Source organism: Rhodococcus sp. 66b, assembly GCF_002076325.1.
GTDB lineage: Bacteria > Actinomycetota > Actinomycetes > Mycobacteriales > Mycobacteriaceae > Rhodococcus_F > Rhodococcus_F erythropolis.
In genome coordinates this window covers 157,395-214,416 of sequence record NZ_MUZB01000003.1, presented here as the reverse complement: position 1 = coordinate 214,416, position 57,022 = coordinate 157,395, and the positions used below count along the sequence as shown (strand labels likewise).

The 57,022-nt window shown below is 62.9% G+C and carries 57 protein-coding genes (2 of these 57 only partly in view); 26 read left to right on the top strand and 31 right to left on the bottom strand.

Annotated features, from left to right (window positions below; all coding sequences use genetic code 11):
* Both B0E55_RS06755 and B0E55_RS06750 read right to left on the bottom strand, forming a co-directional pair.
* A protein-coding gene (locus B0E55_RS06755; protein ID WP_080909333.1) for a class I adenylate-forming enzyme family protein crosses the window boundary here: on the bottom strand, window positions 1-1,526 show its 5' portion. Its footprint begins 124 nt before the window's first position; only the first 1,526 of its 1,650 coding nucleotides appear in the window; the start codon lies at window positions 1,524-1,526; its stop codon lies off the left edge, out of view.
* Complete coding sequence (locus B0E55_RS06750; protein WP_003943547.1) at window positions 1,523-2,476, bottom strand: cyclase family protein; 954 nt, start codon at window positions 2,474-2,476, stop codon at window positions 1,523-1,525. The genes B0E55_RS06755 and B0E55_RS06750 overlap by 4 nt, the downstream gene beginning before the upstream one ends.
* A 115-nt stretch (window positions 2,477-2,591) precedes the next feature.
* Between B0E55_RS06750 and B0E55_RS06745 the strand changes: the two genes are divergently transcribed.
* Complete coding sequence (locus tag B0E55_RS06745; RefSeq protein WP_029254130.1) at window positions 2,592-3,518, top strand: TetR family transcriptional regulator; 927 nt, start codon at window positions 2,592-2,594, stop codon at window positions 3,516-3,518.
* 22 nt (window positions 3,519-3,540) lie between these two features.
* Window positions 3,541-5,292, top strand: coding sequence for an oleate hydratase (locus tag B0E55_RS06740; RefSeq protein ID WP_338013644.1), 1,752 nt, complete (start codon window positions 3,541-3,543; stop codon window positions 5,290-5,292).
* Between the two features lie 7 nt (window positions 5,293-5,299).
* On the opposite strand, the gene B0E55_RS06735 is transcribed toward B0E55_RS06740, so the two are convergent.
* Complete coding sequence (locus B0E55_RS06735) at window positions 5,300-5,677, bottom strand: DUF5313 family protein (protein WP_003943558.1); 378 nt, start codon at window positions 5,675-5,677, stop codon at window positions 5,300-5,302.
* A 30-nt stretch (window positions 5,678-5,707) separates the two neighbouring features.
* The gene (locus B0E55_RS06730) at window positions 5,708-6,679 is read right to left on the bottom strand and encodes a GlxA family transcriptional regulator (protein WP_020968039.1); all 972 of its coding nucleotides are present in this window, start codon (window positions 6,677-6,679) and stop codon (window positions 5,708-5,710) included.
* 71 nt (window positions 6,680-6,750) lie between these two features.
* Between B0E55_RS06730 and B0E55_RS06725 the strand changes: the two genes are divergently transcribed.
* From B0E55_RS06725 to B0E55_RS06715, 3 genes are all read left to right on the top strand, one after another.
* Complete coding sequence (locus tag B0E55_RS06725) at window positions 6,751-8,067, top strand: MFS transporter (protein ID WP_021332663.1); 1,317 nt, start codon at window positions 6,751-6,753, stop codon at window positions 8,065-8,067.
* 78 nt (window positions 8,068-8,145) lie between these two features.
* On the top strand, window positions 8,146-9,699 hold the full coding sequence (locus B0E55_RS06720) for a succinic semialdehyde dehydrogenase (RefSeq protein WP_003943578.1): 1,554 nt from the start codon (window positions 8,146-8,148) through the stop codon (window positions 9,697-9,699).
* A 3-nt stretch (window positions 9,700-9,702) separates the two neighbouring features.
* A complete protein-coding gene (locus B0E55_RS06715; RefSeq protein WP_080909332.1) occupies window positions 9,703-10,146 on the top strand; it encodes an SRPBCC family protein in 444 nt (147 codons plus the stop codon).
* A gap of 60 nt (window positions 10,147-10,206) precedes the next feature.
* Here the strand turns inward: B0E55_RS06715 and B0E55_RS06710 are convergent, their stop codons facing one another.
* On the bottom strand, window positions 10,207-11,163 hold the full coding sequence (locus tag B0E55_RS06710) for a proline dehydrogenase family protein (RefSeq protein WP_080909331.1): 957 nt from the start codon (window positions 11,161-11,163) through the stop codon (window positions 10,207-10,209).
* A gap of 161 nt (window positions 11,164-11,324) precedes the next feature.
* Between B0E55_RS06710 and B0E55_RS06705 the strand changes: the two genes are divergently transcribed.
* Window positions 11,325-11,561, top strand: a complete 237-nt coding sequence (locus tag B0E55_RS06705; RefSeq protein WP_080909330.1) for a hypothetical protein — start codon at window positions 11,325-11,327, stop codon at window positions 11,559-11,561.
* On the top strand, window positions 11,528-11,707 hold the full coding sequence (locus B0E55_RS06700) for a hypothetical protein (RefSeq protein WP_019746296.1): 180 nt from the start codon (window positions 11,528-11,530) through the stop codon (window positions 11,705-11,707). Before B0E55_RS06705 ends, B0E55_RS06700 begins: the two co-directional genes overlap by 34 nt.
* 9 nt (window positions 11,708-11,716) lie before the next feature.
* Here B0E55_RS06700 and B0E55_RS06695 read toward each other — a convergent pair whose 3' ends face one another.
* From B0E55_RS06695 to B0E55_RS06680, 4 genes are all read right to left on the bottom strand, one after another.
* Window positions 11,717-12,532 (bottom strand): siderophore-interacting protein, encoded by an 816-nt coding sequence (locus tag B0E55_RS06695; RefSeq protein WP_070796729.1) that lies wholly within the window; start codon window positions 12,530-12,532, stop codon window positions 11,717-11,719.
* 144 nt (window positions 12,533-12,676) lie between these two features.
* Window positions 12,677-13,915 (bottom strand): HNH endonuclease signature motif containing protein, encoded by a 1,239-nt coding sequence (locus B0E55_RS06690; protein WP_080909329.1) that lies wholly within the window; start codon window positions 13,913-13,915, stop codon window positions 12,677-12,679.
* 92 nt (window positions 13,916-14,007) lie between these two features.
* Entirely contained in the window at window positions 14,008-14,625 is a 618-nt protein-coding gene (locus B0E55_RS06685) for a response regulator (protein ID WP_080909328.1), read from the bottom strand.
* Window positions 14,622-15,824: a sensor histidine kinase gene (locus tag B0E55_RS06680; RefSeq protein ID WP_021332670.1), complete on the bottom strand. Its 1,203-nt coding sequence runs from the start codon at window positions 15,822-15,824 to the stop codon at window positions 14,622-14,624. Before B0E55_RS06680 ends, B0E55_RS06685 begins: the two co-directional genes overlap by 4 nt.
* A 114-nt stretch (window positions 15,825-15,938) precedes the next feature.
* On the opposite strand from B0E55_RS06680, the gene B0E55_RS06675 reads away from it, so the two are divergent.
* From B0E55_RS06675 to B0E55_RS06665, 3 genes are all read left to right on the top strand, one after another.
* Window positions 15,939-16,985: an ABC transporter permease gene (locus B0E55_RS06675; protein WP_179154684.1), complete on the top strand. Its 1,047-nt coding sequence runs from the start codon at window positions 15,939-15,941 to the stop codon at window positions 16,983-16,985.
* Window positions 16,982-17,722: an ABC transporter ATP-binding protein gene (locus B0E55_RS06670; protein ID WP_020968047.1), complete on the top strand. Its 741-nt coding sequence runs from the start codon at window positions 16,982-16,984 to the stop codon at window positions 17,720-17,722. Before B0E55_RS06675 ends, B0E55_RS06670 begins: the two co-directional genes overlap by 4 nt.
* A gap of 111 nt (window positions 17,723-17,833) precedes the next feature.
* The gene (locus B0E55_RS06665) at window positions 17,834-18,274 is read left to right on the top strand and encodes a PAS domain S-box protein (RefSeq protein WP_003943598.1); all 441 of its coding nucleotides are present in this window, start codon (window positions 17,834-17,836) and stop codon (window positions 18,272-18,274) included.
* A 6-nt stretch (window positions 18,275-18,280) separates the two neighbouring features.
* Here the strand turns inward: B0E55_RS06665 and B0E55_RS06660 are convergent, their stop codons facing one another.
* The gene (locus B0E55_RS06660) at window positions 18,281-18,907 is read right to left on the bottom strand and encodes a TetR/AcrR family transcriptional regulator (RefSeq protein ID WP_019746303.1); all 627 of its coding nucleotides are present in this window, start codon (window positions 18,905-18,907) and stop codon (window positions 18,281-18,283) included.
* Window positions 18,908-18,958: 51 nt separating this feature from the next.
* Here B0E55_RS06660 and B0E55_RS06655 point away from each other — a divergent pair, with 51 nt between their 5' ends.
* Entirely contained in the window at window positions 18,959-19,930 is a 972-nt protein-coding gene (locus B0E55_RS06655; protein WP_080909326.1) for a sugar nucleotide-binding protein, read from the top strand.
* Here B0E55_RS06655 and B0E55_RS06650 read toward each other — a convergent pair.
* From B0E55_RS06650 to B0E55_RS06630, 5 genes are all read right to left on the bottom strand, one after another.
* Complete coding sequence (locus tag B0E55_RS06650; RefSeq protein ID WP_080909325.1) at window positions 19,877-21,169, bottom strand: YcaO-like family protein; 1,293 nt, start codon at window positions 21,167-21,169, stop codon at window positions 19,877-19,879. The genes B0E55_RS06655 and B0E55_RS06650 overlap by 54 nt on opposite strands.
* Window positions 21,166-22,506 (bottom strand): YcaO-like family protein, encoded by a 1,341-nt coding sequence (locus B0E55_RS06645; RefSeq protein WP_080909324.1) that lies wholly within the window; start codon window positions 22,504-22,506, stop codon window positions 21,166-21,168. The genes B0E55_RS06650 and B0E55_RS06645 overlap by 4 nt, the downstream gene beginning before the upstream one ends.
* A complete protein-coding gene (locus B0E55_RS06640; RefSeq protein ID WP_274534434.1) occupies window positions 22,499-23,911 on the bottom strand; it encodes a CocE/NonD family hydrolase in 1,413 nt (470 codons plus the stop codon). Before B0E55_RS06640 ends, B0E55_RS06645 begins: the two co-directional genes overlap by 8 nt.
* A gap of 11 nt (window positions 23,912-23,922) precedes the next feature.
* Window positions 23,923-24,735 (bottom strand): hypothetical protein, encoded by an 813-nt coding sequence (locus B0E55_RS06635; RefSeq protein ID WP_080909322.1) that lies wholly within the window; start codon window positions 24,733-24,735, stop codon window positions 23,923-23,925.
* Between the two features lie 94 nt (window positions 24,736-24,829).
* On the bottom strand, window positions 24,830-25,018 hold the full coding sequence (locus B0E55_RS06630; RefSeq protein ID WP_003943543.1) for a streptamidine-related RiPP repeat protein: 189 nt from the start codon (window positions 25,016-25,018) through the stop codon (window positions 24,830-24,832).
* A gap of 92 nt (window positions 25,019-25,110) precedes the next feature.
* Here B0E55_RS06630 and B0E55_RS06625 point away from each other — a divergent pair, with 92 nt between their 5' ends.
* From B0E55_RS06625 to B0E55_RS06605, 5 genes are all read left to right on the top strand, one after another.
* Entirely contained in the window at window positions 25,111-26,370 is a 1,260-nt protein-coding gene (locus B0E55_RS06625; protein WP_080909321.1) for an MFS transporter, read from the top strand.
* 84 nt (window positions 26,371-26,454) lie between these two features.
* Window positions 26,455-27,522 (top strand): FecCD family ABC transporter permease, encoded by a 1,068-nt coding sequence (locus B0E55_RS06620; protein WP_021332677.1) that lies wholly within the window; start codon window positions 26,455-26,457, stop codon window positions 27,520-27,522.
* On the top strand, window positions 27,519-28,313 hold the full coding sequence (locus tag B0E55_RS06615; protein WP_080909320.1) for an ABC transporter ATP-binding protein: 795 nt from the start codon (window positions 27,519-27,521) through the stop codon (window positions 28,311-28,313). The genes B0E55_RS06620 and B0E55_RS06615 overlap by 4 nt, the downstream gene beginning before the upstream one ends.
* Window positions 28,310-29,290, top strand: coding sequence for an ABC transporter substrate-binding protein (locus tag B0E55_RS06610; protein ID WP_080909319.1), 981 nt, complete (start codon window positions 28,310-28,312; stop codon window positions 29,288-29,290). Before B0E55_RS06615 ends, B0E55_RS06610 begins: the two co-directional genes overlap by 4 nt.
* 4 nt (window positions 29,291-29,294) lie before the next feature.
* Window positions 29,295-29,981 carry a SagB family peptide dehydrogenase gene (locus B0E55_RS06605; protein ID WP_069146708.1) on the top strand — a complete coding sequence of 229 codons (687 nt, stop codon included), beginning with the start codon at window positions 29,295-29,297 and terminating at the stop codon, window positions 29,979-29,981.
* 1 nt (window position 29,982) lies between these two features.
* On the opposite strand, the gene B0E55_RS06600 is transcribed toward B0E55_RS06605, so the two are convergent.
* From B0E55_RS06600 to B0E55_RS06585, 4 genes are all read right to left on the bottom strand, one after another.
* On the bottom strand, window positions 29,983-30,276 hold the full coding sequence (locus B0E55_RS06600; RefSeq protein ID WP_069146707.1) for an SHOCT domain-containing protein: 294 nt from the start codon (window positions 30,274-30,276) through the stop codon (window positions 29,983-29,985).
* Window positions 30,273-30,725, bottom strand: coding sequence for a DUF6325 family protein (locus tag B0E55_RS06595; RefSeq protein ID WP_060938717.1), 453 nt, complete (start codon window positions 30,723-30,725; stop codon window positions 30,273-30,275). The genes B0E55_RS06600 and B0E55_RS06595 overlap by 4 nt, the downstream gene beginning before the upstream one ends.
* A 3-nt stretch (window positions 30,726-30,728) precedes the next feature.
* Window positions 30,729-32,378 (bottom strand): MFS transporter, encoded by a 1,650-nt coding sequence (locus B0E55_RS06590; protein ID WP_019746318.1) that lies wholly within the window; start codon window positions 32,376-32,378, stop codon window positions 30,729-30,731.
* A 65-nt stretch (window positions 32,379-32,443) separates the two neighbouring features.
* Window positions 32,444-33,691, bottom strand: coding sequence for a hypothetical protein (locus B0E55_RS06585; RefSeq protein WP_021342377.1), 1,248 nt, complete (start codon window positions 33,689-33,691; stop codon window positions 32,444-32,446).
* 18 nt (window positions 33,692-33,709) lie between these two features.
* Between B0E55_RS06585 and B0E55_RS06580 the strand changes: the two genes are divergently transcribed.
* On the top strand, window positions 33,710-34,297 hold the full coding sequence (locus B0E55_RS06580; protein ID WP_080909318.1) for a DinB family protein: 588 nt from the start codon (window positions 33,710-33,712) through the stop codon (window positions 34,295-34,297).
* Between the two features lies 1 nt (window position 34,298).
* Here the strand turns inward: B0E55_RS06580 and B0E55_RS06575 are convergent, their stop codons facing one another.
* Window positions 34,299-34,478: a hypothetical protein gene (locus tag B0E55_RS06575; RefSeq protein WP_060938715.1), complete on the bottom strand. Its 180-nt coding sequence runs from the start codon at window positions 34,476-34,478 to the stop codon at window positions 34,299-34,301.
* Between the two features lies 1 nt (window position 34,479).
* On the opposite strand from B0E55_RS06575, the gene B0E55_RS06570 reads away from it, so the two are divergent.
* From B0E55_RS06570 to B0E55_RS06555, 4 genes are read left to right on the top strand one after another with little or no spacing between them, the layout of a single operon-like run.
* Entirely contained in the window at window positions 34,480-35,115 is a 636-nt protein-coding gene (locus B0E55_RS06570) for a TetR/AcrR family transcriptional regulator (RefSeq protein ID WP_080909317.1), read from the top strand.
* Window positions 35,116-35,140: 25 nt separating this feature from the next.
* Window positions 35,141-36,838: an AMP-binding protein gene (locus B0E55_RS06565; protein WP_080909316.1), complete on the top strand. Its 1,698-nt coding sequence runs from the start codon at window positions 35,141-35,143 to the stop codon at window positions 36,836-36,838.
* Window positions 36,835-40,032, top strand: coding sequence for a carboxyl transferase domain-containing protein (locus B0E55_RS06560; protein ID WP_080909315.1), 3,198 nt, complete (start codon window positions 36,835-36,837; stop codon window positions 40,030-40,032). The genes B0E55_RS06565 and B0E55_RS06560 overlap by 4 nt, the downstream gene beginning before the upstream one ends.
* Window positions 40,033-40,088: 56 nt before the next feature.
* Window positions 40,089-41,459, top strand: coding sequence for a sulfatase family protein (locus tag B0E55_RS06555; RefSeq protein ID WP_020905704.1), 1,371 nt, complete (start codon window positions 40,089-40,091; stop codon window positions 41,457-41,459).
* Here B0E55_RS06555 and cysC read toward each other — a convergent pair.
* From cysC to B0E55_RS06515, 8 genes are all read right to left on the bottom strand, one after another.
* Window positions 41,456-43,336: an adenylyl-sulfate kinase gene (gene cysC / locus B0E55_RS06550; protein WP_080909314.1), complete on the bottom strand. Its 1,881-nt coding sequence runs from the start codon at window positions 43,334-43,336 to the stop codon at window positions 41,456-41,458. The genes B0E55_RS06555 and cysC overlap by 4 nt on opposite strands.
* Window positions 43,336-44,250 (bottom strand): sulfate adenylyltransferase subunit CysD, encoded by a 915-nt coding sequence (gene cysD / locus B0E55_RS06545; RefSeq protein WP_019746328.1) that lies wholly within the window; start codon window positions 44,248-44,250, stop codon window positions 43,336-43,338. The genes cysC and cysD overlap by 1 nt, the downstream gene beginning before the upstream one ends.
* Complete coding sequence (gene stf0, locus B0E55_RS06540) at window positions 44,247-45,056, bottom strand: trehalose 2-sulfotransferase (protein ID WP_019746329.1); 810 nt, start codon at window positions 45,054-45,056, stop codon at window positions 44,247-44,249. Before stf0 ends, cysD begins: the two co-directional genes overlap by 4 nt.
* 122 nt (window positions 45,057-45,178) lie before the next feature.
* A complete protein-coding gene (locus B0E55_RS06535; protein WP_080909313.1) occupies window positions 45,179-46,120 on the bottom strand; it encodes a copper resistance D family protein in 942 nt (313 codons plus the stop codon).
* A gap of 4 nt (window positions 46,121-46,124) precedes the next feature.
* Window positions 46,125-46,643 carry a copper resistance CopC family protein gene (locus B0E55_RS06530; RefSeq protein ID WP_029254160.1) on the bottom strand — a complete coding sequence of 173 codons (519 nt, stop codon included), beginning with the start codon at window positions 46,641-46,643 and terminating at the stop codon, window positions 46,125-46,127.
* Complete coding sequence (locus tag B0E55_RS06525) at window positions 46,643-47,311, bottom strand: YcnI family copper-binding membrane protein (protein ID WP_020905708.1); 669 nt, start codon at window positions 47,309-47,311, stop codon at window positions 46,643-46,645. The genes B0E55_RS06530 and B0E55_RS06525 overlap by 1 nt, the downstream gene beginning before the upstream one ends.
* Window positions 47,312-47,363: 52 nt before the next feature.
* Window positions 47,364-47,879 carry a hypothetical protein gene (locus B0E55_RS06520; protein WP_019746333.1) on the bottom strand — a complete coding sequence of 172 codons (516 nt, stop codon included), beginning with the start codon at window positions 47,877-47,879 and terminating at the stop codon, window positions 47,364-47,366.
* 14 nt (window positions 47,880-47,893) lie between these two features.
* On the bottom strand, window positions 47,894-48,547 hold the full coding sequence (locus B0E55_RS06515; RefSeq protein WP_003944178.1) for a DUF6474 family protein: 654 nt from the start codon (window positions 48,545-48,547) through the stop codon (window positions 47,894-47,896).
* Between the two features lie 124 nt (window positions 48,548-48,671).
* Here B0E55_RS06515 and B0E55_RS06510 point away from each other — a divergent pair, with 124 nt between their 5' ends.
* Window positions 48,672-50,228 (top strand): TM0106 family RecB-like putative nuclease, encoded by a 1,557-nt coding sequence (locus tag B0E55_RS06510; protein WP_080909424.1) that lies wholly within the window; start codon window positions 48,672-48,674, stop codon window positions 50,226-50,228.
* A gap of 138 nt (window positions 50,229-50,366) precedes the next feature.
* Window positions 50,367-52,694: a putative bifunctional diguanylate cyclase/phosphodiesterase gene (locus B0E55_RS06505; RefSeq protein ID WP_080909312.1), complete on the top strand. Its 2,328-nt coding sequence runs from the start codon at window positions 50,367-50,369 to the stop codon at window positions 52,692-52,694.
* 55 nt (window positions 52,695-52,749) lie between these two features.
* Here the strand turns inward: B0E55_RS06505 and B0E55_RS06500 are convergent, their stop codons facing one another.
* A complete protein-coding gene (locus B0E55_RS06500; protein WP_019746337.1) occupies window positions 52,750-53,517 on the bottom strand; it encodes an SDR family NAD(P)-dependent oxidoreductase in 768 nt (255 codons plus the stop codon).
* A 158-nt stretch (window positions 53,518-53,675) separates the two neighbouring features.
* On the opposite strand from B0E55_RS06500, the gene B0E55_RS06495 reads away from it, so the two are divergent.
* The 3 genes from B0E55_RS06495 to B0E55_RS06485 are packed head-to-tail and all read left to right on the top strand — an operon-like array spanning window position 53,676 to window position 56,402.
* On the top strand, window positions 53,676-54,266 hold the full coding sequence (locus B0E55_RS06495) for a hypothetical protein (protein WP_029254163.1): 591 nt from the start codon (window positions 53,676-53,678) through the stop codon (window positions 54,264-54,266).
* On the top strand, window positions 54,259-54,909 hold the full coding sequence (locus tag B0E55_RS06490) for a DUF6308 family protein (protein WP_069146698.1): 651 nt from the start codon (window positions 54,259-54,261) through the stop codon (window positions 54,907-54,909). The genes B0E55_RS06495 and B0E55_RS06490 overlap by 8 nt, the downstream gene beginning before the upstream one ends.
* 35 nt (window positions 54,910-54,944) lie before the next feature.
* Window positions 54,945-56,402, top strand: coding sequence for an HNH endonuclease signature motif containing protein (locus B0E55_RS06485; protein ID WP_080909311.1), 1,458 nt, complete (start codon window positions 54,945-54,947; stop codon window positions 56,400-56,402).
* On the opposite strand, the gene B0E55_RS06480 is transcribed toward B0E55_RS06485, so the two are convergent.
* On the bottom strand, window positions 56,380-56,931 hold the full coding sequence (locus tag B0E55_RS06480; RefSeq protein ID WP_080909310.1) for a GNAT family N-acetyltransferase: 552 nt from the start codon (window positions 56,929-56,931) through the stop codon (window positions 56,380-56,382). The two genes, B0E55_RS06485 and B0E55_RS06480, sit on opposite strands and share 23 nt — an antisense overlap.
* A protein-coding gene (locus tag B0E55_RS06475) for a TetR/AcrR family transcriptional regulator (RefSeq protein ID WP_080909309.1) crosses the window boundary here: on the bottom strand, window positions 56,928-57,022 show its 3' portion. It continues 589 nt past the right edge of the window; the window shows 95 of its 684 coding nt (coding positions 590-684); its start codon lies beyond the right edge, outside the window — the gene reads right to left on this strand; the stop codon is at window positions 56,928-56,930. Before B0E55_RS06475 ends, B0E55_RS06480 begins: the two co-directional genes overlap by 4 nt.

Below are 57,022 nucleotides of genomic sequence, written 5' to 3'. Positions count from 1 at the left end.
AAGTCTTCCGGCGTCACCGAGGCCCCCGCGACGAGGCTGACAAACGCCTTCACCGTCTCACCGCGGTATTCGTCGGCGATCCCGACGACTGCCGCCTCACGGACTGCGGGGTGCTCGGCAAGAACGTCCTCGACCTCGCGTGGCCACACCTTGTAGCCGGACGCAATGATCATGTCCTTCTTACGGTCGACGACGTAGAACCAGCCGGCTTCGTCCATGAAACCGACGTCGCCGGTGTGGAACCACCCGTCGCGAATGGCCGACGCACTCTCCTCCGGCTTGTTCCAGTAGCCGCGCACCACCTGTGGACCACGGACGACCAATTCGCCGATCTCTCCGATCGGCAGGACCGCACCGCCCTCGTCTTCGATGCGGACCACGGTGTTGGGTACTGGAACGCCAACGGACAGTGCCCCGGACGTGGGGTCGACGGGCGTGTCCGCCCCGACGGGAACGGCGTGAGTGGGCGACGTGGTCTCGGTCAGCCCGTAGATGTTGTGCAGCGCAGCACCGGTCATGGCGCGGACTGCCTCGGCGGCTGTCGGCGAGATGGGTGCGCCGCCGGAATACAGCAACCGCATGGAGGTGAAGTCTTCGGGCGCGCAACCCGGAGTGTTGAGCAGTGCGGTGAACGCAGTGATGGCGCCGACTGTGAATGTCGGGCGGTGCTCACGAATCGCGTCGAGCATCACCTCGGGCTGGAAGCGGTAGGCAAGCACCAGCGGCATTCTCGCCAAGACGGACACCGCGATGTGACCGATCAACCCCGTGATGTGGAAGAGCGGTGCGACGCCGAGAACCGTGTCTTTCGGGGTGAGCCCCAGCCAGTCACGGTAGACCTGGGCGTTGAAGGTCATGTTCGCGTGAGAGGTCATCGCTCCCTTGGGCGGACCTGTGGTCCCCGACGTATAGGTCAGTACCGCAATGTCTTCCGGTGCAGCGTCGGTAGTGATCGGATCGCCGAGACGATGCTGGTCGATCAGCGTCGCGAGATCGTCGGTACCGAGATCCTTCTTCACGATTCCGTCGAAAACCCGTGGATCGTTGCGGCTTTGGTACTCGAGTTCCGAGGTGGTGAAGACTCGCCTGACCGGCGAGTCGGAGACGACGTTGCGGCCGACGGACTCGTAGAGCCCCTCGAGAGCGATCAGAACCGCTGCTCCGGAATCTTCGAGTTGGTATCCCAGTTCTCGTTCACGGCTCATGGGATTGATCGAGACTGCGACGCCGCCGGCTTTCCAGATTCCGGCGAGGGCGAGCACGAATTGCGGAACGTTCTGCAGGAAGAGTGCGACACGGTCTCCCTTCGTCAGACCACCTGCTCGTAGTGCGCGGGCCAGGGCGTCACTCTGCTGATCCAGTTCGGCGAAACTGAGTTGACCGTCGAAGTACTTCACGGCCGTGGCGTCCGGATCAGAGCGGACCGCCGCTGCCAACAATTCGAGCATTGTGGGCTGTTCGACGTCGATGTCGGGGGGAACGTCGTTGCGGTACAACGCCAACCAAGGGCGATCTTCGTATGTCATTTGATGGCAACCGGATTCACGGGAGAGCCGCTGGCCTTGGCAACCTTGAGCGGTGCGGCGACGTACAAGAACGTGTACTGGCCGTCGGACGCGCAGTCCGCGGCCAGCTTCTCCAGATCGCAGATCTCGGTGAACACGACACCGAGATTGCGCATCAATGCGTTGTGGAGAACCAGTGCCACACCGTTTTCGGGGTCGGTGGTGACCTCGTTGGCAATGGTGTCGGTGACGAGGTTCGGAATCTCCATGTCCTGGAACCACTGGACGAGTTCGGGGCTGTAGATCAAGCCGGGCTCGCAGAATCCCTCGTAGAAGGCTTCGCCCTGGTCGAAGAACAGCTTGAGGAAGTTGGTGCGGATGACGAGAATGTCACGCTTCTCGATGGTGACGCCCTGCGCTTCGGCACAGGCCAAAAGATCATGGTGCGTAAAGGTTTCGGCCTTGTCGAGGTTTTCCTTGCCGCGGAACTTCGCCATGTCGAGAAGTACTGCGCGTCCGACGACGCCGCGGTCGGCAATCGGTTCGACGCTGGCCTTCTCCAGGCCGCCGACAGTGGTATCAGCCGAGTATCCGTTCCACAGGGCGCCGTCGTACCAGACATGGCCGAGTGCGTCGTACTGCGTCGAGCCCTGTAGGAACGCGTCGATCTTGTCGTCCGCGTAATGCAGGCCGCCGGGGAAGTTGGGGGCGTCGTCGCCGTCCCAGCTGCTCTCGTCGAAGATCTGTGTGCGCTCGGCGGGGCTCCGTCCCGGCCAGACCGGATCACCCTTGGGATCGCCGATAAGACGTTGGAGTGTGAACACGGAACCCTGCTTGATGGTTCCGACGCCGCGAAGCACCTGTCCGGCGTCGAGGTAGTTCAGTGAACCGACCTCGTCGGACTCTCCCCACTTGCCCCAGTTACTGGGTGCGTCGCGCAGGAGTTCTCCAAGATATGGCGCCTCGGTCATGGTGATTCGATCCTCTCGCTACCGACACCGAACGATCGCTCGGGCGGACCTGGGTCTTTGTGATCCACATCATGTTCAGGCCGATAACTAGTAGTCAACACGTTCATAGATTTCCGTGGTCATCGCATTGTTGGAAATCCTATGTTCGGCAATACTGAACACTGTGACCGAATTTGAGAATGCTGTCCTGATCGGGGCGTCGATCCGGCAAGCGCGGCGTCACAGCGGGCTCTCGCTGCGTGAATTGGCCAGGCGTCTCGATGTCAGCCCGGCTACCCTCAGCGCTGTCGAGACCGGAAAGACCAGAGTCAGCGTCGACCGGTTGGCGGCAATCGGCGGGATTCTCGGAGTGCGTTTCGACGCTCTGCTCCCGGCTGCGATAGTGCGTCCGCCGGAACAGCCGCGATGGGGAGGCGACGACGCCGACCCGGACGCACATTTTCGCCCGAACGAGTGGCGAAGGTTCGGTCCGAGTTCGTTCGATCCGGTGTTGGCTGCCGCGCTCGCGGAGATGGTGAAGACCGGATATCACGGCGCTGCGATGCGTGAGATCGCCAAACGTGCGCAGATGAGTGTTCCGGGTCTGTATCACCACTATTCCAGTAAGCAACAGATGTTGGCCGAAATTCTCGACCTCACCATGGCTGAACTCAACACGAGATCGTTGGCGGCTATCGAAGAGGGCGAAAGTCCCGACGAAAGATTGGCTTTCCTTGTCGAATGTGTGACCTTGTTCCATATCTATCGGCGTGATCAAGGATTTCTCGGCGCCAGTGAAATGCGCAGTCTCACAGCCGAGAACAGGTTGCGCATCACGGAATCACGCAACTACCAGCAATGGTTGATGACGAAGCAAGTGGACGACGGAATCGCCGCCGGTGTGTTCGAGACGGATCGGCCGCGACAGGCCGCGCGTGCGATTGTCGTGATGTGTGTCTCTGTCGCGCAATGGTATCGGCCGAGTGGGCCGCAAACGCCCGAGGAAATTGCACGTGACTACGTGCGTTTTGCGCTCGATCTGGTGCGCCTTCAGCGACCGTGACGGACGTCATCCGGTTCGGGTGATGCGCCTGCGGACAAACGGGTCCATGCTTGGAAGGTATCCGTACCGCGACTCGAGTAAGGAACGAAACCCAATGTCTTCCAATCTGTCTCACAAGGCCTACATGATCGGTGCCGGCATCGGAAACCTCTCGGCTGCCGTCTATCTGATTCGAGACGGTGAGTGGAACGGTGAGGACATCACCATCATGGGCCTGGACATGCACGGAGCGAACGACGGCGAATCCGCCGCTACGTTTCAGCACCAGTACGGCCATCGCGAACTCGGTAACGACGCGGGTTTCATCAACCGCGGCGGCCGCATGCTCAACGAGGAAACCTACGAGAACCTCTGGGACATATTGAGTGCGGTTCCGTCGCTGGACAACCCGGGAAAGTCGGTGACGGATGACATTCTCGACTTCGACCACGCGCACCCCACGCATGACGTCGCACGGTTGATCGACCGAGACGGTATTCGCAACAAGGGCGAGAACGATTACAAGCACATGCAATTCGACAACAAGGACCGGTACTTGTTGACGAAGCTGATGACGATGCCGGAGTCGGACGAGGCAAAACTCGACGACATCAGCATCGAGCAGTGGTTCGAGGACACTCCGCACTTCTTCACCACCAACTTCTGGTACATGTGGGAGACCACTTTCGCTTTCAAGCGGGTGAGTTCGGCGATGGAGCTTCGCCGGTACATGAACCGAATGATTCTCGAGTTCAGCCGCATTCAGACGCTTGCGGGTGTCACCAGGTCCCCGTACAACCAGTACGAGAGCATCATCTTGCCGATGCGGACCTTCCTCGAAGGTAAGGGCGTGAAGTTCGTCAACGAACTGAAGATCACGGAGTTCGTGTTCAAGGACACCCCGCTTCGAGACGAGATCATCGTGACGGGACTCGATTACGAGAACGTCCGCACCGGCGAGAAGGGCCGAATCGACGTGGCGGAAGGCGATTTCGTCTTCGACACCAACGGCAGCATCACCGACAGTTCGTCGATCGGCGATCTCGACACCCCGATCGTCGAAGACATGAGATACGCGCCGAGTGCGCTGCTGTGGAAGCAGGCCACCGAGCATTTCTACGATCTTGGGAATCCCGACAAGTTCTTCGGGGACCGGGCGCAGAGTGAGTGGACCAGCTTCACCGTCACCACTTCGTCACACGAGCTCATCAACGAGATTTCCCGAATCACCAAGCAGCTCCCCGGAAATGCACTCAACACGTTCGTGGACTCGAACGTGCTTCTGTCGATCGTGGTTCACCATCAGCCGCACTACCACGCGCAGAAGGAGAACGAAGGAGTCTTCTGGGGTTACTGTCTGTTCCCGCGCAAGGACGGCGACTACGTGAAGAAGCCGTTCATCGAGATGACCGGCCGGGAAATGCTGGAAGAGACTCTCGGGCATCTCGAGGCACTCGACGAGAGCGGTGCGCTCGCCGCGCGCCGACAAGAGATTATGGACAGCGTCGTGAATTCGATTCCCAGCCACATGCCTTACGCCAGTGCGCTGTTCAATCGGCGAGCCGTCGGCGACCGGCCGCTGGTGGTGCCGAAGCACTCCAAGAACCTGGCCTTCATCAGTCAGTTCGCGGAGTTGCCGTTCGACATGGTGTTCACCGAGCAGTACTCGGTGCGCTGCGCTCAGGTGGCCGTCTACAAGTTCCTGGGGATTCCGGAAGACAAGCTCACCAAGATGCATCACTACGAGAAGGATCCGAAGGTCCTCGCCAAGGCCGCAGTGACGATGTTCCGCTGAGGGGTGCTCAGCGACCGTGCCGCTTCTCGTAGTCCTCGCGAGTGCGATCGGCACGGCGCTGGGCCTTCTCGTCGAGCAATTCGGGATCGAGTCCGTGGCTCAGCAGTCGGTGACGGCGGTAGATGGTCCCGAGCGCCACGACGAAGTACGCGAGCGGGATGAGCAACAAGGCCATCATGGCCAAGGGAATCCAGATCGGTCCCGGAATCAACAGGAACAGCAGAAGAATCAGCGTCGCCGGCACGGTGAAACGAATGATGTAGCGGGCCTGTGCACCCGGTCCGACCAGATCGTTCCGCACCCAGTCCTGGTACCGGTCGGGGAGCGTCTTCCCCAGGAGGTATCCGCAGTACTGGGGGAAGTTCGGGCGAGTCTGTTCGGCCATGGCCTCCAGGATAGTGCCTGGTACTGCCGCTTACGCCGGTGCCTTGAACGTGCGTCGGTAGGCGCTCGGTGAAACGCCGAGCGCCTCGTTCATGTGTTGACGCATCGATGTCGCGGTCCCGAAGCCGGTTCGAGCTGCAATTGCATCGATCGACAGATCGGATTCCTCCAGCAATTCACGTGCCCGATCGACACGTCTGCTGGTCAACCAGCGGTTCGGTGTGGTTCCGACTTCGTCGCGGAATCGACGACTGAAGGTGCGGACGCTCATGTTGGCACGCGTCGCCAGGTCTGCCAGCGTGATCGGATCGCCGAGATGTTCGAGGGCCCAGTGCCGAGCGTCGGCAGTCGATTCCGAAGGCTTGTCGGCCAGTGGGCGGCGGATGTACTGCGCTTGGCCACCGTCGCGCCACGGCGGTACGACGCAACGCCTCGCGACGGTGTTCGCCACTTCCATGCCGTGGTCGCGCCTGACGATGTGCAGACAGAGATCGACGCCTGACGCCACGCCGGCCGAGGTCAGGATGTGGCCTTCGTCGACGAACAGCACGTCGGGATCCACGTTCACCTTGGGATAGACACGCTGGAAATGGTCGGTGTTGCGCCAATGTGTCGTGGCGCGGAGTCCGTCGAGCAAACCGGCCGCGGCGAGGATGTACGAACCGGTGCAGATCGAGACCAGCCGGGTCCCCGGGCGGATGTGTTCGAATGCTGCGGCCAATTCGGGGGAGAGATAACCCTCGTCGAAGGCCGGGCCCAATTCGTACGACGCCGGGATGACGACGGTGTCGGCGGTGGCGAGCAACTCGCTCCCATGGTCGACCGAAATGCTGAAGTCAGCGTCGGTCTGCACGGGATTGCCGTCGACGGTGCACGTCAGGATCTCGTACAGCGGCCGATCCTCGACGTCGATGGCACGCCCGAAGATACGCGCGGGGATCCCGAGTTCGAAGGGAATGACTCCGTTCAGAGCCAGTACGACGACGCGATGCGGACCAGACATGGCTCGATCCTTTCATATATTGGCAATCTGGCCACTGTTCTCGATCGAATCCGAACTGCAGAATTCTCTCTGTGACTTCTGAGACCGCTCTCCCCGAATCGGGCCCGCAGCAGGTGAGCCCGCCGCGCTTTCACCGCGCGTGGTCCGTCGCGATCGTGGCATTTCTGGCGTTGGTCGGAGCGGCGAGCTTCCGCGCCGCGCCGTCCGTCCTGATCGATCCGCTGCACGAGGATTTCGGTTGGTCCCGCGCCAGCATCTCGGCCGCCGTCTCGGTCAACCTGATCCTGTACGGGCTGACCTCGCCGTTCGCCGCTGCCCTGATGGAAAGGTTCGGTATCCGGGCGGTCGTCACTTCGGCGCTGGCGCTCATCTCGCTCGGCAGTGGTCTCACGATCTTCATGACCTCGAGTTGGCAACTCATTCTGCTGTGGGGTGTCTTCGTCGGTCTCGGCACCGGTTCGATGGCGCTGGCGTTTGTCGCCACCGTCGTCGATCGCTGGTTCGTCGAGAAGCGTGGTCTCGTGACCGGCATCCTGACGGCCGGTGGTGCCGCCGGTCAGCTGGTGTTCCTGCCCGTCCTGGCGAAGCTCGCGGAAACGTACGACTGGAAGAGCGTCGCCTTCACAGTTTCGTTTGCCGCACTGGCCGTCGTGCCGTTCGTTCTGCTGTTCCTGCGTAACTATCCGTCAGACGTGGGAACGACGCCGTACGGCGCGCCCGCCGATTACGCCCCACCCGCCAAGCCTGTCTACCAGCGCGGCGGCGCCGGAGGCCGGGCGATCTCGGTGCTGGTGATGGCGTCGAAGACCAAGGTGTTCTGGCTTCTCGCCGGTACCTTCGCGATCTGCGGCGCGAGCACCAACGGACTGATCGGAACGCACTTCGTCCCGGCGTCGCACGATCACGGAATGCCGATCACGACGGCCGCGTCCCTGTTGGCGTTGATCGGAATCCTCGACATGGTCGGCACCATTGCTTCGGGTTGGTTCACCGACCGGATGGACTCGCGAAAACTTCTCGGCATCTACTACCTCTTCCGCGGAATCTCGCTGCTCTTCCTGCCGCTGCTGCTCGCCAACACCGTGAATCCGCCGATGATCGCGTTTGTCATCTTCTACGGGCTCGATTGGGTGGCGACGGTTCCGCCGACGGTCGCGCTGTGCCGTCAACACTTCGGCGCCGACGCCCCCATCGTGTTCGGTTGGGTGCTGGCATCGCACCAGATCGGTGCAGGTCTGGTGGCCTTCTTGGCCGGCCTCGTTCGTGATCAGATCGGCTCGTACGACGCTGCCTTCTTGGTGGCCGGCGCGCTCTGCGCGATCGCTGCAGTCATGTCGTTGTTGATCGCAAAACGTCCGAAAGAGGCAGTATTGGTTGACTCTGTCTGATTCGGCACTGTGATCGGTACCACCGACGGGGTAAGTTGTGTGTAACTCCAAGAACTACTCACCAGTAGGGGTACTGAAATGCCTGCTCCGTCCGCTGCGACCTTCTCGCGGCTCGCCGATCTGATCGCCATCGACAATGTTGCCGATCGCCCGACGAAGTCCATCACCGAGGTGTTCACCGGCAAGGAGCTGGCGACCATCCCCGTCGGCACCGCCGACGACGCACTTGCGGCCATCGCCCGTGCGCGCGTCGCCCAGAAGGAATGGGCCAAGCGCTCCGTCCTCGACCGCGCTGCCGTCTTCCACCGCTACCGCGATCTCATCCTGGAGAACCGCGACGCCCTCATGGACATGGCTCAGGCCGAGACCGGAAAGTCGCGTACCGCAGCTCAGGAAGAAGTCCTCGACATCTCGATGACGTCGCGTCACTACGCACGTGTGGCGCCGAAGCTGCTGCGCCCGCGTCGCGTCTCCGGCATGCTTCCGGGTCTGACGAAGACCGTCGTCCGCTACCAGCCCAAGGGTGTCGTCGGCGTCATCTCGCCGTGGAACTACCCGATGACGCTGGCCGTGTCCGACGCCATCGCCGCGCTGCTCGCCGGTAACGCCGTTGTCCTCAAGCCGGACAGTCAGACGCCGTACTGCGCGCTCGCCTGCGTCGAACTGCTCTACAAGGCGGGACTGCCCCGCGACCTCTTCGCCGTGGTTCCCGGACCGGGCTCCGTCGTGGGCACCGCGCTGGTCGAGAACACCGACTACCTCATGTTCACCGGTTCCACCGCGACCGGTCAGCTCCTCGCCGAGCAGGCCGGCCGTCGACTGATCGGCTTCTCCGCCGAACTCGGTGGCAAGAACCCGATGATCGTCGCGGCCGGCGCAGACCTGCGCGAGGTCACCGACGCCGCTGTGCGTGCGTGCTTCTCCAACTCCGGTCAGCTGTGCATCTCCATCGAGCGCATCTACGTCGAAGAGTCCATCGCACCCGAGTTCATCCGTATGTTCGGTGACCGCGTCAAGAAGATGAACCTCGCCGCCGGTTACGAATTCGGAATCGAGATGGGCAGCCTCGTCTCCGAGGCCCAGGTCAAGGCAATCTCCGCGCATGTCGACGACGCAGTGGTCAAGGGCGCCACCGTCATTGCCGGCGGCAAGGCCCGCCCGGACATCGGACCGCTGTTCTACGAGCCCACCCTGCTCACCGGGGTTCCCGAAGACGCAGAGTGCTACCGCGACGAGACCTTCGGGCCGCTCGTCTCGATCTACCCCGTCAAGGACGTCGAAGAGGCCATCGCTGCGGCCAACGACACCGAGTACGGCCTCAACGCCAGTGTGTGGGCGGGAAGCAAGGCTGCCGGCGAAGCCATCGCAGCGCGCATCCACGCCGGCACCGTCAACGTCGACGAGGGTTACGCACCCACCTGGGGCAGCACCGCAGCACCGATGGGCGGCATGGGTGTCTCGGGCGTCGGTCGTCGTCACGGCGCCGAGGGGCTGATCAAGTACACCGAGCCGCAGACCGTTGCCACCACCCGCGTCATGAATCTCGGTGGACCGCGCGGACTTCCGGCCAAGGTGTGGGCAAAGCTCATGCCTCACGCCATCAAGATCATGTCCTGGGTTCCGGGCCGGTAACGGGTGGAAACCGCCAGCGCGTACATCGAGGCAACTCCGGTATCGGTGTGGAAGGTTGTCAGCGACATCGAAGGTATGGGTCGCTTCAGCCCTGAAAACACCGGTGGAACATGGACTTCCGGAACCCCGGGCACCGTGGGCGCAAAGTTCAAGGGCACCAACAAGCACGGCCTGATTCGGTGGAGCACGCACTGCACGGTGGTCGACGTGGTCGACTGCCGGAAGTTCTCCTTCGAATCGGACGAGCCGAAGGCTCGGTGGGCATACGTGCTCGAACCTTCGGGAACGGGCACCGTGCTTACCGAGACTCGTGAGATCTATGCGACGCCTGCGCTTTACGTCCGCATGATGTCGGGTAGCGGCCTACTCGGTCGGGGTCGAGATCAGCTGATGCAGACCGGAATGGAAACCACTCTGGCGCGCATCAAGGCGTTTCTGGAGAGCTAGAAACATACACAAGTGGGGCTGCACTCGATTCGAGTGCAGCCCCACTTGTGTTGCTGCGGATCAGTTTGCAGTGGTGACAAGCGCGGCGTCGACGAGCGCGGTGTAGACACGCTCCGGCTCTTCGGCGATGCGATTGAGTACGTACAGCCACCACTGTGTTCCGAAGATGACGTATTCGCGTGTGGTGTAGCCCGCGGCTCGGAGTGCGTCCAGTTGCTCGGTACCGAGACCGAGCAGCATCTCGAACTCCACGTGGTCGGCTCTGAGCTTCGAATCATGCTCGGCGCGTAATGCTTCGAGGATGTCGCGGTCATGCGTCGCGATGGAAACCTGGTGACCCGATTCGACGATTCGGGCTGCGTAGTCGAGATACGCGCTTCGCAGTTCGGCACTACCGCGTGGGTAGGCGACGGATTCGGCTTCGAGGAAGGCGCCCTTCACGAGACGGATGCGGCCGGGTCGGTCCAGCAGAGCGGCGAGATCCTTTGCGGTCCGGTGCAGTCGGGCCTGAACGGTGATCCCCACGTGAGTGAAGCGCTCGGCCAGCCGCGCGTGCATGTCGAGGACCAGGTCGGTGCGATCGGACGCTTCGGCGGAGATGATCAGCTCGGCACCTGCGCGTTCCGTGGTCTCGGCCAGGCGCACGACATTGCGAAAGCACTGCTCCGGATCGATCACCAAGCCGATGTGCGAGAGGTCGAACGACACGGTGCTCTCGACACCCGACGTGCCGATTCGTTCCGCGAGTTCCACGAAAACATCGGTTTCGGCGTTCGCGAGCTCGGGATCCCGGACGCTTTCCCCGGTGTATTCGATGCTCGCCTTGTGTCCTCGCGCGAAGATCGAGGGGAGGCGGTCGAAAGCGTCGTCGATGGTTTCGCCGCCGATGTAGCGAGCGGCGACTTTCCGTGCGAGTGCTGCAGTCGCAGCGTCCGCCATGGTGCGTTCTTTCAGGGATTCGTCGAGTGCGAGGCGGCGTAGGACGTCTGCGGCCTGGGCTTGTAGATCCGTGTTCACGGCTTCAGCGTATCCGGACGAGGGTGCGGGAATTATTCTCCGGACCCTTGCGTTCGATCTATTGTCGATATATCGTCGATACGTCAAACAAACACAGACAGTCCAGGAGGACAACATGTACGCCCCACACAACAACCCAGAAATGCAAGAACGTCGCGAGCATGGCCGCCGAGGCCCGCATCGCGGACACGGTTTCCGTCGAGGATTCGATGCAGAGCGCCCCGAGGGTCGCTTCGAAGACCGAGCAGAAGGACGCCCCGAAGGCCGACGCGGTCGGCCCGACCAGAGCGGATTTGGTCGTCCCGACCAGCGCGGACACGGCCGCCCTCACTTCGGTGAAGCCGGCGCAGCGCTCCGTCCCGCGATGGGTCTACTCCGAGGTGCCGCTGTCGCGGTAGCCGCAGGTGGGACCGCTGAGCAGGTCGCCAAGGCAGAGGCAATTCTTGCCGAGGCACGCCGTGCACTGTTCGAGATGCTGGCGGAAAAGCCGGCTGACGTGCAGCAGGCTCACGCAGAATCTACCGACACACTGCCGGCAGAGTGATTACGGCGCTCAGGCGCCGACGGTGACTTCCTCGCTGTTCATGCCGGAAACGTGGCCGTCGGCGCCCTCTCGCCAGTACCCGACAACATTGTGCTTGTCGCGAGCAATTCCTCGAACTTCCCTCAGATGCTTACGAATACGACGGCTGGTTGCGCTTTCGCACGCCACCCACGCGTAGACGTCGGCCGATTCGGATTCGGGAAACTCGATCTTCTCCACAGCCTCGAACAGCGCGCTCGGCGCCTTTCCGAGACCACTCCCCACGAGCCACGTGTACGTGACGTCGCCGCGAGTGACAAATTCCTGTCGATCCTCTTCGGTTTCGACCTCGATGATCGCCTGTGCGACATCGCCCTCCCGAAGTTCTTCGACAATCCTGCCCAGTCCGGGGAGACCCGTGGCGTCTGCGACCAGCAGCTGCCAGCGAGGACCCGCCGGTGCTTGGTAGTGGGACCGCGAACTGTCCGACCAGAAGACGCCTAGTAGGTGACCTGGTTCGGCCCGCAGGGCCCAATCCGCTGCAATGCCGCCAGGGTGCACGACGAAGTCGATGTCCAGACGTCGGCCGCCGTCGTGCACCTTGCGCACGGTGTAGTGCCGCCACGGTGGCTCGGTTCCGAGATCGGCCTTGCCGTAGTCGGGATTGTTGAAGTAGTCGTAATCTGCTTCTGTTTCACCGGGTTTCGGGAACGCGATATCGATGCGCTCGTCGCCTTGTCCGCCGGTCGGCCAGTGCCAGTCGCCTTCTGCCTCGATGCTGATTCGCCGCATGTGCGGGGTCAGGGACGTGACGGTGACAACGCGGGCGGGTTCGCAGAAAGACATGCCTCGACCCTATTGGTCCTGCGTGTCGAAGTGGAGACAGATGCTGTCGCAAGACGGACATCGAGCGCAACCGAAAATGCCAGCGTATGCCCCGGGGCATGGTTATTCCCCGGGGCATACGCTGGCATTTTCAGTTATGCCCGTTCAGGCGGCTGTCGGTGGGCTGTTCCCGCCGATCGGGTGCTGATACGGGTCAACGGACATCGGCGGATAGAACACCGTCTTCCGATCCGGGCCGATCTCCACCCGCCACTCCGTATGGTGCAGCGTCCGATGATGATGACCACATAACAAGATCAGATTGTCGAGATCTGTTGGGCCACCATCACCCCAGTGAACAATATGATGGGCATCGCACCACCCCGACGCCGTCCCACACCCCGGAAACGCACACCCACCATCACGAACCGCCAACGCCCGCCTCTGCGGCACCGTTGCTGTTCTCGCTTCCTTACCGCAGTCGAGCGGAACACCATTCTCATCCAACAAGATTCGGGTGACGGTGCAGTCGCACGCCAACATCCGGGCAGTGTCGATACTGATCGGGCCCACCCAATCCGTCCACGCGAACCCCAACTCCTCAGTGGACGGCAGGAGGTCTTTCAAAGCTTTCAGGTCCGTCATGTCCTTGGCCGACGCGGTCACCGTGATGTGCGGTTTCACGCCGCCCTCGATCGGACCCAACCCCGCCCGCTCATACCGGCGCAACAGTTCGCAGAACCCGTCCGCACGCCGTAGTGTCGGAGTACGGGTGTCCTTCACGCCGTCCTTCTCCGGCGTCGGAGCGGACAGGCTCGACAACAACGTGATCAGACGGGCCCCGTTCACAGCATCCAAGTCACCCTTCACAGACACACGCCCGTACAAGCCTTTCGAGGCGTAAAACTCGTTGCGCTCCGAATCCTCCCCGACCGGAACACCGTCCTCACGCTTGCCGTACTGCTTCTCGATCCGCCGAATCGCCGCCCGCACCGCATCACAATCGGCAATGTTCTGCGACGCCAACCGAAGCAGAATCCCGCGGGCCTTGTCCACATCCGCCGGCGTCATGTTCTTCGGTGGATGCTGACAAAACGACGCCACCTGACGGGCCTTCAACGCATCAACGTCGCCACGATGAAACGCATCGCCGACCACAGGTTCGAGCATCAACAACCGCGCCAACCCGACCAGCAGACTGCACTCACCGATCTCCAGATTCGTCGAACCATGCAACCACTGCGCGATCGCCCGAAAACCCTTCCCGCCGAGAACCTCACGGGAAAACATCTCCACGATCAACAACACCATCCGCGACTGCAACTCGTGTCGGGCGCGCACCAGATCCAGAACCTCACACTTGAGGCCCTCGCCATCCAGCTGCCACGCTTCCCGACTGTCCATACCGAAAGTGTAATCGAACAAAGTTTCGAATACAAGAGACTTGCAAGCGAAAATTACTGCTGTCCAGCTACTTTCGACAATTCGGACAAACGTCAGATCGAACCCAGCTCCCGCGCACGAGCTACCGCCGACGTCCGCGACTTCACGCCCAACTTGCCGAAGATGTGGACCAGATGCGATTTGACCGTGGTCTCGCTCAGGAACAGTTCTTTACCGATCTCGCGGTTGGATCGACCCGCCGCCACCAGCTTCAGCACCTCGATTTCCCTTGGGCTGAGGCTGGTTTCGGGCTTACGGACGCGAGTCATGAGCTTCGACGCGATGGCAGGTGAGAGAACGCTGTCCCCGCTTGCTGCGGCGCGGACGGCCGACAGCAACTCGACCGGGGGTGTGTCCTTGAGCAGATAGCCGCTGGCTCCGGCTTCGACGGCGCTCAAGATATCCGCGTCCGTGTCGTAGTTGGTCACAACGAGTACGTGCGGCGGATTCGGCAGCGTGCATACCGCGCGGGTGGCGTCGACCCCCGTCTTGCCTGGCCCGAACCGCAGGTCCATGAGCACGAGGTCGACCGGCGTGGTGGCGCAGAAGGCTATGGCTTCCTCGGCGGTCCCTGCTTCGCCGACCACCTCGATGTCGGATTCGCTTTCGAGCAGCGCTCGCAGCCCGGCGCGCACGATCGCGTGATCGTCGGCGAGCAGCAGGCGGATCACTGTTCACCGACATCGAGGGGAAACGTCACCGCGACGGCCGTGTGTCCCGGCTCCGACTCGATGGAGAACGTTCCGCCCTGCAGTTCGACGCGTCGTCGAATTGCGTTGAGGCCAAAAGATTCCGCCGGTCCACGTTCGAGAACTTCCACGTCGAAGCCGCGGCCGTTGTCGACCACGTCGAGGCTGACGGTGTTGTCGGAATACGTCAGTGTCACAGCCATTCTGGTTGCATCCGCGTGGCGGAGAACATTGGACACCGCACCCTGGGCGATGCGCACCAGTGTTGCTTCGAGGGGCATCGGCAGCCGGATTGCCTCACCCTCGACCACGGATCGTGCTTCCAGTTCGGGACTGCTCGCGCGTTCACAGATTCGACGAAGCGCATCGGCGAGCGACTGACCGTCCAGGGCCGCCGGTGTCAATTCGGCTATGAGTTGGCGGGTTTCGGCAAGACTGTCCGCTGCAGTTTCCCGTGCGAGGCTGATCTGCCGGATGGCCGGGCTTTCCGGATCGGCGCGTTCGGCAGCGTGGAGGAGCATCTGGATGCTCGAAAGTCCTTGGGCCACGGTGTCGTGGATCTCGGCCGCGAGCCTTTCACGTTCGGCGAATTTTCCGGCATCGCGAGACGTCGACGCCAATTCTTCACGGGTGTTCATCAATTCGTCGATGAGACGTCCGCGCTCGGCTGCCTCGCGGTACAGCGCTTGGTATCCGAGACCGATAGCAACGGCTACGGCGGCGCCGATGATCGGTCCGACGGCGCCGGCCACTGTCCACCCGCGATGCAATCCGGTGCCGATCACGGCGACAGCCGTTGCCGCGGTGACGGCCAGCAGGCTCCAGGGGCGCCGCAGAATATGGAGATAGAGGAAGAAGAGTCCGAATGCGAGGTAGGCGGCGTCGGCGGATACCGCCATCGTCGCGATCCAGACGAGGGTCAGCACGGCCAGCCACCAGCGGGCAGCGTTGCCGCGCAGCCTTTTGGCAACGCCGAAAAGATAGACGGCAACAAAGATCACGGCCAACGCGATGATTGTTGCGGTGAGGTCGGATTCGTCGATCAGCGCTCGAAGAAACACCACACCGGCCAGCGCCATGACAAGGACATGCAGGCCCAGTTGTAGGCCGGCGAAGACAGGCGTGAGCGGAGATCGGTGCATCTCGCCCAGCTTAGCGAGGTTCGGGCCTGGTTCATCCATCAAAAGTTGTAAACCGGGATGGTTCTTTCGAGCGCTGGAATGTCGATCCGAGGTGCGATGGAAAGAGTCTGCATCCGCGAGAGCGTAGAGGCAAGCACAGGAAAGGAATTCACAGTGTTTGTCGCAATGAGGGACTTACGGGCAGCGCGAGGTCGTTTCGCGCTGATCTCCGTCGTGGTTCTGTTGGTTGCACTTCTGGTCAGTTTTCTCAGCGGGTTGACTGCAGGACTTCGCCATCAGAACGTGTCGGCCATCGAGGCCATGAATGCCGACACGGTGGTGTTTGCAGACACCGGAGCTGGGGCGTCGTTCGACGAATCGGCGCTCACGCAGGACCAGGTCAACGCCTGGGCCGGGGCCGCGAAGGATGTCGATCCCATCGGAATCGGCCGCGGGAAGGCAGGATTGGCCGACGGAAATCAGAAGTCGGTGGCCCTGTTCGGTGCTGACGGCGGTTTCGGTGACGTGACGCCGTCGACGTCAGGCACGGTGGTGTTGAGCGAAGGTGCCGCCCGCGATCTGGGGGCGGGCGCCGGCGATCAGGTGAGCGTCGGTACGCAGCAGTTCACCGTCAGCGACGTTCGCGGTGACGACTGGTACAGCCATTCGCCCGTCGTCTGGATGACGCTCGGTGACTGGCAGGCGGCCAATCCACGCGGCGGAGTTGCGACAGTACTGGCTGTCACCGGAGCCTCTGACGCTTCCGCAACGGACAAGTCAGCCGTGACGACGTCGACGACGGTCAGCGGTTCGCTCGACGCGATCGGTTCGTACAAGTCGGAAAACGGGTCGTTGACGCTGATGACGCTCATGTTGTTCGCGATCTCGGCCCTGGTGATCGGTGCGTTCTTCACGGTGTGGACGATCCAGCGAACCCCGGACATCGCGACGTTGAAAGCGCTCGGCGCAACCACCGGTTCTCTGGTGCGCGACGCACTGGGCCAGGCGCTCATCGTTCTGATCGCCGGCGTCACCGTCGGAATCGGGCTGACGGCCGTGGCCGGCTCGCTGATCGGAGACGCCATGCCGTTTGTCCTGGACGCATCCACGACCGTCGTACCTGCCGTGGCATTGATCGGACTCGGCCTGCTCGGCGCGGCCTTTGCACTTCGATTCCTCTCGACCACCGATCCACTCACAGCATTGGGGAGCGCACGATGACCATGACAACCGGCACCACAGTTCTCGACATCCAGAACGTCGATCTGACGTTTCCAGACGGGCAATCGCGGGTGACGGCGCTGGACGACGTGTCTCTGCGACTGCACCGCGGCGAGATCGCCGCGATCACCGGACCTTCGGGTTCAGGCAAGTCCAGCCTGTTGGCGGTGGCGTCGACCCTGATCCGTCCGGATTCCGGGCACGTCTATCTCCGGACGCCGGAAGGCAGCACCGACATTGCGGCGCTGAGTCGGCGGGCGGCGTCGGAATTGCGACGCTCGTCGATCGGAATCGTCTTCCAGCAGTCCAACCTCGTGTCGTCGCTGACGGCTCTGGAACAGCTCGAGGTGATGGCGCATCTGGGGCAGTCCGTTTTCACGTCACGGACCCGTCGCAAAGCCGTGAAATCAAAAGCGATGGATTTGCTGGACGCTGTCGGGCTCGCGGATCAGAGCGGAAAACGGCCGTCTCAGCTGTCGGGTGGGCAGCGACAGCGCGTCAATCTCGCGCGAGCATTGATGAACGATCCGCAGCTTCTGGTGGTCGACGAGCCCACCAGCGCGCTCGATCAGGAGCGCGGTGCCGCTGTCATGGATCTGATCATCGGGGTGGTGCGGGAACACGAGGCGGCAACCCTTCTCGTGACACACGACCGAAGTCACCTGTCTCGGATGGATACTGTCTATCGTGTTGTTGACGGTTCCTTGGCGGAGGACCAGGAGGCGCTCGCGGCGTAACTCAGGCGGGCACGATTCGGGCATTCGTCACTGCATCCGGGCGGGAAGTCAACCCGCGATTTGCTGGGCAGTTAGACTGTTGTCGACTCGGGCAACTTGAGAGGACGTGTTATGGAACGCCGCCGCAATGTTGCGCAGCCGCCACAATCGCCGATTGCGGATCTGGAGCAGATGCCTGCTCTGATTCTCCTCGACAGGCTTCCGGTGCCGGTTATGGCCGTTCACCGCGACGGCAGCATCGTTTTTGCCAACCCGTCCTTCGCTGACATGCTGGGATATCCCAAGAAGGCCGTCTCGGCGTTGCGTTTGCAGGACATTCTCTACGACAAGGATGCCGACGACGTCAGTGCCGAGCAGGCTCATCGTGAACTGAGCTCCGAGCCGGGCTCGGTCAAGGAGTTCGTGCACTCGGACAGCACATTGGTGCGCGCGACGGTCAGTCAGTCTCTGCTCCGACGGGACGACGACACGATCACCCTCGCCGTCCTTCACGATCTGACGGAACGCCTGTGGAACAACCCACGGCACATCGACGACAAGCCCACCAAGTAGTCCCAGCTACTTCCGGGATTTGACGGTTCGGTCCAGGCCCAGGGTGGCGGCAAGGGTGTTGACCACCCATTCTTCGTACTTTTGGCCGGTCCAACCCGCTCCGACCACGAGGTCTGTGTACGTCTCGGGACTGAGCAGCGTGAGTGCGACGTTCACGGCTGTTTCGAGGTCGACGGTTGGCGCTTTTTCGACGATGCCGACCATCAGATGTTCCTGCACCGTGCGTCGCTGAGTGCGGTTGATTTGCCAAAGGCGGGCGGCGTCCTCGTCCGCGGAAGCAGCGGCCCGCAGGGCCAACAGGATGTCCGCGGTGCGCTCCAGAATGAGCCGTCCGTGGTGAACCTGAATCCGGAGTTGCCCGAGTGGATGTGGGGCGCCGAGTGCTGCCGCCACCCACGGACGGTCGAGAGTTGCCGTCTTTTCCTCGTCGCCCGCAACGGCCACGTCGAGCAGTGCTGACAGCACGCTCGGCTTGTTGCCGAACACAAAATAGACACTCTGTACCGACACGCCCGCCGCCGCGGCAAGCTGTTTGATCGTGGCGGCCGCGTAGCCGGGATCGACAAAAACTTCGCGCGCTGCCTCGATGATCTTGCGCCGCGCCGACGTGTCTTCCCGAAGTACCTCAGTCATGATTAGAGTCTAACTCTAGAGTCGAACTCTAGCGACTCGGGAGGCGAAATAATGACGAAGGTTCTTGTACTCGGCGGCTACGGTGCCGTCGGGATTCCCCTGATGAAACAACTCGCGAAGGTCCCCGAAATCTCCGCGTACTCCGCCGGGCGCGATCGTGCTCGCGCTGACGTCGTCGTTGATCTTAAAGAACCAGGCGCGTACTCGGCGGTGGTTCGAGACTTCGATGTCGTGGTGAATGCGTCGGGTTTCGAGGACGTTCGCCTGGCAGAAGAAGCGGTACGCGGTGGGGCGGCATTCGTCGACATCACGGCGACCTCGAGCTACTGCGAAGAATTGGAAGCGGTCGACGGACCCGTTCTGATGGGCGTCGGATTGGCACCGGGATTGACCAGTGTCCTTGCCGCCGAGGCGCATCGACTCGGCGGGGGACTCGTGGACATCGTGATCGGCCTCGGCGGCGGAGAACTACACGGACCGGCCGCGACGGCGTGGACGTACGGGATGTTGGGGACGAGTTTTCCCGATCCCGACGGGCGATCGATCCGGAACTACACCGGAATGAAGAGGTTTCGAATGCCGGACGATGCGACCGGCTACCGCACCGGCCCTGCTGTGCGGGCCGATTTTTCGGACCAACATGCCCTGACGCGCGACCTTGGTGTCCCGGTCAGGACGTACTTGCGATTGGACACGTCCACCGCGACGCTTGGGCTTGCGGCCATGACGTGGGCGCCCGCCCTCCAGAAGGTAGTGCCGAAGAAGCTGTGGGGCTCGGATCGTTGGGTTGCGATGGCACGAACGGATACCGGTCCGGCGCTGTGGGTTTCGGGGCGTAGCCAGTCGGCCGCGACGGCAACCATCGCCGCGCGTGCCGTGCAGGTGATTCGAGACCGTGCAATCTCGAAGCCGACGTGGTTTCACGCGGTGGAGACCGCAGAGTCGTTACAACTAGCAGTTCCGGAACTGTCAGTGCGGCAATGGGATGGTGCGAATTGGATGTCCGGCAAGACTGTCGACTAGTCGTGGTGATCCGAGAAACGGCAATCCAGCGGCCGCATTGGTGAGACAACCGGGTACGACGGCGCGGACGACATGCAAGCCAGCGCGGAGAACATCAGCAGTGGTGAGGTCGACCCATGCCGGCCTGAAACCCGAGCCTGTCAGTGCGCTTTCGGTGTCGATGGGTGACGTCAGAGAGTCGAGGTCCACCTCGCCGACGACGGCACCTGCCAGCTCACTCTCGAATCGTGCTTGGATCTCCGGGTCCAGGTGGAGCTGCAAGTGGCACCCGTAATCCATCACGTCGGCAAAGTCCGATCGGTAGGCGCCTGCATAGCTTCGGTCAGCTCGCCAAGGCGCAAGCGGGCTGGTCGGGGAGGCCGCGGCTCGACCGATGCCGCTCTCCGGGTTGTCGTAGTCGGCGGAAAGCAGTTGCAGCTGAAGCGCTTCGCCGAGCGACTTGAAAGCAGCCGTCTGCGCTTCTTCGTGGCAGGCGGTACCCATGGTCGAGTATCCGGTGAGTCGGTCGTGGACGAGGGCGCCGAGCACCGGGATGCCGAAATCGCTGTCGAATGACAACCACCTGGTCGAGAGGCTGCCGTGATTGCCCAGGCGGCGAAGCACCTCGGGGATGCCGGTGACTATCCGAACGCCGCGTCTTCCGGTCCAGGAAAGCGTCATCGCGTCGCGCTCGACTATCTCGCGCAATGCATTCCGTATCGCGAATTCCGTCGTGGGACCGGCGGCGAGACCCGCCTGCGCTACTGGAGAGATCGCCGGACCCGTCCGGGCGACGAAATGAGGATACGAACCCCAGACGAGTTCGGCCGGTACCCAGATATCCGAACCCGTGATCAGGTCGACTCCGCGAGTCCAGTCCAACTCGAGATCGTCGGTTGGTTCGACGAACGGGAACTGTGGCCGCGCGTACTGGGCGGCGTCGAAACGCGCGAGTTGTGACAGGTCGATGCTTGCTCCGATCAACGCATCAGCCGACCCGCGGACGATCGGTTTGGCGACGATGTTCCCGCAATATCGTTCCACCGCTTCGCCTATCGCAGCTGCGGTAGGCCGCGCACGGTCACCCAGATCGAAGCAATATCCGGCGCCCGCCGAGTCGCTGGACCAGGGCGAAAAGCGTGCCGAATCGCAGACATACGAATGAATGAGCTTGAACTCCGGCGGAAAGTGCTGGGGAACAACGGCGTCGACCAACTCTCGAATGATCCCAGTTCGGCGGTCGACGAGCAAAGACCTCATGCGAGAGGGACCGGCAGATGGAGATGGGTGGTCGATGCGCTGGTCAATCTGCTACCTCCAAGAAGGGGAAAAGCTGCCGGCGCATTGTTGTAGAGGCCGGGAGACAGGACGCGGACGACGTGCAACCCGGCAATCGAGATGTCGCGGGTGGTGAGATCGACGGAAATCGGTTGGTGCCCTCGAGACGTCAGAAGGGCTACCAGAGAAGCAAGATTCACAGGATCCTCGTCGGGAATCTCTGATACCGAGCGTGTTTCGGTGTAATCGAAGAGGTGCTCTTCCGCAAGGTGCGCCATCACGGGATCGAGATAAAGTTGGGCGACGGTCGGCAGATCGACGACGTCTTTCCATTGCGGATCGAACTCGTCCCGGTAACGACGGTCGGCCCGAAAGGGTTTGTACAGGTGCGCCGGCAGCGTTCCGTCCACAACGCTGCGCCAGGTCGGCCCGTCGGGGTCGGCGAGGTCGATCGTGATGGCAAGTACGGCGTACGCCTCGACAAGGGCCTTGGAGACTGCCGCCTCCACCGTTGGTCGACAAGCTGTGCCCAGCGCGACCAATCCACGTCGGTCATCCCGGATCCACACTGCGGCGACGGGAATGCCGAAGGGGGAGGGAAGCAGAAGCACTCGAACGCTCCGAGTGTCGCTCTCCAGATCCCCGAGTTGGCGGTGCACAGGTAACCGCTCCCAGTCGGCGAGTTCGATTGCCGGCTGTGACCGGTCCCCGCACCACCACAGTGCGGTGGCATCGCGTTCGAGAAGTTCCAGCAGAGCAGACATCTCGGCCTCGGCGCGTGAGCATCCCGCGGCGATTCCGGCGTACTGCAACGACGCGATCGGTGGTTCGCCGCGACGGGTGCCGGTGTAGTACCCGAGATAGGTCAGGGCGGCCGGCACATAGGTGGGCACTTTTTCGTCCATGGTGTGACCCAGCGCCCAGCGGATTTCCAGAGCCGATGTGAAGGGAACAAAGGGGAATCCGGGAAGGCGGTACTGGTCCTCGCTGTACAACGCAAATTTCGCGGGATCGACGACCCGTGAGCCTGCCAGTTCCAGCGCTGACGCACTGCTGCGGATCAGATCTTCGGGGACCACGTTGCCGCAATATCTTTCGACAGCCTCACCGGTTGCAGCACCGCGAGCTGCTGCGTCGTCGCGTATCGAAGCCCCGAATCCGTAAGGGTCCGCGCGAAACAGTGAACCGCTGCCGCCGAAGTTTCTGGTGTCGGCCACCCTCGCGGCCCAACCGACCCAGCCCGTCGGCATGTCCGAGCGAATGTGTGGTTCCAGTGAGGTCAGCACGCCGCTTCGGGCGTCGACCAGCAAGTCATCCACCGGCAGTTCCTCCGAGTATCGGCAGGGTCAACGACCCGGAAAATGATTGGTGCAGTGCGGTACTGCGTGTTCCTCGATAGCGATCACCGTCTCCGAGATTGCGTGCGAGCCGTGGGAAGTCCGAGCCGGCGATCCGCAGCGTCAAGACATCACCCGCGCGCACAGTGTGCAACACGTGATCGAGATCTATGGTCAACGTGCCGGAGCAAAGGCTGACGCCGGCCCCACGAGCGATCGACCTGGTGACTCCGGCGCTATCGACGATGCTCAGCTCGACGATCCAGTCAGCTTCGCCCTCGGGCGAATGCACTGTCAACTCCACCGAAGGCATTCCCGACAGCACACACTCGACCTCCATGTCGAAAGTCCAGACAACACAGTCGTTTCGGCCCTCGTCTGCGTGGTGCGTGAAGTTGAAAGGCGCCGTCCTCGGGTCTGGTTCGAGACGAACGCGATTCGCACCCGTGACATACGGTTCGGTCGACCAATCGCCTGCACCCCGGTCGAACACCCGATTGATGGTCACGGGCCGCGCCGAGAATATCGATTCCATCCACTCGACCTGAAGGCGGCCGAAACTTGTCTCGCCGACCATTCCAGGGCGGAGGTCGTGCGCCCAGGGACCCACGATCAAACTCTGCGGCGCACGCCACACGGATGCGAAGTGCCGCAGTGTCTCCCGAATCATCGCATCGTCCCAACCGCCGATGTGCAGCCCGGCGACGTCGAGTTCGGAGAGTTCGTCCGCGGACACCAGATCATCGCCACCGAAGTCTTCGCGCTCACGAGCGCGACGGATCGGCGTCAACCAGCCCGGTGAATCGGAGGTCAGGCCAACCTCCTCGATCATCGACTGCACCGGGAGATGTTCCAGCAAAGACGAATCCGAGCGCATCAGGGCAGGGATGAAACCCTCACGAGAGGAAGACGAATCTCCGTGCTCGCCCCACCACGCCAGATGCTCGGCGAGGAGAAGTATCCCCGAGGGATCACGTTTGACGCGGTCGCTTCCGATGGTCGGCACTTTGGAGACGACGCCGCGAGCACGAAATGCCCGATCGGCGCCGTTGGTCTCGGCAGTAAAGGCCCACGCAGTTCCGGCCGCATACGAAGCCCCGCTTGCGATGACGCACTCGGGTGTCCACGGCTGATCCTGCAGCCACTCGGCAAGGGCGGCGGCGTCCTCGCGCTCGTGAACGTAGGGTTCCCAAGATCCGGTGGAATCGTGCCGTCCACGTACGTCCTGACAGATGAAGGCAATTCCTCGTGATCGCCATTCGAGCCCCTCGGCCAGATGCCACCCGCGTCCGTACGGGGTTCGGATCACGATCAATCCTCGAGGTGAAGAATCTGGGAGAAGCACATCCGTAGCCAGCGAAGAACCGTCTGCCGCCGGGATCTTCACTCCGAGTGAGATCACCGGAGCGTCGGCGAAGGCTCGAGAACGCCGCCCGGAAGAGGTAGCACGGGATGGCGAGTCATCATGAGGGTTCGTGGATTCATCCGGATCTGGTGGTGAAGGTGTGATGGCGGTGCGCCGTAAGAACTAGCCACGACGTCCGAACATGCAAGTGCACTGACCATTGCGGCTGCGGTGGGTGAAAGTCCAAGCGGACGACGTTCACTGTCGGCGAGGTGGTTCCACAGAGCCAGCAGGTGATCCGGTACACGTGACGCGGCAAGGCGTCGACCACAGACGTCCCGGTAGCTCGCGCTGTCGATGCCGTCGAAGAAGGGACCGATGCAGATCTCACCCAGCTCGGCGTGGACGCGTTGCCACGGAGTTCGGCTGTGGCGGCACCAGGTATCGAGTTCCGACCACGCGTCGTGAGGAGGAGCGTCGGCAACCGACAGTACGAGGTCCGACGACGCAACGTCGTCTTCGATTGGCGCAGTGGTGGATACGACTTCGAGATCCGGAAGAGCCTTGGAGAGCAGAGCGATGCAGGCATCGGCAACGGGCCCGACCCCGTCCATCAGCACACGCTGTGGGCGCGGAATCTCTGGCACTTGACTTGGAACAACCAGTACGCCGCGAGTGACGAGAGCGTCGGCGATCTCGATCGCTCCCGCGCCGAGCACCGAACCAGGCCGCCTGAGAAAGTTGTCGAGTTCTGCGAGATCTTCGGCCGGCGCACCGATCGTGACTGCGTTCTCGTCCGGTGTCAGGTAATGCCAAACACCGTCCGGTGTCGGATACAGGTGGTGTCCGTCGGCGAGGGCGTACACGGATCTCCTTGTCGGTGCCCGCACCCGACGAGTCGGATGCGGGCGGGGTCATCGGCAGATCAGACCGTCGAAACGGTCTGGATCAGGGAAGGTTTCAGCTCTGGAAGCTGAACGGGTTGTCGACGAGGGCGTTGGTGCCCACACCCTGCAGAGCGTGTGCGGACGTCGCCTCGGCAACCGGCTCGAAGGTGAACGGGTTGTCGACGAGGGCGTTGGTGCCGACGCCCTGGAGTGCATTGGCCGGAGCCGAGTTGGAGACGCTGTCGAACGAAATGTTGCTCATTGTCATCCCTTCCGTAATGGAAACCATTTCCATTACGATGCCACCGTACGAAAGATCGCCACGGAGAGCAACAGGTACAAGAGAGTGCATACATGAGCGAGACCTCGACGACGGGATCCGCCGAAGCGCAACCACATGTGTTTCGGGACAGATCGTTTCGATTGTTCTTCACGGCTCGCACGATTGCCGTGGCCGGTGCGGCCGTCACCGGAGTGGCAATGCCGATTCTGGTGTTCGACATCAGTCGGTCTCCGTTTCTCACCTCGCTCGCGGCTGCGGGGACGGTTCTGCCGTACCTCGTGTTCGGCTTGTTCGCGGGCGCCGTGGCAGACCGAGTCAACCGGCGGACAGTCATCCTGTGTGCGCAGGCCGTCGCTGCTCTTGCCTTGGCGAGCATTCCGGCGGCTCAGGCGCTCGGTGTGTTGACGGCATGGCACGCGGTCGGCGTATCGATGTGCATCGGAACGTGTTTCGTGTGGTTCGATGCTGCAGCTTTCGGAGCCTTGCCTGCGCTGGTCGGTCGGCAGAGAATACCGGCCGCCAACAGTGCGCTGTGGACTTCCAGCACGCTCGTCGATGTTGCCTTTCCGGCTATTGCCGGAGTGCTCGTGGCATCGATCGGCCCGGCCTACGCATTGGGTGCTGATGCACTGGCCTACGTATTGGCCGGGCTGGCCATGGCGTCGATCGGAGCCTCGTTCTCGAGTACTCCTGCGGCGCCGAAGAAGTCGGAACCCGGAATTGCGCGTGACATACGCGAAGGCCTCAGCTTCCTCTGGCAGTCTCCGCTCCTGCGAGCCTTAACCGGCGTCGGCTTCGTCAATTCGCTGACGCAGGGTGCTGTCACGGCGCTCCTGGTGGTGTACGCGACCGAGAGGCTGGGGATTTCGACGTCGAGTCCGATGATCGGGGCCGTGTGGACAGCAGTCTCCGTGGGTGGCGTGGTCGGCGCAGTCTTGCTCCCACGCCTACCGGCGCAATGGCCGGTCGGCGCGATCACTGTCGGTGCGTTGACCATCGCCCCGGTGGTGCTGTTCGTCGTTGCGACAACCAGCAACACCGCCGCAGCGATCACCGCTCTGACCGTCTACTCCGGCTGTGCGACTGTCACCATCCTCAACGGCATCGGTGCACGTCAGCGTCTGACTCCGGATCGTCTACAGGGGCGCGTGAACACCACGGCGAGGATGGTCGCCTGGGGTGGTTCGCCGGTGGGTGCCTTGATTGCCGGGGCAATTGCAGGACGATGGGATATCGGCACCGCCTACCTCGTTGCGTGCAGCTTTGCGCTGGTCGGGGCACTCTTCGCGTGGGTGAGCGCCCTGCGTACCGATCCTTGTCCGCACAGATGAGCATGTCACTATTAATGAAAACGACTGTCGTTATGGTTAGATCCACCTGTTCATGCCTGTGAACCCCACCTCTTCAGGAGTGCGATGACGCTGACCAGCGAAGCAGTACCTGATGCCCCGTCGCGTGCGCATCCCGTCGGCGACCGCGGATACGTCCCGTTTCTGTTGGCCACGGCCGTGGTCCTTGCCACCGTCTCTACCGTCGCGGTGTGGTCGGGCGCTGCGTCTCTGTCCTTCGCCGACGTATTCGCGGTGTTGTACGCGCACGTCGGTGGACCGCCGGTCGACCCGCTGCTCGATCGGATCGTGTGGGGACTGCGGGTCCCGCGCATTCTGATCGCGGCACTGGCAGGTGCCGGGTTATCACTGGCCGGCGCCGTACTACAAGCGTTGGTGCGCAATCCGATTGCCGATCCGTACATCTTGGGTGTCGGTTCGGGAGCGTCCTTCGGCGCAGTGCTGATCATGACGACGGGCATCGGAACCGGCCTGTCGATCGGTGTTCCGGTGGCAGCCTTCCTGGGGGCCATGGTTTCCCTGATCGCGGTTCTCGTACTGGGTCGGCGCGAGGGAATGCTTGTCCCGCTGCGCATGGTCCTGGCCGGAGTTGCCATCGGCTATCTGCTCTCGGCTGCAACAAGTTTTGTGCAGTTGCGCGCCGATCCGAGTCAGCTTTCGGGAGTGCTCTTCTGGTTACTCGGTTCGGTGAGCGGGGCAGGTTGGTCGGATCTCGGTGTGCCCGCCGCGGTGATCACCGTCTGTGCGGCAGTGCTGTTGACGCAGTCTCGCCAACTCAACGCGCTGGCGATGGGAGACGAGAGCGCGCAATCGGTGGGCGTCGACGTGCGCCGTACCAGGTTGCTACTACTGGTGATCGCGTCGTTGCTGACCGCAGTTGTTGTATCCGTTGCCGGCGGAATCGGTTTCGTGGGGCTGCTCGTGCCGCACGCCGTAAGACTCCTCGTCGGATCCGACCACCGCAAGCTGCTGCCGGCAACCGCGCTGGTCGGTGCAACCTTCCTGGTGATCGTCGATCTTGCGGCCCGGATGTTGGATGCGCCCAACGAATTGCCGCTCGGAATCATCACCGCCGGATTGGGTGCTCCGTTCTTCCTCTGGTTACTTCGACGCGAGGGAGGTGCGCAGTCATGAGATTGTCGGCCAGCGGGATTCACGTCGTTCGAGGTGGGCGTCTGGTGGTTTCCGGCGTAGATCTCGAAGCGCCCGAGGGGAGCGTGGTCGGACTCGTCGGGCCGAACGGCAGTGGAAAGTCCTCCCTCCTGCGCGCGTTGTACCGCTCGATGAAGCCGAGAAGCGGAATCGTGAAGGTCGACGAAGTGAACGTGTGGGACGATCTCTCGCCACGATCCGCAGCACGCATCATCGGTGTTGTGGGGCAGGAGCATTCATCCGACTTCTCGTTCAGCGTCCGCGAGGTGGTGGCGACGGGCCGGACGCCGCATCACAGCGCATTCTCTCGACTCGGTGAAATCGACCGGGACATCGTCAGTGCCGCACTGGAACGAACCGGTATGCACGGCTTCGGATCACGACTCTTCGCCGAACTGTCCGGCGGAGAAAAGCAGCGTGTGATGTTGGCCCGGGCGATCGCTCAACAACCGTCGGTGCTGGTCTTGGACGAGCCCACCAACCACCTCGACATCCGAGCTCAACTCGAACTGATGGAATTGGTCGCCGAACTCGGTACCACGACGATTGTCGCGATCCATGAACTCGCCTTGGCCGCAGCGTATTGCGACTACGTCTGTCTGCTCTCCGGCGGGGTAGTTGTCGCGACAGGACCAACGGCCGAGGTCCTCACCGAGGACCTGCTGTCCGAAGTATTCGGGGTTCAGGTGCATCTCGGCACTCATCCGTTGACCGGGCGCCCCCTGCTCTCGTTCGCCCCTCCGCTCCTACACACGAAAGAAGCAGTGTCTTGAAATCCTCGATACGTACTGCCGCGCTATTGTGCTCGGCCGTTACCGCCACTGCAGTACTGACCGCATGCGGAAACTCCACGGCGGATTCGGCGGCGTCGTCGTCCGAGAAGATTTCCGTCACCAATTGTGATCGCGAGGTCACGTTGCCCAAGACGGCGGAGCGGATTGTCTCGCTGTATCCGTCGATGACGGAGCTTCTGATTCAACTCGGTGCCGCCGACCGCATTGTCGGACAATCGAATACCGACCTCTCTCCTCCCAGTCCCGAACTCGCGGATCAGTTCGCGGCCGTGCCGGTACTGAGCACCGGAGTTCCCGCGAAAGAAGCATTGCTCGACGCCCGTCCGGATCTGATCGTCTCCGACGGGGAATACTGGTTCGACGGTGACCGACTGCAGAGCATGGACGAATTGCGTGACCTCGGCATCCCGATCTTCGTGAACAGCGGCTATTGCCACAAGGCGGTCACCGAGGGGCGGATCGACGACGTCTGGTCCGACGTCGACGGTCTCGGTGCCCTGACCGGAACAAGTGACGAAGCAGCAATTCTCCTGGCAGATGGCAAGAAGTCGCTCGCAGAAACCGAGGCATCCGTGGCCGGGAAGGAGCCGGTTCCCACTGTGATGGTTCAGGTTTCGGAGGGGCAGTCCTACGCTCTGGCGAGGGGCCTCTACAGCAGCGTGCTCGAGGCGGCCGGGGGAAAGAACCTCTACGAGAGCGACCTTCCGGATGGGAAGTACTTCGGCCAGGTAGCCACCGAATCGATACTCGCGAAGTCGCCGCAGGCAATTCTTGTCGTTTACTCCACCGAGTCGGCTCGGGAATCCACACTCGAGGCTGCTCGCACCGCATTTGCCGGGACGCCTGCCGGGACGTCGAATGCGATCTTTGCCGTCCCGGAGGCGTGGTTCGCCGGTGAGTTGGTGTCGATCGACGGAGCTGCCGAGGTATCTCGCCTGCTGCACCCGGGTTCGTGAGGTCTTGACCGCCCTCGAGCGGGTCGAGGCCGTCGTATCGCTGCATGCTGCGCTTGACCGGACGGTGGCTCCGTCGGAGCTACCGTTCGACGAGGGCGCACTGCCCCCGGTGACGTCTGAGTTCGTTGAATTACCGGCGCCGACGCCACTGCCGGCCCAGGACTTTCCGGATATCTTGCAGGCACGACGGAGCCACTACAACCCAGCGCAAGATGCTTTGGGAATCGATGAACTTTCAAATGTGCTGCACCACAGTCTGGTCAGCAGCCCGACGGCAGGTGGGATGCGCGAACTGAGGCTGTCGTTTGTTGTCAGCCAACCCGGACACTCGCTTGGAGCCGGGGTGTACCGGTACATCCAGGAAGGCCGTGCTGAGGCCGTCCGGCCGGGTGACGTACAAGGAAACCTTCGAGCGAGCCTTCTCCAGCCCGAGTTCGTCGACGTGTTCCCGGTTCTTTTGTTTGTGGTCGCCGACGTGGAAGCGCCGCTCGAGAAGTACGCGATGCGGCACTACCGCACGATGCACGTGGATGCCGGTGTGCTGGTTCAGAATCTGTACCTTGTGACCGAGGCGATGGGACTTGTGGGCTGCGCCATCGCAGGATTCACGGATGCGCGAGTGGCATCTCTGTTGAATCTCGCGACGACGCAGCTTCCCGTAATGGCTTTTGCACTCGGGCGGCCCAGCTAGTTCAGGCGAGGATGCGCGCCTTCTGGGTCTCGAACTCGGCCTCCGTCAATACGCCGGCATTCTTGAGTTCGCCCAGCTTGGTGAGCTGTTCGAGCTTCGCGTCCATCGACATTTCCGATTCTGCCGGAGCTGCCTGCGGCGGGAGGGGCGGTAGATCGGGAATCGGCGGCACCGGCTGGACCTGCGCTGCGCGGGCCTGATCTTCGGCGGCCCAACGGGTCCGCTGACGGCGCTGAACATTGCCGTGAATGGAGCTTGCGACGGCTACCCGGCCGGCTCGCCTCAAGAAACTCATGCGTCCTTCTCCGTGGTATCCGGTGCGGTGTTGTCCAGTGCAGCAGCCAGTTCGTCCACGCTCAGGTGACCTTCGGTGACAACCTTTGCGCCGCTGCGGGTCCAGGCCTCGATGACCGGCAGTATTGCCAGTTCCTCGTAGACGAGTACGGCGGCAACACTTCCGGCGGCCAACTCGTCACCAACGGCAGCGATGTCGCCGGCGTCGAGCAGTCCGGAGGCAGCGCCGTCGAACTGCGCCAGATCGAAATCTGCGAGTTCGAAGGTGGACGCGGGTACGACGGATACCGATCCGTCGGCGGCTTTGGTGACGAACTCGAGGTCGAGGATGCGGATCACTCCGGAGTCGACGAGAGTGAGCAGCTGCTCGAATCCCGCGGAGGTCGGTGCACCGCTGGGAAACTCGACGGCAACGTATTCGATCGGACCGAATTGGTCTTGGTTGGACATCGGTTACTTCTTGCCCTTCGTGGGTTGCGGTTCGTCCAGAGCAGGTACTTCGTTGGGCATGCGCCCGGCCGGAATGATGGCGAGCAGAGAGAGCCCGGCGAGTACGAGCAGCGAGGTTCGCAGTGCGCGCAGGCGCGCTTCGGTGTTGATCCGGATGGCTTCGTCGATCTGTGCCTGTGTCGCGGAGGTGTTTTCGAGCGTCACGACGAGTTGATCGTTGGGGACGAAGTTGACCTGGTCGAGATTGATCCCTGACTCGACCTTGAGCGATGCCGGGATGGTGGGGTTGTCGATCAGCTGCGAGCTGACGAGGGTACCCAGGATTCCGACGGCGAACACGCTGGCCACCGCGATGCCGACGCTGCCGGACATGTTGTGTACCAGTCCTCGCCAGGCGCCGACGTCACCGGCCAGTTCCTTGGGAGCTGCGGTGAGGAGGGTGTTGAACACCAGCGCAACGATGGCGCCCTGCCCGAGGCCGAGGGTGATAAGGCCGATGACAACAAAGATCTGATGCCAGTCACCACGAATGGTGAAGGCCAACAGTATGAGTCCAGCGGCAACAACGACGAACCCGGCTCGTGCGATCAGACGCGGGGAGTACGTCTTGTACAGGCGCGCGACGACGGTGCTCGCGATGAAGATCGAGAGTGTGTACGGGATGATCGAGAACGACGTCTGCAAGCTGCTGCGGCCCTGGATGATCTGCATGTACAGCGGAATGAGGAAGTTGGCCGCGGTTCCCACGAACATCATCGTCGCCATGCAAATCGTGGTGGCGCGCTCGGCGCCGGTCTTGAGGACGTCGAGATTGAAGAGCTGAGGCTTGTTCTGCGCCTTGCGGCTTCGCGTCCACTGGAAGAATCCCTGCGCGCAGATGGTGCCGAGGACTATCAGGATGGCCGCGGGTGAAACACCGATGACCGAGAACGGCGCAGCGTCGGTGGCCAGAATGACGCCCCACGAGTTCAGGCCGCTGAAACCGAAGCTGAGCAGGATGACGGCAACGGCAGCCAGTGCGGCGCCGGCCCAATCGATGGTGATGTCCTTCTGCGGGGGAACAGGTTTGACACGGAAACTCAGGACCAGGTTGACCACGGCGAGCGCCACGACGAGGGCGAAGGAGTAACGCCACCCGATGGTCGTCGCGAAGGAACCGGCGATGAGTAGTGCCAGCACACCGGCTGCGGGGATTGCTGCTGCCAGGTAACCGATGGCCTTTGCCTGCTGATCGCCATTGAAGTTGGTGGCGATGAAAACCGTCAACGCGGGGGCGATGAGAGCGATCACGGCGCCGGACGCGGCTTGCGCCACGAACAGCATTGCCGGGCTCTGGCTCAGAGCGACCGCAGCCATCGCGAGACCGTGAATCGCGACGGCAATCTGGAAGACCAAACGCGTCCCGTAGCGGGCGCCGATCTTGGCGCCCAGCAGAATGAAGGCAGCCATGGCAAAGGTGCCTGCGGTGATCGCGGTGCCGACACTTGTTGCAGGAGTGTCGAGATCGGTGGTGATGCCGGCCATCGAGACGGTCAGCGCATTGACGGCGAACGACGCCTGAATCTGCGTGAGGACCACCACGATCAGTGGTAGCCAGGAGGCGGTGGTTACGGCGGCCGACGTATCGGCTGCGCCAGGCTTTACGGACATCATGGGTCACGCCTTCCTCGACACTGCGTGTACTCGCGGCGTGCCCGGATCAGCCACGCACGGTTACATTAGCCGGAATTGTGCTGAATGGTCGCCTGCAAGTGGTTGGTTTCTTCGCGGTAGACCACCATCTCCCGTTGCAAGGCGCGCCGGAAGCGTGGTTGCTCGGCCAGGAGTACGGCAAGGACGGTCAGCAACAGCCACGTCGCGGCCGCGCTCGCGAGGAGCAACAGGACCGGAATCCACGGACCGCCCATCTGCTCGAGCAGCGTCGTCTTCGCCCAGACTCGCCAGTAGAGCATCAGATTGACGATCAGTCCGACACCGTACGAGATGACGAAAGACAGCAGGAACTGCTTCCACGTGCCGTCGTGGCGCCTCGCCGTCATCGGTTCGGCCCGCAGCGGCAAGGCCACGGACATCACGTTGGCGACGCCGAGCCACAGCAGGATCATGGTCAGTACCTGACCGCACGCCTTCACCAGATCAGCACTGCTTCCGGAGCGCCACGCGAGGATGGCACTGAGCAAGAACCCGGCGCTGCCGACGAGAAGCAGCATCATCGCATTCTTCGCGACGAGGACGTGCCAGAGCCTGGTTCCGCCGGACAAAGCAGCACGGACGCGGCCGGCGTCGAAGCTGAGCGCATTGGTGCACACGACGCTTCCGACCACACCCGAGAGTGCGTACAGCGCAAGGTAAGGCAGTCGATCTTCCTTGGCGTCCCACTGGAAGAGGCGAATGAATGCCAGGTACGCCAAGCCCATTCCGAGGCTCAGCCCCAGTCGAAAAGCGATCGACCGAGGCTTGCCACTCACGACGTGCCGTGCTTCCTCACGGATCCGGGAGCCGAGATCCTGCACGTGCCGGACGACGGGGTTGCCCGAGTTCAGCGGGACGTAACCGCGGATCGCGGCGGCGACGGTATCGGTATCTCCGGCATCGAGCGCGGCGACGCGTGCTTCGAGAACCGCAAGGTGGGCGGCGCGCAAGGCTATCCGCGCGGTGGTCACCGCGGCGACGGCGTCGGCCTCGGCCTGCGCGGCGGTGCTGATGCCGGCGTCGGCGGGCAGCGGCGGCTGCAACGTCGTGATCAGTTCGAGTTGGCGAGCCATGTGCGGCGACGGCGACAACCCGCTGTACGACGGTCGGCTCAGCGCTGATCGTTCGTCGTCGAGCGAATCACGCACGGACGCGGCGGCCTTGCGGACGGCTGCCGGGTTGTGCCAGCGCACCGACCGGGCGTCACGCTCGGCGGCGACGGCCCGGGAGGCAACCTCGGTCAGATCCTCCACCGCTGTCAATGTCTGCTCCACTCGGTTTAGGTTGGTTTCATGACCACCAACTCGGAAAAGGAAGATCTTCAGCGGTACCTGCAGGCAGCACGTGACGCGCTCGTCTGGAAGCTCGACGGGCTGTCGGAGTATGACATTCGGCGTCCGATGACCCGGACAGGGACCAACTTGTTGGGACTGGTCAAACACATGATCGGCGTCGAGCTCGGGTATTTCGGTCCGACGTTCGGCCGTCGGGTTCCCGATCTACCGGCGTGGTTGCGTTCGGAGGAACTCAACGTCGACATGTGGGCCCGCGCCGATGAGTCCAGTGCCGACATCGTCGAAACCTATCGCCGCACCTGGGCTTTCGCCGACGCCACGATCGAGCAGCACGATCTGGACGCCCCCGGCTTCGTGAAGCACTGGCCGGAGGATCGTCGCGACGTCACATTGCACCGGATACTCGTTCACGTTGTCACCGAGATCCATCGGCACGCCGGCCACGCGGACATCGTGCGGGAGCTGATCGACGGAGCTGCTGGGATGAAGGCGGGCGACAACAATCTGGCTCCCGGTGATGAGGGGTGGTGGGCCGAGTACAACGACCGTCTGGAGACGGCGGCACGCGAGGCCCCCCACGCCTGAACTACTCGAATACCGCTGCCGCACCGATCACCACGACAACGATCGCGGGGCCGACCATGTCGCCGGCCCCACGGGTGATCCGGGAGACGATTTTCTTCTCGCCCATCTTCGCGACTGAGCCGACGAGAACGGCGGCGAGGATGCCGCAATTCTTGACATTGACGTCAACGTCAACACACACTGTGACGGTGACCACCAGCGAAACGCAGGAGCGAGCGCGGACAGCCCGCAAGCTCGGGGACGGTCCACGTCGGGCCGGCCTGCTCGACACCGCTGCTCTCTGTTTCGGCGAACTCGGATACGACGCCGTGACCGTCGAGACAATCACCACCAGGGCTGATGTGTCCCGAGCGACCTTCTACGCGTACTTCTCGTCGAAGGACGAGGCCTTCCGTGCCGTCGCCGAAATGATGTGCCGACGGTTTCTCGACGCCCAGCACATGGAGGGGCCAGCGGCCGAGGATCTACGCGAAGTTCTCAGAACGACCACGTCGGCGTTCATCACGGCCGTGTACACCTACGGGGACCTGCTCGCGGTGATCGAGCACCGGGCGCGGGTGGATTCCGAGGTCGAGCGCAGTTGGTCAGCAGTTCGCGAAAAGCTCGTGAGCCGCTACGTACGCTTCGTCGAACGTATTCGACAGGTTCACGATGTAGATCCCTGCGTTTCGCCCCCGGTGCTCGTTCAGATGATCTCGGACGCACAGATGGCCGGTGGAGCACGACTGAGTAAGGCGAGTGTCGAAGAGCAGAACCAGTTCATTGCAGATATGACGACGATGTCCGAACGGTTGATCGGGTTCGAAGAGTCGAAATAGATTTCTTTTACGAATGGAGTGATCGGTGGCAGAACAAGACGTGCTCGAAGCGGCTCTGGCGGAAATCACTGCGCTGCAGCAGGCGCATTGGCCCGCCGGGATTCCCCGCGCCGTCGAGTATCCGCTCGAAGGCGGGGGACTTGTCGACTACTTGCGGCATTGGGCGCTCGAGCGGCCGGATACTCCCGCAATCGTCTTTTACGGCCGCGTCATCACGTACGCCGAGTACGACGAGCTTTCGGATCGTTTTGCCGGATGGCTGCTTTCACTCGGAGTCGAACGAGGCGATCGTGTCGGCGTTCACCTGGTCAACTGCCCGCAGTTCCACATCGCGATGCTCGGCATTCTCAAGGCCGGTGCGGTTCACGTGCCCATCAATCCGCTCTTCCGTGAACACGAATTGATTCACGAACTCAACGATGCCGGCGTCAAGGTACTACTGACGCAGAACACTTTCTCGAAGCTGGTGAAGAAGGTTCGTTCACAGACTCCACTCGAACACGTCGCGAAGACGGCAGTATCGGACATGCTGACTGCGATCCCCACCGTCGAACTGCCCTTCGAGGTCGACGATCCGCGCCTGAGCGACTGGCAGTCGATCATCACCAGTGAGCGGGCGACTCCCGTTGCCACCGAACTCGATTCCCTCGCCGCCCTGAACTACACGGGCGGAACGACGGGAATGCCCAAGGGCTGTGAGCACACTCAGCGCCACATGGTTTACACCGCGGCCACCGCGACGCTTGCCGGTGGTGACCAGGTGGGCGCCAATCCGCCGGTATCCCTGGTGTTTCTGCCGATCTTCTGGATCGCGGGTGAGGACTTCGGCATTCTGGTTCCGCTCGTCAACGGCGGAACCGTTGTCCTGCTGAATCGTTGGGATGCGGAGACCACGCTCGACGCGGTCGAGACCTACGGTGTGACTTCGCTGGTCGGAACCGTCGACAATTACGTCGAACTGATGGACACATCAGGGTTTTCGGAGCGAAATCTCTCGACACTCCAGAACGCCATGGCAGTCTCGTTTGTTCTCAAACTCGATCCGGCCACGCGCCAGCGGTGGCGCGAGGCTACCGGCGGCGTTCTGCGCGAAGCGAGCTACGGAATGACCGAAACCCACACCGCGGACACGATCACCCTCGGCTTCCAGGACGGCGACTACGACCTGAAAAGCGAGCCGGTGTTCTGCGGAATTCCGGTGCCCGGCACCGACGTTCTGATCGTCGATCACGACGGCAGGCCGGTTCCCGTCGGTGAGCACGGACAGATCATCGTGCGCAGCCCGTCCATCCTTTCCGCGTACTACCGCAACGAGGCTGCCACCGCCGACGCCATCCGTGACGGCTGGTTGCAGACCGGCGATGTCGGAAAGTTCAGTGAGCGTGGTGGTTTGCACTACCTGGCGCGAAACAAGGAAATGATCAAGACCAACGGCATGAGTGTTTTCCCCTCCGAGGTGGAAGCGCTGCTCATGCTGCACCCGGCGATCGAAAAGGCTGCGGTGGTACCGAAACCGGACCAGGACAAGGGGCAGGTGGCTTTTGCGTTTGTCCAGCTGGTCGAGGGTTCCGACACCGCGGCCGACGAGATCGTCTCGTGGGCCAAGGAGAACATGGCTACGTACAAGGTGCCCGAAGTGGAAGTGCTCGAGGCGCTTCCGATGACTGCAACAGGAAAGGTGCGCAAGGGCGATCTGTTCGAGCGCACTCAGGGGGAAAAGTGAGACTGCTGATTGCGAACCGCGGCGAAATTGCGCTGCGGATCATTCGAACTGCCCGTGAACTCGGGATCGAAACGGTGTCGGTTTACGCCGAGGACGACGCGTCCAGTCCGCACGTCGCGGCGGCCACGGAGTCGGTGCCGCTCGGAGCTTCGGGCGCATCCGCGTATCTCGATCAGAGCGCACTGCTGAAGATCGCGGCCGAAACGGGCGCCACGCACGTGCACCCGGGCTACGGATTCCTCAGTGAGAATGCCGAATTCGCGCAGGCGTGTACCGAGGCGGGCATCGTCTTCGTCGGCCCGGACGCCCAGGTTCTCCGGACTTTCGGCGACAAGGCCAGCGCCCGCACTGCGGCGGTCGACTCCGGCGTACCGGTCCTGCCGTCGACATCGGCGAACGCCGACCTCGACGAGGTGCGTGAATTCTTCGGGCGCAACTCCCGCGGCATCATGATCAAGGCGCTCAGCGGCGGCGGTGGCCGCGGCATGCGCGCGGTGCGCGACCCGAAAGCGCTCGACGACGCGTACCGTGTGTGTGCGGCCGAAGCCCAGTCGGGATTCGGCAGTTCGGCACTGTTCGCCGAGGTACTCAGTGAGCACGCTCGGCACATCGAAGTGCAGATCGTGGCGGCGCCGGGGCAAGGCGGAACCCACGCGATCGCTCTGGGTGACCGTGATTGCAGCGTCCAACGTCGGCATCAGAAGTTGATCGAGGTTGCGCCCGCGCAGGGGCTGTCGGGGGCCCTGCGCGAGCGTCTTCACGCTGCGGCCGCAAGGCTGTGCGCCGAGGTCGGCTACCGAGGCATCGCGACGGTCGAGTTCCTGGTCGAGGAACGCGGATTCGTCTTCCTCGAAGTCAATCCCCGAATTCAGGTGGAGCACACGGTGACCGAAGAGGTCACCGGAATCGACCTCGTCGCCGTGCAACTCGCTATCGCGGACGGAGTTCCGTTCGAGGACCTGGACCTGCCAACCGGAATCACTGCTGTCGAGAAGGTATCGGAGACAGTCGGATCCGTGGCGTCGGCGTCGGGGATCGCGATACAGGCCCGCGTCAACATGGAAACCATGACGCCGGACGGCAATGCGCTACCGTCCTCTGGCACGCTCGACAACTTCACTCCTCCTGGCGGACCCGGCGTGCGAGTGGACACCTTCGGTACGGTCGGACTCTCGCCGAGTGCGCGTTACGATTCGCTGCTGGCGAAGGTCGTCACCCACACGCGTCGATCGGATTTTCCTGCCGCTGTGCGCAAGTCGACTGCTGCTCTGAGTGAGTTCACCATCGACGGCGTGGCGACCAACCTCGAATTCCTGCAGGCAATACTGTCGGACAAGGACTTCCGCAACGGCCTGGTCGACGTCGACTGGTTGGGTTCTCGATTGGCGGACCTCGTTCCCGAAGCGGGCCCACAAACACCCTCCGCGAGTGTGGACATCGCGCCGGACGAGGACGTGGTCCGTGCACAGATGGCGGGAATCGTCGTCGAACTTGCCGCAGTCGGTGACGGCGTCCATGCGGGTGGCCAGGTCGCCGTCCTCGAAGCGATGAAAATGCAGCATGTTCTCTCGGCGCCCGGTGACCTCGAAGTGGTCCGGATCCTGTCGTCACCGGGGAGATCGGTGAGTGCGGGCGAACCGTTGCTCGTCGTCCGTAGCGCAAGCGCGGGATCGAAGCTCGCCGAGGTCGACGAGGTGGACCTCGACGACGTACGTCCCGATCTGGCGGAGATCATCGCTCGCCACGAGGTGACCCTGGACGCGGCGCGGCCCGCGGCAGTGGCCAAGCGCCACAAGCTGGGGCGGCGGACTGCTCGCGAGAACGTCTACGACCTGGTCGACGACGACAGCCTGGTCGAGTACGGCGCTCTCGCACTGGCTGCGCAGCGCAGTCGGCGAAGCGAGGAAGACTTGATCGCCAACACTCCTGCTGACGGTCTGATCGGCGGAGTGGCGACCATCAGCGGCGGCGAGAGCGTCGTGATCTCGTACGACTACTCGGTGCTCGCCGGTACCCAGGGCATGCGCAATCACGCCAAGACCGACCGCCTGCTCGAGATCGCCGATCGCAAGCGAGTTCCGGTAGTGCTGTTCGCGGAAGGCGGCGGTGGTCGCCCCGGTGACACCGATGCAGGGGCGGGAGCGGGCCTGGAACTGGGAACCTTCCGTGCCATGGCGGCGCTGAGCGGCCGCGTACCCATGGTCGCTGTCGTGTCCGGCCGCTGCTTCGCGGGCAACGCGGCCCTGGCCGGCGCCTGCGACGTACTGATCGCGACGCCCGACGCCAACATCGGCATGGGCGGCCCTGCCATGGTCGAGGGCGGCGGGCTCGGAAACTTCCGCCCCGAGGACATCGGCCCCATCGACGTGCAGCGCCGTAACGGCGTCGTACACCTGGTGGCTGACGACGACGCTCATGCGGTGGCGCTGGCCAAGCAGTACCTCGGTTATTTCCAGGGTGCGAGCGGAGAGTGGACGGCTCCGGATCCGCTGCTCTCCCGGCACGTGGTCCCGGAGAATCGCCTGCGCTCGTACGACGTTCGTGGAGCGATCGAGGCGATCGCGGACGTCGACAGCGTCCTGGAACTGCGTCGAGATTACGGTCGCGGTGTAGTGACGGCACTCGTTCGTGTCGAAGGAGTTCCGTACGGAGTGCTGGCGAACAGCAGCGAGCATCTCGGCGGAGCGATCGACGCGGAAGCCTCGGACAAGGCTTCGGATTTCCTGGAACTGCTCGAAGCGCACCGCATCCCTCTGGTGACCCTCTGCGACACACCGGGATTCATGGTGGGTCCGGACTCGGAGGAGGAGGCGACGGTCCGAAGGTTCGGCAGATTCTTCGTTGCCGGTGCTCGCCTGACGGTGCCGTTCGGAACGATCATCCTGCGCAAGGGTTACGGGTTGGGCGCCATGGCGATGGCCGGTGGTTCCTTCCACGCACCCGAGTTCACGGTGGCGTGGCCGACCGGCGAGATCGGGCCGATGGGTCTGGAAGGTGCCGTGCGCCTCGGTTTCCGTAAGGAACTCGAATCCGTCGAAGACCCGGAGGCTCGGGAAACTCTGTTCGGTCAGTTCGTGGAACTGGCCTACGCACAGGGCAAGGCGCTGATGGCGGCCACCACGTTCGAACTGGACGATGTCATCGATCCCGCCGACACCCGCGCCTGGATCAGGCAGCTCGGCAGAAACAGTTGAGATCCTGCTGATTCGAGCTGTTGCTGCACGTGGGCAGGGCAACTAGCCTTGCCCACGTGTCGGCTGCGCGAGATAACGTCCTGATCATTCATTGGCACGACCTGGGCCGACACCTCGCGAGTTACGGTGTCGCCGGGGTCAACAGCCCCAACCTGGACCGGCTGGCGGCAGAGGGCATCCGGTTCACCGACGCACACGCGACGGCGCCGCTGTGCTCACCTTCGCGCGGTTCTCTCTTCTCGGGCAGGTATCCGCACAACAACGGTCTGATCGGGTTGGCGCACCACGGCTGGGAGTACCACGCTGAGGTGCAGACGCTTCCGCAGATCCTCTCCGACAACGGTTGGTACACCTCGCTCTTCGGCATGCAGCACGAGACTGCGTACCCGAAGCGACTTGGCTATCACGAGTACGACGTCACGAACTCGTTCTGCGACTACGTGGTTCCGCGTGCCCAGAACTGGCTACGACGCTTCCCGCCCGAGCCTTTCCTTCTCACCACGGGGTTCTTCGAAACGCATCGGCCGTACCCGGCCGATCGCTATACCCCGGCGGACACCGCAGCGCTGGAGGTTCCCGGATACCTTCCCGACGTGCCGCAGGTACGCGAGGACTTGGCCGAATTCCACGGCAGCGTAGAGGTAGCGGACGCCGCGGTGGGTGATCTGCTCGGGACTCTCGAGGAAGAGGGGCTCGACGAGAACACGTGGGTCTTCTTCCTCACCGATCACGGCGCCGCGTTCCCACGTGCCAAGTCGACGCTCTACGCCCCCGGCACCGGCATTGCGTTGATCGCTCGCCCTCCGGCTCGGTATCGCAGTGGCGGAAAGGAATACGAGACACTGTTCAGCGGTGTGGATCTTGTTCCGACCATTCTCGATCTCCTCGGTATCGACGTCCCCACCGAGGTGGAAGGGCGCTCGCACGCCGATGCCCTCGTCGATCGTGGAACCGAGCCGTCCGAACCCGTCCGGACCTCCTTGTTCACGGAGAAGACCTTTCACGACAGTTTCGATCCCATTCGCGCGGTGCGCACCAAGGACTACAGCTACATCGAGAACTACGCCGTCCGCCCCGCTCTGGATCTACCGCTCGACATCGAGGACAGTCTTTCCGGAAAGGCGCTCGGCACCGAGCATCTGGCGGTACGCGCACCCCGGGAGCTGTACGACCTCCGTGCCGACCCCGACGAGAAGATCAATCTGATCGATCGACCGGAAGTCTCGGCAATACAGGCGGAATTGTCCTCGCAGCTTCACACGTGGCGCGCCGAAACGGATGATCGTCTCCCGGACGAGGCATTGGGAAGCGCGATGGCGGTGCATCGCATGGCGGCGTACCTCGAGAAGATCGGTGTCCGACCCAACGTGCGGTCCGCCTACAGTGCGGACCGCGGTTACCTCGAGTCGGACACCGAAAACCCCTAGGGCCTAGCGGTTTCGCGCTCCTCCAACAATGCGATGACCCGCCCGACCAGTTCGTTGATGTCAGCGCCTGTCGTGTCGAAAGCCAGGTCCGGGTCCTCCGGAGTCTCGTACGGTGCGTCGATTCCGGTGAGCCCCTTCAGTTCACCGGCCCGCGCACGCGCGTACAGGCCCTTGGGATCTCGGCGTTCGCATTCTTCGACGGGAGTGGTGACGGCAACTTCGAGGAAGGTGAGCCCGGCAGCTTCGTTGAGAGCACGCGCAATTGCTCGATCCGAACGCAGCGGTGAGACCATCGACGCGATGGCCACGACGCCGGCATCGGCGAACAGCCGAGTGAGATGCCCGACGCGCCGGATGTTCTCGGCCCGGTCTCCCGGCGAGAACCCGAGATCGTCGGAGATACCGTGGCGGACGTTGTCACCGTCCAGGAGATACGCGGTTCGTCCCGCGTCGACCAGCGCACGTTCGACAGCCGCAGCGACGGTGGATTTTCCGGAGGCAGGTAGGCCGGTCAACCAGATCGTCGCGCCCTTCTGGGTCGTCGACGCCCACCGCCGCTGACGTTCGAGTGAAGACGGATGCCACTTGATGTCGTTGCGGGTCTGCTCACCGGGAACGACGACGCGTGGCTCGAGAATGGTGCCGGCGCCGACGGTGTCGTTGCTCTGCTCGTCGATCAGGATGAAGGCGCCAGAGTCCCGATTGTGGTCGTAGGTGTCGGCGACGACCACGGAACTAGTTCGGAGCGTGACCGTTCCGATGTCGTTGAGCCCCAGTTCGACTGGGCTGTCCTGCTCGTCGAGCGTCTCGGGGTCGAGTCGGGTGTGCAGTTCTTGAACGGTCGCTCGCACGGTCCGGGAAGTATGTTTGAGCGCTATCCGATCGCCCGCGCGCAATGGAGTGTTCGACAACCAGCAGATCGTGGCTTCGAGTTCTCGGGCCAGAACCGGCAAATGGGCCTGCGCACCGCCGCTGACCAGAACGTCGCCACGTCCGACGTCGATGTCGTCGGCCAGTTCCACCGAAACCGACAGTGGTGCAACAGCAGTACTGCGGTTGTCGTCGAGGGTGTCCAGGCTGATCACGGTGCTCTTCGATCCGGACGGCAGTACCACTACCTCGTCCCCGACGCTCAGTGTGCCCGCCGAAATTCGGCCGGTGTACCGGCGCCGATTCTGCGGATCGGGGCGCGAAACCCACTGCACGGGAAGCCGAAGTTCCTCGATGTGTGTCGCGGGCGCATGGAGTTCGACGCCTTCGAGATATTCGAGAAGTGTCGGCCCGTTGTACCACGCGGTGTTCTCCGAGCGGGTCACGACATTGTCGCCGGCTTTCGCGGAGACGGGGATGGCAAGTACGTCGCCTCGCCCGAGCTGGCGTGCCAATACCCGCAATTCTTCCTGTACCTGCGCGAATCTCGCTTCGTCGAAGCCCACCAGATCGATCTTGTTCACCACGGCCACAAGGTTCGGAACACCAAGTAGCGCTGCGATTCTGGCGTGTCGACGCGTCTGACGCAGCACGCCGGTTCTCGCGTCGACCAGCAGGACCGCTACGTGAGCGTTGGACGCGCCGGTGAACATGTTGCGCGTGTAGCGCTCGTGTCCCGGGGTGTCGGCAAGTACGTAACTTCTGGTCGGAGTGGAGAAGAATCGGTACGCGACGTCGATCGTGATGCCCTGTTCGCGCTCGGCGCGCAATCCGTCGGAGAGTGCAGCCAGGTCGGCGACACCGTGCTCGTCGGTCACGGAATCGAGGTGATCGGTTGGCAGGCTGTCGGTGTCGTGCAACAGTCGGCCGATCAGCGTGCTCTTGCCGTCGTCGACGCTACCCGCCGTGGCCAGCCGCAGGAGTTGGCGAGTGATGGTGGTGGTCATCAGAAGTAGCCCTCACGCTTTCGGTCTTCCATCGCGGCGACCGAGGTTCGGTCGTCTGCGCGAGTCTCGCCTCGTTCGGAAACCGTCGCGGCCGAGATCTCGGTGACGACGTCGTCGATGGTGGTGGCGTGCGATCGAACGGCGCCGGTGATGGTCAGATCGCCGACGGTTCGATATCGCACCCACTCGGTCGTTGCCGCGGCGTTCTCGGCGTCGGTGCTGAATTCCGAAGCAGCGAGGAGCATTCCGTCGCGCTCGAATACCCGCCGTTCGTGCGCGAAATAGATGGGCGGCAGTTCCAGTTCCTCCTGGGCTATGTAGCGCCAGATGTCGAGTTCTGTCCAGTTGCTCAGCGGGAAGACACGAACGGACTCTCCGCGTCTGATCCGACCGTTGTAGAGCGACCACGGTTCGGCCCGTTGCGCCCGAGGGTCCCACTGGCCGAACTCGTCACGGAAGCTCAGGACTCGCTCCTTGGCTCGCGCACGTTCCTCGTCCCGGCGGGCGCCGCCGAATGCGGCGTCGAATCGCCCGCCTTCGAGAGCGTCGAGCAGAGTTCTGGTCTGCAGGCGGTTTCGCGATCCGCTTGTCTCGGTCGACTCCTGCACTCGACCCTGGTCGATCGAATCCTGAACGGAAGCAACCAGAAGTGTGTGCCCGCCCTCCTTGATTCGGCGGTCGCGAAATTCGATGACTTCCTCGAAATTGTGACCGGTGTCGACGTGAAGGACCGGGAAAGGGAGTGGGGAGGGTCGAAACGCCTTCTCGGCGAGTCGAAGCAGGACTATCGAGTCCTTGCCGGCTGAGAAGAGCAGTACCGGTCTTTCGAGTTCTGCCACCACCTCTCGAATGATGTGAACCGCTTCGGATTCGAGAACTCGGAGTTCGTCGACAACATCGGTGACGGTGCTCATGTGACGGGGTATCCGTTCTGTTCGGCGTCGATGCGATAACGCTGCACCCATTCGCGGGAGCGTCCGTCGCTCTGACGACGCAGCGGCGGTGGTGGGGCCAGTTGTCCGTCGAGACCGAGGGAAATGAGGGTTTTTGCGACCACGGACTGCGGGTCTTCGGTGAGATCGCGGAACCCGATCTCGATGGGGGAGATGTCCTCTTCCTCGAACCAGCGCTTCCACTGTCGTTCCTGCTCACCGAGAATCGTCACCAGGTGTGCGATTCCGAGCGCGTTGTACTGCGCACCGTCCGAGAGATTCGGTGGGGTCGCGTCGTCGCGCCAGACCTGCGTCTGCACGGCTCGCCACATCGATACAGCCTGAGCGACAACATCTTCTCGATAGACGTGGATGAACTGCAGGTCGTGATCGAGAGTGTCGTGGAGTGCGGAACGTAGATCTGTCCCACTGCGCCACGGCAATCCGGCTGCGCGATCGAGCAGGAGCGGTGTCTGATTCCACATCAGCTTGCCGCCCCAGACTCCGTTGGGTGTTCGGCCGAGTTCGAGAAGTTGTGTGCGCCACTGCTCGGAGGTGCGGGTGTCCGGCGTACCCGGGTGGAACGGGGCGAGCAGCCCCAGGACGGACTCGTCCGTGACGTCTTCGAACCACTGCCTCGGTTGCGGCGAACGCGAGGTCTCGGGGAGGTACTGGAAGAACTCTTCCGGCTCACCCGCGACCCCTGTTGCTCGCAGGGATTCGACCAGCAAAGTACTGCCACTGCGCTGCGAAGCGCAGACGAGAAACGAGCGTTGGGCCTCCGTCATGCGAGCAACGCTAAGGGTGGCCGGAAACCGCCGCAAGCTGGGAAAATAAACTCACGTAGAGGTTAAATCTCGACGTGAAACGTTAAATGTGCGGGTCACGAAATCTTGTGCTGAGGCACGTCTTACGCAGTTGTCGCAAGGGCCGCGGCGAGCCCGAATGCGATGGCCATGAAGACAACTTCACCGATGGCGCGGCGCAGGGATCCGTCCGAACTCATGCGGTGTGCAGCACTTGCGACCACCCATGTCCGGCGCCACCACCATCCCAGTGCGACGAGCATTGCGATCGCCACGATCTTGGCGAGGATCACCCGGCCGTAAGCGGTGTCGTAGAAGGCGGAGAGCGAGTCGAGTCGCACGACGGCGTTGACGATACCGGTGACGACCAACGCGAGGACGCATCGCCAGGCGAGGGCGGAGTACCTGGGCAACCAGATCGCCCAGGCACCGCGCGACGGTACGGCAAGCGCGAGTGCGGCGAGCACTCCGAACCACAAGGCCGCAGCGAGGACGTGAACGGCGTCGAGGATCGATCCGAAGCTCTGCTGCGCCATGTGCCCGGTGATCGGGCGGGCAGCGAGCGCCAACGCGGAGACGACCAATGCCGGTGCGACGGGCACCGTCTCGGGATTGGTGAACCCGTAGATGCCGTAACAGACCACGGCAAACGCGCACGCGATGATCGCGACACCGACGCGGCCGACGTTGACCTCGGAGACGAATGCGCCGAAGTGCCCGATGGTCAGTGAGGTGACCGGGGCGCCGTCTGCGGCTGCGGCATTGAGCACGAGGAGCGTGATCTCGGCGACGAGCCAAACCGCTGCCGCCGCGGTGAGCTGAGTCCACATGATCGCGGGGGTTGTTGCCGGGCGGCGTTCATTGCGGCCCATCCAGGCAAGCGTCGCGATGCCGAGCGTCAACGAGCCGCATCCAATCGCGAGAACGCGGACAGTGCTCGACGATTCGGGTCCCGACGGACTCGCGAGGCCCCAGGCGATGAGGACTCCCAGCAGAGCTGTGGGTACGGCAAACAGCAACCACCACCTGTTTGCCGTACCCGTCACGCGATCAGCTCGACTTCGGCTTACGCAGCACGAAGAACAGCGCACCGCCGAACACGACGACGCCGGCGACGATGAAGATCCACACCGGCATGCTGCCGGACTCCGACTCACCCGTACTCGATGCGGCGGCAGCGCCGGGAGTGCCCGACCCCGCCTCGGTGAGGGTGAAGGTCAGAGTTCCGTTGACGGGGTGACCGTCGGCGGAAGTGACTCGGTACGCGATGGTGTAGACGCCGGTCGGCCCGAGATCGCCGAGGTCTGCACTGACAGTGGGTCCTTCGACGGACGGATCGCTCTTGGTCCAGAGGTTGCCGTCCGGGCCGGTGACCGTCAGTGCCGCGAACTGCGCCTGCAGAGCCTCGTTGAACGTGACCGAAACCTTGTCAGGCGCAACCTGAATGGAAGCGCCGTTTTCCGGGTTGGAGCCGACAACCGCGGAGTGCGCACTGGCCGTGCCCATTCCGAGCATCGTGGCCAGCATCGCGAGCATGCCGACGGTGATGACCTTGATCCGGGTACTCATCAGCGCTTGCTCCTGACCAGTGCGCCGAGGCCGAGTGCAGCGCCCAAGGCGCCGAGCACCAGGCCGACGCCGCCGAGCCAGCGCGCGGTGTTGTCTGACGAAGAAGATTCGGAAGCAGCGGACGTCTCGGCAGTGTTATCGGCAGCAGGCGCTCCGTGAGCATCGCCGGTGGATGCGGCGAGAGTCAGCGTCGGCGCGGGCTTGTCCGGCTCGCTGCCGTCGGCAAGTTCTTCCTGATCCCAGTTGACGACGTTGCCGTCGCTGTACGTCTGCACGGCCTTGAACTCGACCTCTTCCTGCTCCGGCAGCGGGCCGGCGGAAAGGACGAACTGCTGGAACTGGCCGGGGGCGATTCCGACGCCGGGGTCGGCCGTCCAGGTCACGGACTTCGCGACCAGCGAGGTGGGGTCCTTCTCGACGACGGCGGTCCAACCGGGCATCGGTTCGGTGCGTGCCGACTTGAGGTCGGGGAGGGCCACCGTCAGCTTGGTGGTCGAAGCGGTGTCGGATTCGGTGGGCACGCGGAACGTGAGAACGGAGTATCCGCCCTGGGTGGCTCCTGGTGCGACGACGCTGACGTGTGCTGAAGCAATTCCGGCGGCCAGCAGCACAGCGCTGCCGGTAGCGACGGTCGTGACAACCGCACGCGAAATCAGGGTGTTCTTCATGTCGGGAAGTGTCCTCTTGGTCTGGTGACGGGGTGGGGAGTTCTACGAATCTTCAGACCAGGGCAGGAGGACCGCGCCGCGAGATGCTGGCGCGAAGAAGGGCGTCGACGGGTCCGTGATGGATTCCGGTCGAGACGGTGTGGCCGCGGGAAGTGACGGCGGCGGGAGCCAGGGACGCCAGGACGACGTGGAGAGCGTGGGTGACAACGCGGTAGAGGCGCTCGGCGGCCAGGACCGCCACCGCACAGGCGACGGTGGCACCGGCGTGAGCACCGAGCATCACCAATCCCGGAGCGGGCGAATGAGCGTGCTCGGAGAGCGTCATGGTGGTGTGGGCGGCAAGCTGACCCAGGCCAAGAGCCACGATCAGGGCAGCGGGCCCCCGGGAGAGGGCGGGAAGGGTGGCCGTCACGGCGCCGACGGTTGCGCAGACGGCGAGTAGCAGGGTCAGCGACGACGACTGTGGCAGCTCGCCTCCGCCGATTCCATGCGCGGCGACAGCGAGAGCAGCCGAAGCGGAACCGACAGAGATCCCCCGGAGGGTCGCGGTCTGCTCGGCTGCTCTCACTGGCGTTCTCAGGTCTAGCGCACGCCGAGACGTGCGAGCAGATCTGCTTCGACGCCGTCGAGTTCGGAAGAAATTGCCTGGTGAGCTGCCTTACGGCGAGCCTGCGGCATCTGCTCGGCAGCGCGAACTGCCGTGCTGAGATCGCCGAGGCGCTCACGGATGGCGGCGGCAAAACGCTGCGTCTCCGCGTCGTCGGGCTTGCGGCTGAGGATCTCGGTGACCGAGCTCTCGGCACCGGCGATACGAGCGCTCAACTTCGCGCCGTGACCGGTGTAGTCACCGAGCTGGTCGACGGCGATGCCCATCTTCTGCGCGCGCGTGGTGTCGAGCTGGGCGCGCACTGCCGTGGCAGCGCGGTAGGCGATCGGCAGGAGAACGGGGGCAAGCAGACGTGCCACACCAAGGTACTTACGCACCTTGGCGACAGTCAGGCCCTGATTCGCAGCGGCTTTCTCCTGCGCCTTCAGGGTCGCGATCTGCGCCTTTTCGATCTTGTGCTGTGACTCGATCTCGGCTTTCTCCAGCTTCTTGAGCGACTTGGTCTCGACCTTGTCGCGCTTACGCTGGCTCTTGGCGTTGAGCTTCGCCTCGACCTCAGCCTTGTGCTTGAGAGCCTTTGCCTCCGCCTTGCGGGTGGCACGAGACTTTCGCTTCTTGAACAACCCCATCGAAAAGGACCCCGTTTCCAGGTGTTTGTGTGTTGCCAGGTACCTGCGCTTCGGCTTCAGCCTAGGGGAGCACATAATCTTCGTCATCGTGTGTTCCGTTAACAACCCCGCGCCCCAGCTCCCGATCATCGATTCGGGGGCGTTGACCCGATGCCGTCATCGGGTGCGTCTGGACGGGTTGTTTCCCGGGAAATCGGCTTCGGAACCCGTCGACACCGGCGTCAAGCAGCGCCAGGAAGCCGCGATCGCGAAGCGCGCGGAGATCGCCGAACTCGTGATCGGCGCTGCTCCCGAGCGTTGGGTGAAGATCAACCCTGATCAATCGGCGTCGGCTCAGGCTCGCGACACACTTGCTGCCTGTGAGGCCGGCGCGGACCGGATCTGGGGCGCGGTCTTGCCCGTCGAGCGCGACACCGGACGCAAGGGCCGCTGCGAAATGCTCATCCGTGACGACGAGGGCGGCGGGTACATCCCCGTCATTGTCGTCAATCACAAGGTGACCGATCCCGGCCAGGGCGCGATCACCTCGGGGCTCTTCGAATGGGAGCCCGCGGTCGATCCCAAGCGCAAGGTCCGCAGTCAGGTCCGCGATCAGATGCGCGTCGCGCAGGTCTATCGGATGCTCGAGCGTCGTGGGCTGGCGAGCCCGTCGCTCACGGCAGGCGCGATCGGATACAACGGAGACTGCGTCCTCGTCCACGACCTCAGTGCGATTCTCGACGATTACGACGAGCGTTTCGCCGACCGTATCGCTGTTGCCCGCGGTGAGGTGCTGACGTCCCCTTCACAGGTGAGCGAGTGCAAGTCGTGCCCGTGGTGGACCGAATGCAAGCAGGAGTTGGTTCGCAACCGCGATGTCAGCCTGGTGGCTGTCGGATCGCGCGCGGAGCTTCTGCGCGACGTCGGCTGCAACACGATAGATCAGCTGGCCGCCTGGGACGGTGAGCCGCTCGAGGATTGGCCGCACGGAAATTTCGACGACGCAGTCGTGATCGCCAAGGCGTGGTTGGCAGATGCTCCGTTGGTGCGGCGGTTCGAGAAGATCTCGGTGACTCGGGCGGACATCGAGATCGACGTCGACATGGAGAGCTATCAGGAGCACGGCGCCTACCTGTGGGGAACGCTGCTCAATGTCGGTGGCTTCTCGATGTATCGAGGATTTGCGACGTGGGATCCGCTGCCGACGCGTGACGAGGCGCGGTCGTTCGCGGAGTTCTGGGGCTGGCTGATGGCGGAGCGTGCCGCAGCCGCTGCTTCGGGTAAAACCTTTGCCGCGTACTGCTATTCGCGTTCGGCCGAGGACAAGTGGTTGTTGGACTCGGCGCGCAGGTTTGCCGGTGAGCCCGGGATTCCGAGCAAGGACGAGATCCGCGAGTTCATCGACAGTCCGCAGTGGGTCGACATCTATCAAGCGGTGAGTGATCAGTTCATCTGCCCGAACGGCAAGGGACTCAAGAAGATTGCCCCCGTCGCCGGGTTCAACTGGCGTGACGCCGAAGCCGGTGGTGAAGCGTCGATGGCGTGGTACCGCGAGGCGATCGGCTACGACGGTGAGCCGGACGAGACGCAGCGGACACGCATCCTGCAATACAACGAGGACGACGTCATTGCCACCAAGGTTCTACGTGAGTGGATGACGGACCGCGCGGAGAAGGAAATTCCGCTGGCTTCCGAGTTGTAGCGCCGATCCGTTCTGTCGCTATTGTCTGAAACATCCTATTTAACAGTGTGTTTCAATTCGTAGTTTCTCGTCATCGTGTGTCCCGAGCCCGCATCCGCGCTACCTTCATCTGGTCGGCTCCACGATGGAGGGTGTTGCATGCTGAGCAGGCTGACTTCGAGTGCGAGCGACGCCGAACTGTCTGACGTCGAGCGGCGCGACCTCTTCGCACGCCAGATACTGCAGGTGACGACGGTCGCGCCACTGGCCAACATGGTCAAGGTACTCAGCGTATGCGCTTTGCTTGCGTACGTCATACCCCCCGGTCACAACGAGTTTCGGGTGATCTGGGGTTCTGCGGCCTTCTTGGTTGTCCTCAATTCGGTGCGCGTCTGGATACCGCGAGTCGTCCTGAAGGGCCGGTACACGCCCAAACATACGACGAGGTATGACTACTGGGCGCTCATGCTCGAGGTGATCCTGCTTGGGCTTCTGCTTGTCGTTCTCGCCGCCGCGATGCTTCCCGTGACGGACAACTCGCGAAAGCTTGTGCTTATAGCGACATTCGCCGGAGTCATGGGCGCCGGCGCCGTGGCATTGTCGACTGTTCGGTCGATAGCGGTAGCGTGGATTCTGGTGCACAGCATCGGATTGCTCGTCGTTATCCTGCCTAAGAGAACCACGGAATACACTGTCCTCTCGTTCCAGTTGGTCGTTTACTCGGTGACACTGATTATCGGCGTCGTGTACCTCTGGGCGTCGTTCCGAAGTCGTTGTCTTGCCGAGTTCGAGGCTGCTGCCGAGCGCCAGACGGTCAGTTTGCTTCTCGACGATTTCGAGGGCGGGTCACGCGACTGGCTGTGGGAAGTCGACACCACCGGGACGTTGTCGCACACCTCCGCTCGGCTGTCGCAGATCTCGGGAGTCTCTGTCTCCGACCTGCGAACCCTGTCGCTGCGCGGATTGTTGGATCGGCTCGACGTCGGTTCGACGAAGAGTGGACGAGCCGCGGTCCACGTCATCGGAGATCACCTCTACCGCCTCATGCCGTTTCGAGAGGTCGTCATTCCCGTTCGTGTCGGCGGCGTCGACCGATGGTGGTCTCTGTCGGGTCATCCCAGGCTTTCCGAGGCCATGGAGTTCGTGGGTTGGCGAGGCGTGGGCTCGGACATCACCGAGAAGTACAACTACGAGCGGCGAATTCTGTGGCTCGCTGCAACCGACGGACTGACCGGGCTCCCGAATCGCCGGACGTTCGGCACGGAGCTGTCCGACGCGCTCGGCGCTGTCCGGACCGGCGAGCAGGTTCTTGTCGGCATCCTCGACCTGGACAATTTCAAGTCGGTGAACGACACGTTAGGACACCCCGTCGGCGACAAATTGCTGATTTCCGTTGCTGCACGGCTCAATCGGGTGGTCGACGGTGCCATGTGTGCCCGAATCGGTGGCGACGAATTCGGCGTCGTCTTGCGGGGAACAGGGGACGGCGGCGAGGTGTTTGCTCGCTATCTGGGCGCACTACGTGAGCCGTTTTTCGTGCGGGGGAATCGCATCGAGGTTCGTGCATCGATCGGTTATGCCAGCTCGCCGGCAGATTCCGAAGACGCGGACACGCTTGTCATGTCCGCGGACCTGGCGCTGTATGCCGCAAAATCCGCCGGCAAGAACCGGGTCGGAAAATACTCACCGGCGCTGCGGGCGCGGGCCAGGGAACGAGCATCGGCCCTGCAAGAGCTTGGGCTTGCGATCGAGTCTCGGCAGTTCGAGCTGTACTACCAACCGCAGGTTCGTGCGGACACCGGCCGCGTCGAGGGATTCGAGGCACTGCTTCGCTGGAACCATCCGGTGCGGGGAGTGCTTGCGCCGCGCATTTTCATCGATGTCGCGGAGGAGACAGGCTTGATAGTCCCGCTGGGGCTTCAGGTTTTACACATGGCCTGCGCCGAAGCGACGACCTGGCCCGATGATACCTACGTGACGGTGAACGTCTCTCCGGTGCAACTGATGTCGTCCGGCTTCGGATCAGCAGTCAACGATGCGCTGGAGGCATCCGGTCTGTCCAGCAAACGGCTTCAGCTGGAAATCACAGAGACGGGAGCGGTAGAGGAGCTTGCCGTCGCCGAGCTGGATCGTCTGCGTGCCACCGGAATTGCGATTGCCCTGGACGACTTCGGAACTGGCTATTCGTCTTTCGAGAGTTTGAAGAAACTGCCGTTGGACATTCTCAAGATCGACCGGTCGTTCATCACCGAACTGAGCGAGGGTGATTCGGCAGTTGTCACTTCGGTGGTCGAGGTGGCGAAGGCGCTCGGTATGCAGTCATTGGCGGAAGGCGTGGAGACGGCCGACCAATTGAGTCTCTTGCGTACCGCCGGTTGCGAATTGGTTCAGGGTTACTACGTCAGCCGACCGATGCCGGCGACGGAAGTGGCCGAGTACCTCAGCGCAACTGCCCAATCCAGCGGTGGGTATTTTCATTCGTTCTGACAACTGTGCGCCTTTATTAACCGCGGGCGGTTAATAAAGGCGCACAGCAGGGAGGTTAGCGCGGCGCCATGCGCAGAGCGCCGTCCATGCGGATGGTCTCGCCGTTGAGGTAGTCGTGCTCGACGATCATCTGCGCGAGTTGCGCGTACTCGGACGGCTGGCCCAGGCGGGACGGGAACGGAACGCCGGCCTCGAGGCCCTTGCGGTACTCGTCGGTGACGCCTGCGAGCATCGGGGTGTCGATGATGCCGGGGGCGATCGTGTTGACGCGGATGCCGAACTGCGCGAGGTCACGGGCAGCCGGAACAGTCATGCCGTGCACTCCGCCCTTGGAAGCGGAGTACGCGATCTGGCCGATCTGTCCTTCGAAGGCAGCAACGGAAGCGGTGTTGATGACGACGCCACGCTGGCCGGACTCGTCGACGGCCTCGGTCTTGGAGATGGCGTCGGCCGCGAGGCGCATGACGTTGAAGGTGCCGAGCAGGTTGACGGTGATGACCGTGCGGAACAGCTCGAGGTCGTGCGGACCCTTCTTGGACAGGATGCGTCCGGCCCAGCCGACACCGGCACAGTTGACGACGATACGCAGCGGGGAGCCCGACTCGACGATCTGGTTGATCGCTGCCTCGACCTCTTCGCCGCTGGTCACGTCGGTGGGGATGAGAGTGACGCCGGCGGGGACGTTGTCGCCTGCGCGCTCGATCGACGCGGGCAGATCCAGGCCGAAGACGGTAGCACCGGCGTCGGCGAGGCGCTTGGCTGTTGCGGCGCCGAGGCCTGATGCCGCTCCGGTGACCAGTGCTGCGGTTCCCTTGATTTCCACTTCGTGTGCTCCTCGAGTTAGCGATCGGTAAGGCGGTGGTGCGTGTCGAGAACCATAACGCGAGGGTGTATGTGAGGGCGAACGCGCGAGACCCGCGTAGGGCTGGGTACCTTGGACGCGAGGTCTGAGAGCAAAGCACCGGACGAGAGGGGACCTGCGTGAGCAAGGCGCCTGTGCGTCCCGCCGCTTCTGTCGAGAATTTCGAGCGGTTGCAGCGCGACCCGCTCTTCGAAGATCTTGCCGAGCTGATTGCCGAGGTTCTCTCCTACGCGTTCGATGCGCCCGCCGCCGTCGAGATCGAACAGTGGACGATCAGTTGCCTGCCGTCGACAAATCGATCGGCGGAGCGCCATCGCTTGTTCACACTCAACATCGGTCCGATGGAGATTCTGAGCGTCGAGTGCCACCTCGTCGGCGGTAAGCCGATCGAGCACGTCATGTCCGTGTACGTATCCAGTTCGGCACTGGAATCGCGAACCGGCTGCAGCATCGAAGAACTCGATGCCAAGCACGATCTGGTCGCCATCAGACGCACCGAGTTGGCGTCCGCCGACGGCGACGGGACCGTGATCGACTGCAGTCTCGAGGACTCGGATGCGTTGGAACAGTTTGCTCAACTGCCCGTCGACATGACGACGGTTCGTCCGCTCGCGGAGCATCTTGTTGCCAAGGGCAAGGGCCCATTTCGGCAGTATCACAACTCCGGATTCGCCAAATATGTACTGGAAAGGTCGCTCGACCATGGTTGATCAGTTGCCCATCCGCCTCCCGCGTGTGCTGCGAGACGGGGACGATGCCGGCGCGGTCGACGTGCTGCAGGAATACTTCACGAGGCCGCTCCGAAAGACGGGCTATCTCCGTACCGGTGCGCTGTGGGATTCCTGGGATCCCAGTGGCAACCGCGATCGTGATGCGAACATCTTTACCGCGGAAGATCTTGTTGCGGTGACGCTTCTGTCGGTTCAGGTTCCGGCGCAAGGGGCCTTCTTCCTACTCGGGGAGAACAATGCCGAACTGAACCGACTCCTGGCTGACGTGGGCCCCGATCGCGATCTGTCGAACGAACCCGATCCCTTCACTCCGGAATCTCCGGTGTGGCGGTTGGAGACGGCGCTTCGAGAGATTCACGGCGTCGGGCGAACCATGGCGTCCAAACTGATCGCACGCAAGCGTCCGCGGCTCTACCCGATTTACGACGACGTCATCGGGCGGGAGTTGGGAACGAAGGCTGCCCATCTGGAACCGGTACGAGAGGCCTTGCACGACGGAGAATTACACGTGAGATTGCTCGACTTGCGAGTTCGGGCCGGACTGGACGATGCCGTTCCGGCGATCCGGGTGCTGGATGTGCTCGCCTGGATGCAGGGTAAGGGATACAAACCGGCACTCTAGCTTTCTTGTCGGTGGGCAGGTCTAGTCTCGAATGTATGTTCGATAATGGATCGACGGGCGGTGTGGGGGCAGTTGTAGATGACGGCCGTCCTGTCGTCGATCCACTCGTGCTGCCGGACATGCTCTTTGCAACGGCGCAGAGCGAGAACATGCTAGCCGCACAGAAGGTGCTCGGTGCATCCATGTTGTCGGAGTCGAGATTCAATGCGGAGCTCGACGTGTCCGGTGATGTCGACAAGGCGTGGCGGATCGCGTGCAACGAGATCGCGGTCATGCTCACGTGTTCGCGGCGCACAGCCGAAGTTCACATCGAGATCGGTGACGCCTTGCGCGAGTTCCTTCCGCTCACCAAGGCTTCATTTGCTGCCGGCGAGCTGGACTATGCGCGTGTGCGCAAGATTGTCGACGGACTCACCGGGGCCGCCCCCGAGGCGATCGCAGCACTCGAGCGCCGAGTACTTGCCTCCGCGCACCGTCTTCCGCCCGGGCAACTCGAGCGCGACATCGAACGTCAGCTCTTTGCCTACGATCCGGATGCTGCCGCCGAACGTCGCCGGAAAATGCTGGAACACCGCGATGTTCGCACGCGTGCAGACCGTCACGGACTCGCCCAGTTGCAGGCAACACTCAGCGCGAACGAGGCTGTCGAAGCGCTTGGCCTGATCAACGAGGCCGCCGGAAGCGTCTGCAACCACGATCCTCGGAATGCCTCGACGCGCCGGGCCGACGCGTTGGTCGCTCTCCTGCACGGCGAACAGGGGCTGACTTGCCAGTGTGGCAGCGAAACGTGCGAGGCAGTATCCCCAGCAGCTCGATCAACTGCGCCCTCACGTCGGAAGCCGTTGCTGCACATCGTGTGCGATCTGGCGACGCTCCTCGGATTGACGTCAGATCCCGCGAGTATCGACGGGTACGGGCCAATCGATCCCGACTTTGCTCGCGAGCTTGCCACCGATTCCACTTGGCAGGCACTGTTTGTCGACTTTCGCTCTCAGGCCGCCGGGAATCGACCGCGTCGGCGACATGCTCCGACTGTCCTGCCGCTTGTCACCCGACGTGATCGCCTGAGTCGCGAACCGAAAGGCTGCGGAGATCGGATTCGGGCGATGCAACGGTTGGTCGCGCGAGCCCCGGACATAGTTCGAAGATCGGATGGGCATGGCGCCCAGCCCGATCCACCTCCCGGCGCGCTGACCTATGCTCCGGGAGCGGCTCTGGCCGCATTGGTGCGGGCCGTCGACGGTCACTGCCGGTTCCCTGGTTGTTCGGTGCCCGCGAACAGGTGCCAACTCGACCACATCACCGAGTTCGATCCTTCCGACCCGAGACGCGGTGGGTGGACCATTGCGAGCAACCTCCAATGCCTGTGTCGCCATCACCATCAGGTGAAGACATACAGGTTATGGACGCCGGTGATGCTCGTGGATCGTGCCATTCACTGGACCGACAGCACCAGCGGGTTGACGGCTGTCACGGTTCCGGAGAGGCGCTGACTTCGAAGATGGTCTCCAGACCGTCTTCTTCGTCCCACTGCTCACCGACTTCGTTGAAACCGTACTGGCTGATCAGATTTCGCGATGCGATGTTTTCCGGGCTGATGGTCGCTCGAACGATGTGCACTTCGGATTGGCGACTCGCGACGTCGAGAAGTATCTCGAGGGCAGTTCGAGCGTAGCCCAGTCGCCGGAATACCGGGTCGATGCGATATCCGATCTCCACCATCCCGCGCGCATCGGGGCGACCGTGGAATCCGGCCAACCCCACCGGCGTCGAGGTGCGGGCATCGACGGCGATGCGGGTGATCCACGCGCTGTCGAGTGGGTTCCCGGATATCTGCGTGCTCCGGTAGCGCCACAAGCCCTGGCATTCTTCGCCGAGGAGATACGGGGTCAGCAGGTTGGGTTCGAGTTCCATTGCGAGAGTGGCGTTGTCTCCACCCAGTGCATGTAGGGCGAGTGATGGAACCCGGATCAGTTGAAGTCCACGTCCGTCGAGTGTCCAGGGTAGTTCGGTGACTGTCACAGGTCGGCGATCGGAGTCGACAGAGTTATGTCGACGCCGATGCTCCGAAGATTGCCGTCCAGAACCTGCCAGATGGAGCGCCCGAGAAACT

Bases quoted from the DNA above. Each gene is read 5' to 3' on its own strand.
- B0E55_RS06750 (WP_003943547.1), bottom strand. From the start codon at position 2,476: ATGACCGAGGCGCCATATCTTGGAGAACTCCTGCGCGACGCACCCAGT.
- B0E55_RS06740 (WP_338013644.1), top strand. From the start codon at position 3,541: ATGCGCCTGCGGACAAACGGGTCCATGCTTGGAAGGTATCCGTACCGC.
- B0E55_RS06735 (WP_003943558.1), bottom strand. From the start codon at position 5,677: ATGGCCGAACAGACTCGCCCGAACTTCCCCCAGTACTGCGGATACCTC.
- B0E55_RS06730 (WP_020968039.1), bottom strand. From the start codon at position 6,679: ATGTCTGGTCCGCATCGCGTCGTCGTACTGGCTCTGAACGGAGTCATT.
- B0E55_RS06720 (WP_003943578.1), top strand. From the start codon at position 8,146: ATGCCTGCTCCGTCCGCTGCGACCTTCTCGCGGCTCGCCGATCTGATC.
- B0E55_RS06705 (WP_080909330.1), top strand. From the start codon at position 11,325: ATGGCCGCCGAGGCCCGCATCGCGGACACGGTTTCCGTCGAGGATTCG.
- B0E55_RS06700 (WP_019746296.1), top strand. From the start codon at position 11,528: ATGGGTCTACTCCGAGGTGCCGCTGTCGCGGTAGCCGCAGGTGGGACC.
- B0E55_RS06695 (WP_070796729.1), bottom strand. From the start codon at position 12,532: ATGTCTTTCTGCGAACCCGCCCGCGTTGTCACCGTCACGTCCCTGACC.
- B0E55_RS06690 (WP_080909329.1), bottom strand. From the start codon at position 13,915: ATGGACAGTCGGGAAGCGTGGCAGCTGGATGGCGAGGGCCTCAAGTGT.
- B0E55_RS06680 (WP_021332670.1), bottom strand. From the start codon at position 15,824: ATGGATGAACCAGGCCCGAACCTCGCTAAGCTGGGCGAGATGCACCGA.
- B0E55_RS06670 (WP_020968047.1), top strand. From the start codon at position 16,982: ATGACCATGACAACCGGCACCACAGTTCTCGACATCCAGAACGTCGAT.
- B0E55_RS06665 (WP_003943598.1), top strand. From the start codon at position 17,834: ATGGAACGCCGCCGCAATGTTGCGCAGCCGCCACAATCGCCGATTGCG.
- B0E55_RS06660 (WP_019746303.1), bottom strand. From the start codon at position 18,907: ATGACTGAGGTACTTCGGGAAGACACGTCGGCGCGGCGCAAGATCATC.
- B0E55_RS06655 (WP_080909326.1), top strand. From the start codon at position 18,959: ATGACGAAGGTTCTTGTACTCGGCGGCTACGGTGCCGTCGGGATTCCC.
- B0E55_RS06650 (WP_080909325.1), bottom strand. From the start codon at position 21,169: ATGAGGTCTTTGCTCGTCGACCGCCGAACTGGGATCATTCGAGAGTTG.
- B0E55_RS06630 (WP_003943543.1), bottom strand. From the start codon at position 25,018: ATGAGCAACATTTCGTTCGACAGCGTCTCCAACTCGGCTCCGGCCAAT.
- B0E55_RS06625 (WP_080909321.1), top strand. From the start codon at position 25,111: ATGAGCGAGACCTCGACGACGGGATCCGCCGAAGCGCAACCACATGTG.
- B0E55_RS06620 (WP_021332677.1), top strand. From the start codon at position 26,455: ATGACGCTGACCAGCGAAGCAGTACCTGATGCCCCGTCGCGTGCGCAT.
- B0E55_RS06615 (WP_080909320.1), top strand. From the start codon at position 27,519: ATGAGATTGTCGGCCAGCGGGATTCACGTCGTTCGAGGTGGGCGTCTG.
- B0E55_RS06600 (WP_069146707.1), bottom strand. From the start codon at position 30,276: ATGAGTTTCTTGAGGCGAGCCGGCCGGGTAGCCGTCGCAAGCTCCATT.
- B0E55_RS06595 (WP_060938717.1), bottom strand. From the start codon at position 30,725: ATGTCCAACCAAGACCAATTCGGTCCGATCGAATACGTTGCCGTCGAG.
- B0E55_RS06590 (WP_019746318.1), bottom strand. From the start codon at position 32,378: ATGATGTCCGTAAAGCCTGGCGCAGCCGATACGTCGGCCGCCGTAACC.
- B0E55_RS06580 (WP_080909318.1), top strand. From the start codon at position 33,710: ATGACCACCAACTCGGAAAAGGAAGATCTTCAGCGGTACCTGCAGGCA.
- cysC (WP_080909314.1), bottom strand. From the start codon at position 43,336: ATGACCACCACCATCACTCGCCAACTCCTGCGGCTGGCCACGGCGGGT.
- cysD (WP_019746328.1), bottom strand. From the start codon at position 44,250: ATGAGCACCGTCACCGATGTTGTCGACGAACTCCGAGTTCTCGAATCC.
- stf0 (WP_019746329.1), bottom strand. From the start codon at position 45,056: ATGACGGAGGCCCAACGCTCGTTTCTCGTCTGCGCTTCGCAGCGCAGT.
- B0E55_RS06530 (WP_029254160.1), bottom strand. From the start codon at position 46,643: ATGAGTACCCGGATCAAGGTCATCACCGTCGGCATGCTCGCGATGCTG.
- B0E55_RS06525 (WP_020905708.1), bottom strand. From the start codon at position 47,311: ATGAAGAACACCCTGATTTCGCGTGCGGTTGTCACGACCGTCGCTACC.
- B0E55_RS06515 (WP_003944178.1), bottom strand. From the start codon at position 48,547: ATGGGGTTGTTCAAGAAGCGAAAGTCTCGTGCCACCCGCAAGGCGGAG.
- B0E55_RS06505 (WP_080909312.1), top strand. From the start codon at position 50,367: ATGCTGAGCAGGCTGACTTCGAGTGCGAGCGACGCCGAACTGTCTGAC.
- B0E55_RS06490 (WP_069146698.1), top strand. From the start codon at position 54,259: ATGGTTGATCAGTTGCCCATCCGCCTCCCGCGTGTGCTGCGAGACGGG.
- B0E55_RS06485 (WP_080909311.1), top strand. From the start codon at position 54,945: ATGTTCGATAATGGATCGACGGGCGGTGTGGGGGCAGTTGTAGATGAC.